Genomic DNA, 56,363 nt, shown 5'->3' with positions numbered 1-56,363 from the left:
AGAAGCCCACAGCGTTGTGACCATACCACCATTGGATCATCGCATCCTGAACACCGGCCCAGACGATAACCGATTTGGACCCCCAGATGCTGACAGGGATGGTCATGTTGTTGACCAGATGCAGCATCGCAACGGTGACGATAAACGCGAGGAAGAACCAGTTCGCAACATAGATGTGCGGTTCTTTCCGTTTGATCAACGTCCCCATGAAGACCGCCAGATAAGCCACCCAGACAATGGTCAGCCACAGGTCAACATGCCATTCGGGTTCAGCGTATTCTTTCGACTGAGTCGAGCCCAGCAAATAGCCGGTCGCCGCCAGAACGATGAACAACTGATAACCCCAGAACACGAACCACGCGAGGTTGCCGCCCCAAAGCCGTGCGGCGCTGGTACGCTGCACAACATAGAACGATGTCGCGATCAGCGCGTTGCCACCAAAGGCGAAAATCACCGCCGACGTGTGCAACGGACGCAGACGCCCAAAATTGCCGTAACCGTGTAAAAATTCAAAGTTCAGCGACGGAAACGCCAGCTGAAATGCGATGAAAGTCCCAACGAGAAAGCCAACAACACCCCAAAAGGCGGTGGCGACCACGCCGTAACGAATGACTCCATCCATGTATTCACCAGCAAGATCTAGCTTGCCGATTTCTGGCTCATCTGTGTGGCGCAGCGTCCAGAGGAACAAACCCACTGAAACTGCTGTCACAATCATGGCATGCACCATGTAAGCCACATCTCGTGCATAGTTGGCCGCAATCATCCCGAAGATGGCGACCAAACCAAGCACGATTAGCTTGATATAATTTGACATTTTGCGTCCCTTTGCCATGTCCCGCGCGATTCTCTGTGCCGCGCCAGACAGATTTTGACTGTGCGCTTATTGGAGAAGGAGGCGGAATTCTGCTTTGATCTGTATCAAGACGATAACCCGAAATCTATGGCAGGCATAATGCAATCAAATGGCGCACCCCCAAATGGGGACGGTGATCGCCGTGTTTGCAAGAGGTTCAAATGGCTTACAAATCCCTGCTTACCGTTCTGACTGATCCAAAATTGACGTCTTCGGCCCTTCCACACATGGTTGCACTGGCCGAAGCACAAGACGCACACGTCGAGGCGCTCTGTCTTGGTGTTGATCGCACACAAACCGGATATTACTACGCCGGCGCCAATGCGATGATCCTGCAAGAAACCCTGTCTCGGGCGAACGCCGAATCGGAACAGATTCTCGCAGCAGCCAAAGAACAGCTCGACAAATCCGGTGTGCGCTGGTCCGCCGAAGACGGTGTCGCGCAAATCGCTGATTTGGGCCGTCATGTCGCCCACCGCGCGCGGTTCAGCGATTTGGTTGTCCTGCCCCATCCCTATGGCAAAGGGCGCGGCGCCGAAGCAGAACCCATCGTTGAGGCCGCGATGTTCGAAGGGCACGCCCCGGTTCTGATCACCCCCGAAGATCGCGAACCTATCGGTCACCCCAAAACCATTATGGTTGCCTGGAATGAAAGCGTCGAAGCAATGCGCGCGATACGTCGAGCCATGCCATTCCTGAAAGCCGCCGAACTTGTCCGAATTGTCGTCATCGACCCACCACAACACGGCCCCGACCGCTCTGACCCGGGCGGGTTGTTGTCACAAATGCTGGCGCGCCACGGCGTACGCTGCGAAATCGATGTACTCAGCAAAACCATGACCCGCGTCTCGGACATACTGAACCGTCACGCGGCAGATACAGACGCTGATATGATCGTAATGGGCGCCTATGGTCATTCCCGCTTCCGCGAAGCGATTTTGGGCGGTGCCACGCGCAACATGCTGGAAAAAGCCCAAGTGCCGATCTTTATGGCGCACTGAAAAATGAAAAAAGGACGCATCATCTGATGCGTCCCTTTTCTAACCCTGCTTGATTTCGCAGAACCTGAGATCAGCCTCAAAGCTTCAGGTCAGGAAACCGCCGTCGCTGTCATCTCCGGCTTCTTCAAGCAATCGCTGCATATCGGGAATTGTCACGTGACGCTTCCCTTCTAGCAGGATCACACCGTCCTTTTTCAGGGCTGACATTTGTCGGCTCACTGTTTCAAGTGTCAAACCAAGATAGTCCGCCATCGCTTCACGCGTCAGTGGTAGATCAAACACCTTGCCCCCACCCGAAGTGGTCGCAGCAAGTGATGCATCCCGGCGTGCAATGATCGACAATAGGCTCGCGATCTTTTCGCGGGCCGTCTTGCGCCCAAGCACCAACATCCATTCCCGCGCGGCATCCAGCTCATCCAGCGTCATTTGCAACAACCGGTGTGCAATGTGCGGTGTCTTGCTCATCAGCTCTTCGAATGGGGCCTTGCGGAAGCAGCACATGACAATATCCGTCGTGGCCACCACATCATAGGCCGCGCCATCGCGGCCCGGACGGCCGACAAAATCCGACGGCAACAGCAACCCAACCATTTGGGTGCGTCCATCTTCCATCGTCTGCGTCAGAGTTGCGATTCCCGACACCACAGAGCCAACAAAATTCATCTTGTCACCAGACCAGATGATCGTTTGTCCCGCCTCAAAACTGCGATAGTATTTTATTTCTTCAAGTGCGACGAGCTCATCATGATCGCAATGCGCACATACGGCGCGATTACGAATGGGACAATCTCCGCAGTTGGAGGGCACAGGCTGTTTCAAGGCAATCATAAAGCGTGTCTCAATTGATCTGGGTCAAAGCATTCCAGTGAGCGCACATATTACAGCTTTCGAATGATAGTGAAATCTCAATTCGCCCAGCTTGGACTATTTGACGCGAAGGTGCCGCGTTATACCAGCTACCCAACGGCCCCGCATTTCAGCAATGATGTGGGCTCAAACCTGTATGGTGACTGGATTTCGGCGATCAAGCCCGGCAGCGCGATTTCGCTCTATATCCACGTTCCATTCTGTCGCCGTTTGTGCTGGTTCTGCGCCTGTCGCACCCAGGGAACGCAATCCGACTCACCGGTCATTGCCTACCTTGAGACGCTCAAATCCGAGCTGCGCATGCTGGCGGATCGCTTGCCGGCTGGGGTTACATTATCCCGCCTGCATTGGGGCGGCGGCACCCCTACCCTGTTGCAGCCCGCAATGATGGAAGATCTGGCAAAATCCATTCTGGACGTGGTCCCTCTGGGTAAAAATGCCGAGTTTTCGGTCGAAATTGACCCCAACGAAATCGACGCCGACAGATTAGATGCGCTGGCCGACGCGGGCATGAACCGCGCTTCGATCGGAGTGCAGGATTTCGATGACGAGATCCAAAAAACCATCGGTCGTATCCAAAGCTATGATATTACCCGCGATGCGGTGGACATGATCCGTGAACGCGGCATCGCCAGCTTGAATGCCGACATTCTGTATGGCTTGCCACACCAAACCAAGACCCGCATGACCGAAAGCGTGCAGAAACTGCTCTCGCTCAGTCCTGACCGGGTCGCATTGTATGGCTATGCCCATGTGCCATGGATGGCCAAGCGCCAACAACTAATCCCCTCGGACGCGCTGCCAACCCCTGAACAACGGCTCGAACTATACGAAACCGCACAGCGTCTTTTCCTCTGGGACAACTACGCTGAAATCGGCATCGACCATTTCGCCACTCAGGACGATGGCCTGACGCATGCCCTCAAAGCAGGGCGGTTGAAGCGAAATTTCCAAGGCTACACCGATGATCAGGCCGACGTGCTGATTGGGGTCGGTGCTTCATCAATCTCGCGGTTCCCGCAGGGCTTTGCCCAAAACGCACCAGCCACTTCGGTCCACACCGCCGCGATCCGGGACGGTCGGTTCTCAACATCGCGTGGACATTTGTTCAAAGACCAAGACGTGCTGCGCGGCCGCCTGATCGAGGCCCTAATGTGTGAGTTCCGCATTGATGCTGCAGAAATCCTGCGGGATCACCCCATCACCGAACCGCAATTGCAGGCGCTCTTTGCGCAGGCGGGCAAAGAGTTCCCCGACCTGCTCAAGATTTCAGCCGAGGGGTTGTACATCCCCCCTCAGGCACGCGCCCTGACCAGAATGATCGCTCGCTGCTTTGACGCGTACGATCTCAGCAAGGCCGGGCACAGCTCGGCCATCTGACCCAGAAGGGGAGAGCTGGGTCCTGACGGCGGATCAATATAGGGTCCGCCGTTTGTTCCCCGCCTTTCTTCGCCGCAAAACACTTGACGCAATACGTTAAGCTTCCCACACTTGAAACACCGCGCAGCAGCCCGTTGTCCGTGCAAGCGACAAACGCTCCGCGCGCCCGAGGCAGGTCACCAGACAGATCCCCCAAGCGAGCATCAAAATGTTCGCCTATCCAATCGGGTAGCGTCAAAGCAATGGGATGATCACATGCGCGTCTTCACAGTTTTGGGCCCTGCCCACTCCGGTAAATCCACATTGGTTCAGGCGCTCAGCCGTCTGGATGGGCAAGACATCTCGTTTACGGTTTCCAACGTCGTAAAACTGCACAGCTTCTCTTACCTTGATGACCCTTGGTGCGCGATTGATGTCGATGGCGGCAGCGACTCCCTTGCCTATGTTGGCCCTGCTCTCGCGCTCAGCGACGCGGCTGTGATCATTGTGCCGCCAGACCCTAACGCCGCTGAACTCTGCGCGCCCTATCTGCGCCTTGTAGAAGAGGCCGGGATCCCCTGCTTTCTCTTCCTCAACCGTATGGATGCCCCGAATGAACGCATCCGTGACATTGTCGCGGCCTTGCAAACCTACTGTCGCCATTCCATCGCCCTACGCCAAGTGCCCCTGCGCGAAAACGATCAGATCGTCGGGGCCGTCGATTTGATTTCCGAACGCGCGTGGAAATATCAGGAAAACCACCCCTCAGCCCTGATTGAACTTCCCAACGCGGCCCAAAACCGCGAACAGGAAGCCCGCGCAGACCTGCTCGAAACGCTCTCTGATTTTGATGATCATCTGCTCGAACAACTGATCGAAGACAAACGCCCCCCCACGAAAGAGGTTTATGAGATCGCCGCGCAGGTCTTGCAAAACCATCAATTGATCTCTGCCTATTTGGGGTCAGCCCTCCACGGCAACGGCCTGACACGCCTGATGAAAGCCCTTCGTCACGAAGCCCCAGAATACTCAGTCGCCGCTGACCGGGATGCTGCCGAACCGCAGGCGTTGGCCATTACGGGGTTTGCTGACATTAAGAAACACATTGGTAAAATCACTGTCCTGCGCGGGTTGGGCGACGGTGTGACCACTCAAACCCCCTTGGGCGGAGATAGCATCGGCAGCCTGACAGAATTGGACGCAAAGACCCCCGTCCAACGGGTTGAGGCCGGGCAAATCGCGTTGGCGGTTAAATCCGATCATCTGCGCCCCGGACAAGTCTATGACCCCCAATCCGGTCACCCTCTGCCCGACTGGGCCACCAGCCATCCCGCTGGCATTCGACAGCGCGTATCGCCCGCGCATGATCGCGACGACGTGCGTCTGTCCAATGCCCTGTCCCGCTTGGCCGAAATTGATCCCGGATTACACCTGTCCCAGGATGAAACAACCGGGCAGGCCGTGCTTGGTTGTCAGGGCCCCCAGCATCTGCGCCGGATCACTGAAAAACTGGCAAAGGATTTTGGGATCGAGATCACAGCCGAACCCGTCGCAACCGCCTATCGCGAGACAATTTCCAAAGCCGTTGAAACCCAATACCGCCATCGCAAACAGTCTGGCGGTGCAGGCCAATTTGCGGACGTCGTGATCGCCATTGAACCCACCCCCCGCGGCACCGGCTTTGCCTTTAGCGAAACCGTCAAAGGCGGCGCAGTCCCCAAGAACTATATCCCATCTGTCGCCACCGGCGCGGGTGAGGCCTTGGCACGCGGCCCCGAAGGGTACCCCGTCGTCGACGTCAAGGTCACCCTCAAAGACGGCAAGCACCACAATGTCGACAGTTCTGATTATGCCTTTCGCACTGCCGGAAAGGCCGCCGTACGCGAAGCCATGAGCCAAGCGCGCCCGGTCACGTTACAGCCCGTCATGCGCGCCGAAATGCATCTGCCCTCAAAATTCGTTGGGGATATGGTGCCCACAATCAGCGGGCTCCATGGCCAGATTCTGGGGTTTGAAAACAATCCAGACGCCGCCGGGTGGGATATCTTCAACTCCCTCCTCCCCGCAGGTGCACAAGATGAATTGCACCGGGCCTTGGCCAGCGCCTCTCGCGGGACCGGTTGGGTGGAATTCAGCTTTGATCACTATGAGGAACTGCGCTGAAGGGGGCTCACTTCAGCGCCCCCTTGAGATCGCGATGGCGCTTAGCCCGCCGCCGCGATCAATTCACGCGTATATTCGGTCTGCGCATTTTCAAACAGATCCTGGGCCGCCCCCATTTCGATCACATCGCCCTGCTTCATCACAAGAACCTGATGCGACATCGCCCGTACCACTTTCAAATCGTGTGAGATGAACAGATAGGCCAGCCCGTACTTGCGCTGTAGATTCCGCAACAGTTCAACGATTTGTACCTGCACAGTCATATCCAAGGCACTTGTCGGTTCATCCAACACCAACAACTTGGGGCGCAAGACCATGGCCCGGGCAATCGCAATCCGCTGGCGCTGACCACCCGAAAACTCGTGCGGATAACGATCCATCGCGGCAGGGTCTAGCCCGACTTCTTCCATCACCTCGGCCACCAATTCACGTGGGGCGCGGTGGGGGTCAATGTTGTGCACGGCCAAACCTTCGGCAATGATCTGCGCGCAGGTCAGGCGTGGGCTCAGGCTGCCAAACGGGTCTTGAAACACGATCTGCATGTCTTTGCGCAACTTGCGCAATTCGCGGGTGGACCAGCTGCGCACATCCTGCCCCCGATAGTTGATCCCCCCCTCAGAAGAGATCAGCCGCATCATTGCCAGCGCGAGCGTGGTTTTGCCCGACCCCGACTCGCCCACAATTCCCAATGTTTCACCGGCACGGACCCGAATATTGGCGTCGTTCACCGCCTTCACATGTCCAACCGTCCGCTTCAGAAACCCGCGCTGGATCGGGAACCAGACCTTCAGATGGTCCGTCGTTGCAATCTCTTCCGCGTCATCGGCAATTGGAGCTGGCTCGCCCGTCGGCTCGGCGGCCAGCAATTTGCGGGTATAGGGGTGTTGCGGGTCGTCAAAAATCGCAGCCGTCGGGCCGGTCTCGACGATTTCGCCGTCTTTCATCACACAGACCCGGTCAGCAATCCGCCGCACGATGCCCAAGTCATGAGTGATGAACAAAAGCCCCATGTTTTCTTTGCGTTTCAGATCCGCCAACAGTTCAAGAATCTGCGCCTGAATGGTCACATCCAAAGCCGTTGTCGGTTCATCAGCGATCAAGACATCTGGCTTGTTTGCAAGCGCCATCGCGATCATCACACGTTGGCGCTGCCCCCCGGATAACTGATGCGGATAACTGTCCAACCGCTCGGCAGAGTCGCGAATACCGACCTTATTCAACAGCTCAATAATCCGCGTTTTTGCCGCCGCACCCTTAATCCCCTGATGCAAAGCCAAGGATTCGGCCATCTGCTTTTCGATCGTGTGCAACGGATTCAATGACGTCATCGGTTCCTGAAAGATAAAACTGATGTCGTTGCCGCGCACCTGCATCAGCGTGTCTTTGCTAGCCCCGATCATCTCTTGCCCGGCATAGGTCACGGACCCTTCGACAACAGCGCTGTCCCCCAGCAAGGACACCGTGGACAGGGCAGTCACCGACTTGCCCGATCCGGATTCACCGACCAACGCTACCGTCTCGCCCCGATCCACCGTGAACGACACGCCTTTGACCGCAGCGCTCAACTGACCGTCCTGCCGAAACGAGACGCGCAGATCGTTCACTTCCAAAACAGCACTCATGAGAAAGTCTTCCTTGGATCAAACGCATCCCGCACGCCTTCAAAGATAAAGACGAGGAGCGACAACATAATGGCAAAGGTGAAAAACGCGGTGAATGCCAACCAAGGCGCCTGCAAATTCTGTTTGGCCTGCAAGGTCAGCTCACCCAAACTGGGCGCCGAAGACGGCAACCCAAAGCCAAGGAAATCAAGACTGGCAAGCCCACCAATGGTTCCGGTCACGATGAACGGCATGAACGTCAGCGTCGCCACCATCGCGTTGGGCAACATATGACGGAACATGATGGTCATGTTGCCAACCCCCAGCGCCTTGGCCGCCCGCACGTATTCAAGGTTCCGCGCCCGCAGAAATTCAGCCCGAACCACACCAACCAAACCCGTCCAACTGAACAGGATCATCAGCGCGACCAACAGCCAGAAACTGCGCCCCAGAATGGCAAACATGATGATGATGACATAAAGCGACGGCGTCGATGACCAGATTTCGATGATCCGCTGGAACACCAGATCAACCCAGCCGCCAAAGAACCCCTGAATGGCCCCTGCCAACACGCCGATCACACTCGCCACGCCAGTCACAACCAAGGTGAACAGGATCGACAACCGGAATCCATGAATGACCCGCGCCAGCACATCGCGCTTGGTGTCATCCGTACCCAACCAGTTCTGGCTGTTGGGCGGCAACGGCGCCGCCCCCGGGCGGTCCACGGTGGTGTTGAACGAATACGGAATCAACGGCCAGATCGCCCAGCCCTGCTCGAAACCGTCCGCTTCAAAAGTCCCTGCGCTGATCTGTTCCAACATCTCGTCAGGCTCATCAAAGCAGTCTTCCAACCCGCCCGATGCGATCAGGCACTTCACCTCAGGATCGCGATAGATCGCTTCAGTTTGGAAATCACCACCAAACGCCGTCTCGGGATAAAAGTTAAAGATCGGCGTGAAATATTCGCCCCGATAATTCACCAAAATCGGCTTGTCATTGGCCAAAAACTCAGCAAACAACGACAGCCCAAACAGGATCGAAAACAGGATCAACGACCAGAATGCCCGCCCGTTGCGGCGAAAATTGCGCCAGCGGCGCTGGTTCAAAGGGGACATAGCCATCAGCCTTCCCTCCCTTCGAAATCAATGCGCGGATCAACCAGCACATACATCAGATCGGACAAAATCCCGACCACAAGGCTCATCAAACCAAAGATGAACAAGGTGCCAAAGATCACCGGGTAGTCGCGCGCCACAGCAGCCTCAAACCCCAGACGCCCCAACCCATCCAGCGAGAATATGGTTTCGATAATGATGGACCCCGAAAAGAATACCCCGATGAACACCGCAGGGAACCCCGCAATCACGATCAGCATGGCGTTGCGGAACACATGCCCATACAACACCTTGCTTTCGCTCAACCCTTTGGCCCGCGCCGTCATCACATAGTGCTTCTTGATCTCGTCTAAAAACGAATTCTTGGTCAGCAAGGTCAGCGTCGCAAAGGCCGAAATCGTCGATGCAATCACAGGCAAGGCAATATGCCAGAAGTAATCCAACACCTTGCCCAACGGGCTCAGCTGATCAAAATTGTCTGACGTCAGCCCCCGCAGTGGAAAGATCTGCCAGTACGATCCACCCGCGAACAAGACCAGCAACAGGATCGCAAACAAAAAGCCCGGGATCGCATAGGCGACAATAATCGCGCCGCTGGTCCATGTATCAAAGCTGGACCCATCACTCACGGCTTTGCGAATGCCCAAGGGGATCGAAACCAGATAGGCGATCAAGGTTGACCACAGGCCCAGTGAAATCGACACGGGCATCTTTTCCAGCACCAAATCAATCACGCTGACGGATCGGAAATAGCTCTCGCCGAAATCAAGACGCATATAGTTGCCCAGCATCGACAGGAACCGCTCCAACGGTGGCTTGTCAAAGCCAAATTCTTTTTCCAGCTCGGCAATAAATTCCGGGGGCAGGCCCCGCGCACCGACGTATTCCTCGTTTGGCGCACCGGATTGCGTTTCGACATCACTGCCGCCACCGGCAAAGCTTTCAAAGGCGTCACCTCCGCCTTGCAGCTCGGCGATGATCTGTTCAACCGGGCCACCGGGGACAAATTGAACCAGCGTAAAGTTGACGATCATAATGCCCAACAAAGTGGGGATCACCAGCAACAGGCGTCTTAGAATATAGGCTCCCATAAGACTGGCTTACCTCAACGCGCCAGCGGATTTCAGTTTCTCCGCTTTGGCCGCATCAAACCACCAGAAATCAAGCTCCCCTAGGGCGTACTCTGGCAATGTCTCGGGGTGATCATACTGATCCCAATAGGCGACCCAACTGGCATCATTGTACCACACCGGAACCATCATCCGCTCATACCGCAGCGCCCGATCAAGCGCCATCAATGCGGCAGCCTCTTCTTCTTTGTTCGTGCTCTGCAAAGACCGTTCGATAATGGCATCAACAAGCGGACTGGCCAATCCTGCCGGATTGAACAGGCTAAACTCGGCCTCGCCCGATCCATACATCTGCATCAACCCCGTGCCCGCCGACAGAAAGGGGCGGTAGTTGTCGAACACGATGTCATAATCACGTTCCCGGTTGCGCAGGGTGTATTGCGCAGAATCGATTTTGTCCGGCTTTGCCTCGACCCCCATGGTGATCAAATTTTTGGCAAACCCATCAATCACAGCCGTCAGAGTCGGCGAACTGCTCGATGTATATGGGATTTCCAGCACCATCTTTTCGCCCTTGGCATTGCGCCGCATGCCATCATCGCCAACGGCCCAACCTGCCTCATCCAACAATTTCATCGCTGTACGAAGGTTGCGCCGATCATTCAGCCGCTTTGCCTTTGAACTATGTGCCAATACCGCCGCGGTGCTCAGCATATCCGCAGGCACCAAATCGCCCAGTGATTTCAACAGCTCCAACTCGGCCCCAACGGGCGCATCCCCCGCCATATGCGGTGCGTTCTCAACAAAGGAATGGCGCTGCTTGAACAGCCCATACTGCAAGGATTCGTTGGTCCATTCAAAGTTGAACGCCAGCGAAAGCGCCTCGCGAACGCGTTTGTCTTTCAAGGCCGGACGACCCAGATTGAATACAAACCCTGTGGGCGTCGGTGGGGTCAGATCGGGAATTTCTTCACGTTTGACCCAGCCTTTATCAACCGCTGGAAACGCATAACCAGTCGCCCAGCGTTTTGAATTACCTTCGGCCCGAAATGTATACTCGCCCGCTTTAAATGCCTCGAACCCGGCGGTGTCATCGGCAAAATACTCGACCCGGATGCTGTCAAAGTTATGCCGACCTACGTTGATTGGCAGATCTTTACCCCAATAATCCGGATTGCGCTTGTAGGTGATACGCCGATTCACATCATAGCTGTCCAGCTGATAAGGGCCGGACCCCGGTGCCGCATCCAAACGCGGTTCATCCAGACGGGCCTCGTTCTTTTCGTACCATGCCTTGGGAAACACCGGCACAGATCCGGCCTGATCGATCAGCGACCGACGCGAGATCCCGGTGGCAAAGGTAAATTTCACCGTGTGATCATCCAGCGCCTCAGCAGACAGAATCCGTTTTTTGACTGCCTGCGCATACGACGGCAGGCCCTGCTCTAGAAACAGATTGTGGCTGAACACCACATCATGCGCGGTTACGGGCGACCCGTCGGCAAATTTCGCCTCGGGGCGCATGTAGAAAGTGACCCAGGTTTTACCTTCGTCATATTCCAACCGTTCGGCCAACAGACCATAGCTTTCGCCGATCACATCCGCAGGCAGGCTACCGCCTGTGGCAGGCATTTCGCCCAGCAGGCTTTCGTAAACCATCCATGAATACCGCCCGGCCCGGCCTTTACGGCTGTAGGGGTTCATCGAATCAAACGTCCCCGGCGCTGAAACCGAAATTTCACCCCCTTTGGGCGCATCCGGGTTCACGTAGTCAAAATGTTTGAAGTCCGCTGGGTAGGTCAGATCGCCGAAAAAGGAGTATCCGTGGCTCTTGATCACATCCCCTTCAGCACGTGCCAATCCTGTGGCCGCCGTCAACAGCATCAGTGACGCTCCCAACACAGCCAACAGTTTTGGCCTAGGATCCAGTGCACGGGCGCGGGTCACGACGCGGGGGGATGTCATCAGGCTCTACCTCCGTTTTGGTTCGGCTATTCCGATTTCGGAACCTAAACCAATTTTTGTTGCTGCTAGCTAAAGGTCCAGAGCACCAAGTTTCAAGTTTAGAATATGTGAACGCTTCGTGAAGACGCCATTCCCGCAGCAAACACCCGCACATCTTGCAAAACCTAGGCACAAAAAAACCGCCACCCAAAAGGCAGCGGTTTTTGGATTTGCAGAGATCAGGCCCGACTTACTTGTCGAGGCTGTCCAGATAAGCAATCAGGTTGATCCGGTCGTTCTGCCTCTTCAGGCCAGAAAAGCCCATCGAAGTGCCAGATACCGATTTGCTTGGCTTGGCGATAAAGTGGTCCAGCTCTTCGACTGTCCAATCGCCGCCCTTGGCTTCCATCGCGCCCGAGTAACCGAAACCGGCAACCGAAGCGACCGGACGGCCAACAACGCCATACAAGAAGGGGCCAGTGCTGTTTGCACCATCTTCGACCTTGTGGCAGGCCGAACATTTTTTGAAGACCTTCGCGCCTTTTTCGACGTCTGCGGCCATCATCAACTCATCATAGTTGATTTCTTCGGCTTCGGTCACTTGATCCGAGCCAGTGTCTGTTTCGATCACGTAAGAGGCTTCTCCGTGCCCCCCTACGTGATACAGGCTCTCAGCGCCCCATTTGGCAAGAAGAAGTACCAGGAAGGCACCGAACAGGCCGGCTGCGGCCTTGGTAACTGTCATCGTGTCGAACATTGATCGCGAGTCCATTTCAGCTGTCTGGGCGGGTGTCTAAGGGTTCCCCTTGCAAGAGGCAAGGTATAGACACCGCGACTAATCGCCCAATTTACGAACCTGTTGCATGGATACCGACAAATGACCAATCGCATCGCCTTTCAGGGAGAGCCCGGCGCCTATAGTCACGAGGCCTGTCGCAACGCGCGACCCACCATGGAGGCGCTGCCCTGCCGCACCTTCGAGGACGTGATCGAGGCCGTCAAATCCGGGGCGGCTGATCTTGCCATGCTGCCGGTGGAAAATTCCACCTACGGGCGGGTTGCCGATATTCACCGACTATTGCCCCACAGCGGCCTGCACATCATTGATGAGGCCTTTGTACGTGTGCATATCAACCTTTTGGCGGTTCCCGGTGCCACGCTGGATGATGTCACCGAAGCCCACTCTCACCTTGTGTTGCTGCCGCAATGCGCCGGGTTCCTAAAGCAACATAACATTCGGGGACGGGTCAGCCCGGACAACGCCCGCGCCGCCCGCGAAGTTGCCGAAGCAAATGACATCCACTCTGCCGCACTTGCGAGTGAATTGGCCGGTGAAATCTATGGGCTTCACGTACTGGCCCGCCACATTGAGGACCAAGGCAATAACACCACCCGATTCTTGGTGATGTCCCCAACAGCCGACGAATCACGTCGTGGCAAGCAGGGCATGATCACCAGTTTCGTGTTTCAGGTCCGCAACATCCCCGCCGCGCTGTACAAAGCCATGGGTGGATTTGCCACCAATGGCGTCAACATGATCAAGCTGGAAAGCTATATGGTTGACGGCTCATTCACGGCAACGCGGTTTTATGCAGATATCGAAGGGCACCCAGACGACGCAAACGTTCAGCTGGCGATGGATGAGCTGGGGTATTTCACAACAAATGTGGAAATCTTGGGCGTGTACCCGGCCGCCCGTGAACGGGGCTAACCCTAAACATCGAGCACAACACTGACCCCGGCAATCGACGGGGTCAGATGCAAACAGAACGCCTCAGGCCCGACGGGTATGACGCTCTTCTATGTCACGGGCGAATTCAGCCAGCTTCAGGCGGAATCGCTGACTCAGATTGGCCCGCGCCAGTTTGAGCGATTGCAACAGCAACCGCGCCGCCAGCGTATTTGCCGACAGGCTGACGTCAAAGCTCAGCCGGGTCCGACGTGATGACAGCGCCAGCAATTCAATGACAACTTTCCCTTCAACGCCCTTGCTGTGGGATTCAAACCGCATCATCGTTGGGGGCGTGTATTCAACAAGCTCCAGATGCATTTCTCGCGGTTTGCCGCGCACCATAAAGACCGTGTCCCAGGCCAGCCCAGCGCCCTTGGGCATTGATGCGTCAACGCGCTGAACCTCAACCCCACGCCGAAGAGCTGATCGTTCGAAACTTTCAAACTCGGACAACAGCTCAAACACCTCTGCGATCGGCGCCTCAATATCTTCTTTGCTGGAAAACTGCATCAAAAACTCGCTGTGTTTTAGGTCGCGCAAGCATCCCCTTAATCGAGCGTATCCGCAAGCCAGTTCTCTAACAAGAAATGCGCAATTGCACCTTTTCTGGCGGGCAGAACAGTGGGGTGTTCCCCAGCAAAGGCTTGCAACATTTCTTCTTTGGTCATCCACATTGCGTGTTCGATCTCGACGGGATCAATAGTGATGTCGCGGCTCAAGGCTTCGCCAGCACACCCAAACATCAAAGAGGCCGGAAACGGCCAAGGCTGACTGGCCAAGTAACTGACTTGTCCAACCGGCACACCTGCTTCTTCCATCACCTCACGACGCACCGCCGCCTCAAGCGTTTCGCCCGGCTCCACAAATCCGGCCAGCAACGAATACATCCCCTCGGGCCATCCCGGCGACCGCCCCATCAGCACACTGTTCCCATGCGTGATCAACATGATCACCACCGGATCGGTACGCGGGAAATGCTGCCCGCCGCATTCGGGGCAACTGCGCTGCCACCCTGCTTGCACCATTTCACTTTTTGCACCGCAACAGGCACAGAACTTATGCGTCTTGTGCCAGGAAATCACCGCTTTGGCCGTGGCCAACAGCTCTGCATCCCGCGGGCTAAGGCGTGTCATAATGCGGCGCAATTCCACAAAAACATGGCCCCGCGCGATATCTGGGTGCTGTTGTTCGCTACGATCGACAAAGGCCCCAACACTGCTCAGATCCTGCCCCGCAGGCTCCCACTTGGAAATATCCAAGGCAAAACAGGGGGCGCCGTCATCTTCAAAGCCTAAGAAAATCGGAAACGCGACATCGCCACCTGGCCCAGCCTTGATCAAAGGATGTGCCATCATGATCCACGACAGACGTTCAAAGTGCTCGCCATGCATCAAAACTTTGCCACGCCACAGTAACAGACAAGCAGCATCAGGATGCGCCATCGCTGCAGCCAAAGCAGCTTCATCACCGCGAATCTCGGCAGCTCGGTTCAGGGCCGATCCACCAAATGTCACCTGTTCTGCACGCTTCATTTCTGCTCTCCATCTGGCGTTTGTTACAGGGCTGACACGGCGTGAGCAGTGATACAATGGTAAAAAACATTGTGACATTTTGGCCGAAACTCTGGAACTGACACAAATTGTATCAATCGTGCCCCTTGCATCCGTCGGTCTTTTTAATCTCACATGCACCCACAACCATAACGGGCATTTGAGATCGGATTATGTTGACTTCACTATCGGACGCCAAGGTATCGCTGGACGATCAAGATCTGGCTCAACCCTGTCCGAAAAATGCGATCGCCCGGCTTCGTGTGTTGGCCACCACCGATCTGCACATGAACATGGCCAGCTTTGATTACTACACCGATCGGGCAGATCCGACTGTGGGTCTAACCCGCACAGCCAGCCTTATCCGGCAGGCCCGCGCCGAAGCAGACCACGCAAACATCACCACTCTGCTGCTGGACAATGGCGATACATTGCAAGGCACCCCGCTTGGCGAATTTGCCCAACCTGACGATGGCCAACCCCATGTGATGGTCCAAGCCCTGGATTTGCTAAAATATGATGCGGTTGGTTTGGGGAACCACGATTTCAACTTTGGATTGCCAGCATTAGACACCGCCCTGGCGCATTTGAACTGTCCGGCCGTCAACTCCAATGTGCATCGCTTGGACAATCAGAAAAGCTGGGTGCCCTACACCATCCTCAAACGCAACGTTACGGCAGATGGGCAGGACTGGCCCCTCAGCATCGGTGTCTTTTCCGTCTTGCCGCCTCAGGCGATGGATTGGGATGCACACCTTCTGCGCGGCAAAGTTGAAATTGATGATATCCTCAGCGCCGCTCAACTGGCAATCTCGACGCTCAAGGCGCAGGGGTGTCATCTGGTCATTGCCTTGGCCCATACCGGGCTGCAAGAAACAACTGCCACGCCAAATCTTGAAAACGCCGCCATCCCTCTGGCCGCGCTCAAGGGGCTTGATGCGATTGTCGCCGGACACACCCACTTGCTGCTGCCCAGCCCGGCCCACGCAGGTCTGGAACACGTCGATGCCAGCACAGGCATGGTTCACGGCAAACCCACAGTCATGCCCGGGTCTGCCGGATCGCATCTGGGGCTAATTGATCTGGCCTTGATTGCCGATGGGCAGGGCGGCTGGGAGATTGACAGCGCAACAACCGAGCTGCGCCCGATATTCGAACGCACGGACACCGGTCAACCTTTCCCTCTTGTGCCAGAAGACGCCGAACTAACGCAGCTGATCACCCCATTTCATACAACCACACGGAAAAACATGCAGCGCCCGGTTGGTGCCAGCACACACCCTTTCCACAGCTACTTTACCTACTTTGCGCCGGACCGGGGCCTCACCCAGGTTGCCGTCGCCCAAGCCGCCGCGCTGCGGGCCTACATCAGCGGCACGTCCTACGCCGACCTGCCACTACTATCCGCTTCTGCACCGTCAAAATTCGGCGGACGCGCAGGTCCCGAGCATTACACCAACGTTCCCGCAGGCCCCATCCTGCTGCGCCATGTTGCGGATTTGCATGTTTTTCCCAATGAACTGCATGGGCTCATCGTGACAGGCGCACAACTGCGCGACTGGCTCGAGATGGCGGCGGGCCTCTTTCACCAGATCCAACCAAAGACCGAAGGGGCGCCTCTCATCAATCCCGACGTTCCCGGACACAATTTTGATGTGATATTTGGCATCGAATACCAAATCGATCCGTCCCATCCCGCCCGCTTTGACCTAAAGGGGGACTTGGTTGATCCATCCTATCATCGGATCCGCAACCTCAGTTACAAAGGCCAACCCGTCAACGACAGCCAAGAGTTTGTCGTTGCGGTGAACAATTACCGCGCCAATGGCGGTGGCCACTTCAAAGCCCTCACAACCGCGCGGCCCGTTCCAGTACCCTCGCGTCTGATTCAACATATTGTCCGCGATTACTTGATGGGGCGCCTGCCACACGACCCAATCGCAGACCTGCCGTTTCCATGGCACTTTACCCCACAGAATCAGACCCGCACGACGGTCCACACCAGCCCCTCAGCCGCACTGTTCCTGGATGAGGTGCAATACATGGCACCCATCGCCCTTGAGCAAGACGACGAAGGGTTTGTGCGCTACTCTCTGATGTTGTGACATCGCAGAAGACCAAGGATGCGGACCAAGGGTTGCCAACCCCAAAACTGACGACTATATCACCCTTGAGAGGTTGGCGCGGGCGAGCGCCTCGCCAACCTGGTCAGATCCGGAAGGAAGCAGCCACAACGAGCCCCGCTTGGGTCGATGTCCAGCCTCTCACCATACCTCCCCCACGCTTTAAATGCCTGTTTTTCAAACGAAAAACATAGCTCGCGGTAGAATGGTTGCACCTCCGCCCCGAATCTCATTGACCAACGCCCCTCCAAGCCGATAGCCGTTACGCGATGGTTTCCGAGTCACCTCAGACGTGGCCGGGATGAAAAGGGAACACGGTGCGGTCCACTCGGGACCAATGCCGCGACTGCCCCCGCAACTGTGAGCGGAGAGCGACGCCGAAAGCCACTGACCGAAAGGTCGGGAAGGTCGGCCAAGCTTTGACCCGCAAGTCAGGAGACCTGCCATCGAAACTGTAACTCGAACTCGGGCGGGGTGTCCGGGCGCGGTCTGGTCGCACATCGCAACCTGTCCCGTCCCCTCCCCCGTCCAGCGCGGAGGGCGCGACCATGACCAAGATATCCCACACTCAGTCCCTGATGGCGACGACCTGCAAACACACTGGCAAAACCTGCCCCGCCCTGTCCCGCATGGCCGAGAAACTGGCCCAAGCCATGGAAGCTGCACGGCCCATGACCGCCGAAGACTTCGAAATAGCGGGCAACAGCGTTCTGAAACATTGCCCGCAACACTGCCCGGCCTACTTTCATGCCAGTCACGATCGCATCCGTATATTTGCCGGCATAGCCGAGGGCGCAAACACTATTGCGTTGGATCAGATGGCCGATGCAATGTTTGACGCGGGTCACAAATCGGGCTTTGCCGCCACACAGCAAAAAGCCCCCTGTGCCATGGTGGAAATCAGGCCACAGATGTACCCAAGCGACCTGTTGAAACCTACACCTGAAAACCTGCTGCATTCGGGCTGACTTAACCCAAACTTCAAAAACCTCACTTGGCGGTGCGCTGTTTTCGCCCCGCCAAGGCCCAAGCCATCTGCGCGTCAGTCTCGACCGCACAAGGTCGTACCCCACGCAATCTTGCCAACGCATCCGGGCCCTTTTCGCCGCATTCTACCATCAACCGCAACGCCACCATGCCCGATCGGCCACATCCGCCACGGCAGTGGATCAATACCCGCCCACCGCCTGCCAACGCTTGCCGGGCCGAGCGACTGACCTCGTTCCATTGCTCATCAATTTCAGACGAGGGCGTCCCGAAGTCATCAACAGGCAAATGCGCCCACCGACTTGCACGCCCTTGAATGTCAGCCCCAAATGTCCGCGCCCCAAATTGAAACATCTCAATTTCGGTGGTCATGGAGATAACCAAGCCCGGACGCCACGACCCGATCAATTCAACATCCGCTGCATATTGACCACTGAGGCCGGGCAAAGGGCTGATCGCCAGCGTGCCGCCGCCAACCTGCAAGGCATAGATCACCAACCCGCTTTGTGCGTCGGTCTGTTCCGTTCCGTTGCCTTGCATTACATCCCCGGTCGTCTCGGCCTGATGGTCCGTCATCCGCACCTACCTTGCCGCAGAGGTGCCTGTAGACAAAGATAAATCGACCAAAACGCCGTCTGCGCGGACAGATAACCGCAACGACTGCAAGAAACAGCGCCCAACTGTGTCCAAGCCACCACATTTGGTGGACGCCGCAGGCCGCGCGCTTTACGCTGTCACTCGAACACGAATCCAGCAGGGCAAAGATGACTGACACCGCACCCGTCCCCTATCAGGTCCTAGCCCGCAAATACCGCCCCGAAACCTTTGCCGATCTGGTTGGTCAGGGCGCCATGGTGCGCACCCTCAAAAACGCGTTCGAAGCCGATCGTATCGCGCAGGCCTTTGTGATGACCGGCATTCGCGGAACCGGTAAAACCACGACGGCGCGGATCATTGCGAAAGGCATGAATTGCATCGGCCCCGATGGCGAAGGCCAACCCACCACAGAACCCTGTGGCCAGTGCGAACATTGCGTGGCCATCATGGAAGGCCGCCATGTCGATGTGATGGAAATGGACGCCGCATCCCGTACCGGTGTGGGCGACATTCGCGAAATCATTGATTCCGTCCGCTATCGCGCCGCCTCGGCACGCTACAAGATCTACATCATCGACGAAGTGCACATGCTGTCGACGTCAGCGTTCAACGCGCTGCTGAAAACGCTGGAAGAGCCGCCCGCTCATGTGAAATTCATCTTTGCGACGACCGAGATCCGCAAAGTGCCGGTGACCGTGCTGTCCCGATGCCAACGCTTTGACCTGCGCCGGATCGAACCCGAAGACATGATCGCGCTGATGCGCAAGATCGCTGCCGCTGAAAGCGCCGAAATCACCGACGATGCACTGGCACTGATCACCCGCGCGGCCGAAGGGTCGGCACGGGATGCGACCTCGCTGCTGGATCAGGCAATTTCCCACGGTGCCGGCGAAACCACTGCCGATCAGGTCCGCGCCATGCTGGGCCTTGCCGATCGCGGCCGCGTGCTGGATCTGATGGACATGATACTGCGCGGCGACGCCGCTGCGGCCCTGACCGAACTCAGCGCACAATATGCCGAAGGGGCCGACCCGCTGGCCGTGCTCAAGGATTTGGCCGAAATCACCCATTGGGTCTCGGTCGTGAAAATCACACCGGACGCCGCCGAAGATCCAACCATTTCACCCGATGAACGGGCGCGCGGCTCCCAAATGGCCGCGGCTCTGCCGATGCGCGTGCTCACCCGCATGTGGCAAATGCTGCTCAAAGCGCTGGAAGAGGTTGCAGCATCCCCCAACGCGATGATGGCCGCCGAAATGGCCGTGATCCGCCTGACGCATGTGTCTGATCTGCCCAGTCCCGAAGAACTGATCCGTAAACTGCAGGATATGCCCCCTCCACCACCAAACCCCGGTGGAGGGATGCCTGTGCACAGCCCAGGTGCGCCTGCGGCGAGCGGGGGAATGCCCGCGCAGAACGCGGGCACGCCTGCGGCGGGCGGCGGCGGGGCCTCGGCATACGCCTCGGCCCCGCGTGGCAGCGGTGGCGGACAAAATGTAGCCTTGGCGCAAGAGGCCAGCGCGGCCTTGGCCCGATATCCAACCTTTGAACACGTGGTCGAGCTGATCCGAACCCACCGGGACGTCAAACTGTTGGTAGAGGTCGAAACCGGCGTACGTCTTGTGGCTTATCAACCCGGTCGAATTGAATTCACCCCATCAGACTTGGCCCCAACCGATCTGGCCCAAAGGCTGGGCGCACGATTGCAAAACTGGACTGGCAATCGCTGGGCCGTCTCTGTGGTGTCAGACGGCGACGCAAAAACCATCGCTGAGATCCGCGACGCTGCCGAAGTGGCTCTGCGTACCGAAGCAGAGGCGCACCCTCTGGTCCAAGCGGTCCTGTCGCAATTCCCAAAAGCCAAGATCACCAAAATCCAGACCCCACAGGAATTGGCCGCCAAGATCGAGACCGAAGCCCTGCCAGAGGTCGAAGACGAATGGGATCCGTTCGAAGACAGCTAACCCAAGTCCCGAGATGGGCTGTCTTCTTTGACCTAACCCTGTTGGCCCGCTTTGCCTGGCCCCAACAGACCGTGATTGCCCACCGTTAGGGCACTCATCCCGCCCACAACTTCAAACACCAGCGCCCCTTAAGCGCACCGCATGTGTGGCCCCTTGTTTCAACCCGCTTTGGCCCGTATCTAAGCGACAACCCTCATTTCAGGAGACACGACATGCTTAAAGGACTCGGCGGCCTTGGCGACATGGCCAAGATGATGAAATCCGCACAAGAACTGCAAACCAAGATGGCTCAGATGCAAGAGGAGCTGAACAACGTCCTCGTCACCGGTGAATCCGGCGCGGGTCTGGTCAAAGCTACCGCCTCAGCCAAGGGCGACCTCAAGGGACTGGACATCGACCCGTCGATCTTCAATGGCGATGATAAGGAAGTGGTCGAAGACCTGATCCTTGCGGCCATCAAAGATGCGCAGGTCAAGGCCGCCCAAAAAGCGCAGGATGAAATGGCCAGCCTCACCGAAAGCATGGGCCTGCCCAAAGACATCAAACTGCCGTTCTAATCACACGCGCAGGCCCGGCCCCGCAAAATAAGCAGCCGGGCCTGCATGCTTTGATGCGCATTCCGCATTGAGGTAGATAAATACGCTCTGCCCCCGCCCGGTCCCATCCTCGCGGCACAGCGGCAAAACGTGGGGATGACACAACAGCCCCCCGGACACACCTCAAAACAAAACCGGAACACACACCCCAACATGGCTTGCGTTTCATGGCCGAACACAGCCAATATCCCACATCCAGCAAAAGGCCACCGCAGCGCATGACGGACCGAAACCTCACTGACATCGACGCTCTGATCGAGCTGATGGCAAAACTGCCCGGGCTTGGTCCCCGCTCAGCCCGGCGTGCGGTCCTGCACCTGATCCGCAAACGGGCGTTGCTCCTCACCCCGCTGGCAGATACCCTGCAAACGGTCGCCGAAACCGCGCGTGAATGCCTGAATTGCGGCAACATCAGCACCTCCGATGTCTGCGACATCTGCACCTCGAACAAACGCGCCACCGGTGAAATCTGTGTTGTCGAAGATGTATCAGACCTCTGGGCCATGGAACGCACCGGCGTGTTCAAAGGGCGCTACCACGTTCTGGGCGGCACCCTGTCGGCGCTTGACGCCATCGGACCGGATGAATTGCGCATTCCCCGCTTGGTGGATCGGGTTGCGGCCGAAAACATAACCGAGGTCATACTCGCCCTCAATGCAACGATCGACGGCCAAACAACGGCCCACTACATCGCTGATCAATTGCACGGCAACATCCGGCTGACATCCCTGGCCCAAGGCGTCCCAATCGGGGGCGAACTCGATTACCTCGACGAAGGGACCATCACCGCTGCGCTGCAGGCCCGCAAAGACATCTGACACCGCGCGCCCAACTCCATTTGCAAGAACACACCGCGATAACACAGCGGCGGGCACGCCAAACCCGCCAATTACGCTGACATCAGACCCGCCGCCCCACCAAACCCTCTGCTCCCAGACACAAAAAAACCCGGCACAAGGCCGGGTCTTAATACACGTTGAAACGATGTCAGATCAGAACCGTGGATCGTCGCTGTCATCTTCTTCGTCATCACCGCCACCTGCTGGCAGGTTAAAGAAGCTATCCGCATCGCGAACGTCTTCTTTGTCGGCTTTCTCATCGTCAGATGTATTGCCCAGGGTAAATGTCTCAAGCCCTTCGATCGCCGATGGGATCTTGGGTTCAGCGTCCATTTCCAGAGACTGCTCAGTGGATACCAGCTTGCGACGCTCGTCATCGCTCATCACGCCGCCTTCGGCTGCGCGCTTGGCGGCTGCCTTCTGAACCGCCTGATCCAACTCAGACTGCTTACACAGGCCCAGCGCAACCGGATCGATGGGCTGGATGTTGGAAATGTTCCAATGGGTCCGCTCACGGATCGCCTGAATGGTTGGCTTGGTGGTGCCCACCAGCTTGCTGACCTGACCGTCGCTCAATTCCGGGTGGAACTTGACCAGCCACAGGATCGAGGCCGGACGGTCCTGACGCTTGGACAGCGGCGTATAACGTGGACCGCGACGCTTTTCTTCGCCCGAAGCTGCCGGATTGAACTTCAACTTCAGCTTATGCATCAGGTTGCCCTGTGCCGCGTCGATCTCATCCTGAGTCAGCTGGTTGTTTGCAATCGGGTCGAACCCTTTCACGCCAGTCGCCACATCACCATCAGCGATGCCCTGAATTTCCAGCTCGTGCATTCCAACGAAATCCGCGATCTGCTTAAAGCTGATCGTGGTATTGTCCACCAGCCACACAGCGGTTGCTTTGGCCATCAACGGTTTTGCCATGCGCTCATCTCCTTAAAACACATCTTCCCCGTCGCCTGAAACCGGCTGCCCTGCGATCAGAGCGAGTTTCCATTGTAGGGGAACTTCAGTTCTATATAGTCGCGCCAAGACAATAAGGGAAGAGGCGAATGCGCTGGTTCATTTTCTGGGTGCTAAGCGCCCTTCCGGCACTGGCCGATGGCGAAAAATCTGGGGAATTTGACTATTACGTGCTGGCCCTCAGCTGGTCGCCCAACTGGTGTGCCACCACTGGGGATGCCCGTGCCTCAGAACAATGCGATGCGCGCGAAGATTACGGCTGGATCCTGCATGGGCTTTGGCCACAATTCCATCGTGGCTGGCCTGCGTACTGCCGCACAGCCGAGGCCCCGCCAACCCGCCGCATGAGCCGGGAAATGACGGACATTCAAGGCAATGCAGGCCTTGCTTGGCACCAATGGAAAAAGCACGGCACCTGCTCGGGCCTGTCTGCCCAGCGCTACTATGACCTTGCGCGCACCGCTTATGACAGCGTCACCCGCCCCGCGGTGTTTCGTAAGCTCGACAAACCTGTGAAACTGCCCGCCTCGTTGATCGAAGACGCCTTTCTCAAGGCCAATCCAACGCTCAGTAAGGATACCCTCACCGTCACCTGCCGCGACGGCTATATCGAAGAGGTCCGTATCTGCCTGTCAAAAACCCTCGATCCGGTCCCCTGTGGGCGCGATACCATTCAGGACTGCCGCCTGAAGAGCGCCATCTTTGATCCGATTCGCTAATCCCCCCAACGACACGCCAATTTCGGGACCGGGCCACGGTGCAGACGGTGGTGCAGACGGTCCCGCCAAAGAGAGCCCACTAAGTCCTCGCATGGTTCCGCTTACGGTGGATCACCCTGCACTTTTCCCCATGCAGACCAGTCCCAATTCAGATAGAGTCTCCAAGTCTTTTTTCCGAAGGAGCACCCCATGCGTGCGTTAAAAGTGTTTTCCGGTCTAGCCCTTGCGTGCAGTGTCGCAGCCTGCGCAAATTCAGGGGCAAATTATCAGCCTGTCATCGATGGCCCGGTTGGGGCCAACTACCAACAAGATCTTGCCGAATGTCAGGCGTTGGCCGCATCTGGTGCAACTGTTGATGGCAAAACCGCCAGCTCTGCTGCAATTGGTGCAGGCGTTGGCGCCGCATCTTCAGTTCTGTGGAATGGCAACAGCAGCGAACTGGGCGAAGCCGCTGCCGTTGGCGCACTGGCTGGGATCACCTCCAGCGCCATTGAAAAGAACGCGCAACGCGAATCCATCGTGAAGAACTGTGTTCGTGGACGTGGCCATAACGTCGTCGGCTAACCCTCGCAGTGAACACACGCTCCTTCGCCTGAAACCGGGCGAAGGAACCACTGGGTGCTAAAGCATCGCCCACATTCCTCTCGCCACGGCATTGGCCCAATCTGTTGTGACCACCCCCCCTGCACGATAGAATCGCAGCAGCTTTGACACATCACATGATAGGCCAGACATGACGCACACGGTGGCACATTTCGATTACATCCATTGCGACGTCTTCGCATCCGATCCCTACAGCGGCAACAGCCTTGCCGTGGTGCCAGACAGCTCTGGTCTGAACGGCGCGCAGATGCAGGTGATCACGCAGGAACTCCGTCATTTCGAATCGATTTTCCTGTGGGAAAAGGACGGATCCCATCACGCCCGTGTCTTTGACCAGAACACCGAACTGCCCTTTGCCGGTCATCCGCTGATCGGGGCCGCTTGCGCGCTGCACCGCCAATCCGGCGATCCTCAGCCGCAGATCTGGCCCTTGGTGTTGCAGGGGGACCGTCGTGTTCTGGTCGAAACAGAACTGCTGGGCGCTGGCTATCTCGGGACATTGGATCAGGGTCGCCCGGATTTCATCGCGCCCCTGCCCGATACAGACAAACCCGCCTTTGCCCGCGCCTTCAATCTACACCCCGATCAGATGTCACCCCTCCCACTCGAGGTAGTCTCAACCGGCCTGCGGTATCTGGTCATTCCCGTGACGGGGGGCCTTGCCGAGGCCTGGATCACGATCCCTGATCTCCAAGAACAGCTCGCAACACACGGCGCCGAATTTGCCTTTCTCTTTGATGTGACCACTTTTGAAGGACGGCATTGGGAAAACGATGGCAGCGCCGAAGACGTCGCCACCGGCAGTGCCGCCGGGGTGATCGGGGCCTATGCCCTGAAACACGGCTTGGTCGCCTCCGGACATCGCTTTGTCCTGAAACAGGGCCAGTTCATGAACCGCCCCAGCCAGCTCCACGTCACCGCCTATGGATCACCCACTGACGTCACCCGCATCACCGTCGCGGGCAAGGTCGCCTTTGTCGGAACCGGATCGTTAATCGCACCCTAGCCCTGTTCTTGCTGACAGGTCCGCGCATATTCCAACGCTTTGGCCGTGCCCTTCAGGTCAATCGCCATCACCTCTTGTCCGGTCTGGCCATAGATCTTCATCACCTTGCGCTGTGCAATCGCATGCACAAACTCCCGATCCTTGAAGAACACAATCGCCCCGGGCACCTTGCCCTGCTTGAACCCGGTCGCATTGGCATCAAAGCTTTCGCCATCCAGCTCAAACCGGATCGCATAGTTTTCGCCCTGCTTGATGTCACCCCAAGCCTTGTTGAACACCACGAAATAGCCCCGGTTCCCGGTCGCATCATAGCCTAAACGCACCAGCGACAGATCCTGATACACCGTCTGGATCAAACACCCGTTGCCCATCGCCGGATCCACCATCAGGTTCCAGCCATGCACGAACCCCTTGTCGATCAGCTCTTGTGCCTGTGCCAGCCCCGCACTCACGCTCAACGCGGCGGCCAAAGCCAATGTGGTCAGTTTCTTCATTCCGAAGCCCTCCAAAAGGCAAAACCCATGTCACCCAACTGTGTACCGCAATCCCCACCAGAACCAAGCCCCAACCCGCTTGCAGCTCATCCAATTGCACCGTAGGGACATGGCACAACCACGAGGTCCCAATGCTTACGATCCTGTCCAAACTCTTTGGCCCCCATCGCGCGGTCACGATCTATGCCTTTCTCCAGACACGCGGCATCGCCATTCTTGGCGCGCTCGTGCTGATCGCCATTGTCTCCGGGATCTACCTGTCCGCCTCGGTCGAGGATCACGAACACGAGGCGTTCCTGACCCTCCCGGTTCTGTCCGCCACCCCAATAAACGGCGATATCAAAACCGGAATCATCATCTCGGTCCGCCTCCCCGAAGGGGGCGCAACCTCGATCACCTCAACCGAAGGACACATCGCACGCACCGTCACCACCCAGGCCTGCGTCGAAAAACGGGTCTATGTGGCGTCTGGCGAAGCGCGCTATCGTCTGAAACTGCCCAACAAATGCACCGCAGGCGAATAACGCCCACACCTCCTACCCCAAATACAAAAACGCCCGACGCTGCCGCCGGGCGTTTTCTTGTTTCAGTTCTCAGCGATCAGACCATCTGGAACACAATGCCAGCGACAATCGCCCCGCTGATCCCCAGCCCCAGATACATCGCAAACACCTGTGGCTTGACCAAGGACCAGACCGCGGCCATCGCCGGGATCGAACTGACTGCACCGCCAACCATAAAGGCCATCGCGGCACCCGCACTCATGCCCTGCTCCATCAAGCCCGCCAACAACGGCGGCGCGACGTAAGAGTTCAGATAGGCAGGCATCCCGACCAAGGCTGCCGTGACAATCGGCAATACACCTTCGCCGCCAACCACTTGGGCAATCAGATCCGCCGGAACATAAGACACCAACAACGCTTCCAGAACATAAGCCAGCGCAAGCCACTTCAGCAGGAACAAACCGTTCTGCACAAACTCGGCCCGGAACCGCACCCGACGCTCGGGCGACTGCCAAAAGGCCCACAGGGGTTTCTCGTCCTGTTTCGGTCCGGCGCCACAGCACCCGGCAGGCTTGTAGACCTTCAACGGCTGGGCAAAGGCCCCGCGTGTCATCAGGGCTTTGATCGCAAAACCGCCAAACAGGCCCAAAGCAACCGCAACAACCGCTTTCCCAATGGCAAAGGGCCATCCCAACGCACCTGCTGTGATCAACAAGGTCGGCGGATCAATCAACGGCGAACTCAGCCAGAATGCCATCACCGCAGACAGCGGCGCACCCAAGGCCAACAAGCCCGCAATGAACGGAATGACTTCGCACGAACAGAACGGCGCCAAACCACCGAACAACGCCGCCAGAAAGATCATGCGTGTCTCGCGCCCAACAAAAGCGCGCGCCACCAACACCTCGGCCCCGGTTGCCTTGAGATAGGCAAGCAACAGCACCGCAAACAGAATGTACTGCCCCGTGTGCGCCAGTGCCTTGATGGCGAAGGTGACGATTGTCTGAAAGTTGTCAGAATCCAAAATCCCGACAGCCAGCAACAGCGCAACAATCACCGCCCATGGGGTTTTGAGTGCGCCAGAAATCGCAGGCCACACCCGCGACGGGTTTTGTGTCAGATCAGCCATCGTTCGCTGCCTTCTTTGGGGCGTCCGCACAGCATTCACTCAGAATGAATTCTGCCAGATCACGCAATTCATCAAAACAAGCCCGGTTGATCGTGCTGCGACCGACCTTTTCCTGCGTCACCACTCCGCCCCCAGCGAGGGATTTCAAATGATGCGCCAATGTGGACGGGGCGATTCCCGTACGAGTCTGGATCTCTCCAACGGTCAATCCTTCCTCGCCAGCGCGGATCAACGTCTTGAGAACCATCAATCTGGCCTCAGACCCCATCGCCGCGAATCCTGCTGCTGATTTTTCCCACATAATGGGCCTCCTAACTAAACTACAAAACTAGTTATATAGATTTGTTAGTCTTGGCAAGCCCAAATGCACTCGGGAAAATTTCCCCCTCGTTAACCGCGATTCGCCGCAACCGAGATCTGGATTTGGTTAATCGTACGAAATCGCGTAGGAATTCCCCAAACCTCTGAAATCAGAGGGAAAATCCTCCAATCTGCCCAGACCATTTCGTACAGAATCACGTAGTAACTCCCCAAAAGAGCCCGTTTTAGACCTCAGTTTCAGCACCCAAAACGCCCCATTTCTGGGGTTAACACAGCGGTCGCCACAATTTTCTAAGTCCAGATTGTGCCCCACTTAAGTCCACTCTATGGTGGCGCTCATGGGAATATCCGTAGATACATTTTTTCTTAAGCCAGACGCGCAGGGCACGCTTCAAGCTCAGATCCAGCAAATGATTGCCGAAGGCATCTTGTCTGGTCGTTTTCATGTTGGGGAAAAGCTGCCGTCCTCGCGCAAGCTGGCGACCCATCTGGGCATCAGCCGAATTACCGTGACGCTGGCCTACACCGAACTTCTGGCCAATGACTATCTCACCTCTCGCGGACGATCGGGATATTATGTATCCGACAACGCGCCGGTGCCCCCGACCTACACGCCGATGCAGCGAACCCCTGAAACGGTCGACTGGAACCGGGCCATCGCGCGCCGGTTTACCGGCGGCGATACTCTGCACAAACCGGCGGATTGGCGCGAATACCGCTATCCGTTTATCTATGGTCAGGCCGACCCGACCTTGTTTGATCACGCCAACTGGCGGCTCTGTGCGGTACGCGCCTTGGGTCAGAAAGACTTTGCCTCTCTGACCACCGACTATGTGGATCAGGATGACCCGCTGCTGATCGAATTCATTGCCCGTCACACCCTGCCCCGGCGCGGCATCACCGCCAAGCCAGAAGAGATCCTGATCACGCTTGGTGCGCAGAATGCACTTTGGCTTGCAGCGCGCGTGTTGTTGAACCGCCGTCGCAAAGCCGCCATCGAAGACCCCTGTTATTATGCCCTGCGGGAGCTTTTAGTGCAGGCCCGCTGTCAGTTAGCGCCTTTGCGGGTGGATGTTGATGGGCTTCAGCCGGATGCCATTCCCCCCGATACGGACGTGATTTTCACCACGCCCAGCCACCAAAGCCCGACCACGGCGACCATGCCGCTGAACCGGCGTCATGATCTGTTGCGTAAGGCACGTGAGATTGATGCGATGATCGTCGAGGACGATTACGAATTCGAAATGGCCTTTCTCGGGGCGCCGTCTCCGGCGCTGAAATCTCTGGATCGGGACGGGCGTGTTGTCTACGTGGGCAGCTTTTCCAAGTCGCTGTTTCCGGGCTTGCGGCTTGGCTACATGGTAGGATCTGAACCCTTCATCCGAGAAGCCCGCGCGCTGCGCTCACTGGTCTTACGCCACCCGCCGGGACACATCCAACGCACCGCTGCCTACTTCCTGTCTTTGGGGCATTACGATGCCCAGATCCGCCGCATGTCCTCCGCCCTGCTGGAACGGCGCAAAGAGATGGAAAGCGCGATCTCCAAACATGGGCTCTCCATCGCCGGGCGTGGGGCATATGGGGGGTCGTCCCTCTGGATGCAGGCCCCGGTTGGCACGGATACGACACAGCTGGCAGAAAAGCTGCGCCACAAAAGCGTGCACATCGAACCCGGCGAGCCGTTCTTTTCCGGCACCGAACGGGCCAAGCACTATTACCGCCTTGGCTACTCTTCGATCCAGACAAACCAGATCGAACCCGGCATCAAACATATCGCCCACGCCATATCTGACCAGTAAGTCCAGATTCTGGACATAAGCGGATACCCTTTTTGGCCCTAACGCCAAACCACCCCTTCCGCCTAAACCCAATCCAAACCTCCGGTACGTTGTGCCGGATAATTCTTAACCTTTTGGAGTGCGCCCTCATGAAAATGACCACTGAAGAAGCCTTCGTCAAAACACTGCAGATGCATGGCATCGACAACGCATTTGGAATCATCGGCTCCGCCATGATGCCCATTTCCGACATCTTCCCCGATGCCGGCATCAAATTCTGGGACTGTGCCCACGAAACATCCGGTGGCATGATGGCTGACGGGTACACTCGTGCAACCGGCAAAATGTCCATGATGATCGCACAAAACGGTCCGGGCATCACCAACTTCGTAACCGCCGTGAAAACTGCGTACTGGAACCACACACCAGTTCTGCTGGTTACACCGCAGGCTGCGAACAAAACAATCGGCCAGGGTGGCTTCCAGGAAATGGAACAGATGAACCTGTTCGCTGACTGTGTTGCATACCAGGAAGAAGTTCGTGACCCGTCACGTATCGCGGAAACACTGAACCGCGTTATCATGCAAGCCAAGCGCGCATCTGCTCCTGCACAGATCAACATCCCGCGTGACTTCTGGACCCAGGTTATCGACATCGACCTGCCCGTCATCGTTGATTTTGAACTGCCGCAGGGCGGCGACGTAGCCGTACAAGACGCAGCTGATCTGCTGTCTTCCGCCAAGTTCCCAGTCATCCTGAACGGTGCAGGCGCAATCCTGTCCAAAGGTGGCATCGAAGCGTCCCGCGTTCTGGCTGAAACACTCGACGCACCTGTCTGCGTAGGTTACCAGCACAACGACGCATTCCCTGGCAACCACCCTCTGTACGCTGGTCCTCTGGGCTATAACGGCTCCAAAGCCGGTATGGAACTGATCGCCAAAGCAGACGTTGTTCTGTGCTTGGGTACACGTTTGAACCCGTTCTCGACCCTGCCCGGCTACGGCATTGATTACTGGCCCACAGACGCCAAAATCATCCAGGTCGACATCAACCCTGACCGTATTGGCCTGACCAAGAAGGTTTCTGTTGGTATCGTTGGTGACGCCGCCAAAGTTGCATCCTCCATCACTGCAAAACTGGCAGACGGTGCAGGCGACGCAGGCCGCGCCGAGCGTAAGAACCTGATCTCCACCACCAAATCGGCATGGGCTCAGGAACTGACCTCCATGACCGAAGAGCAGGACGATCCCGGCACCGACTGGAACGTGCGTGCACGTGCAGCCAAGCCTGACTGGATGGCCCCTCGTATGGCGTGGCGCGCGATCCAGGCAGCTCTGCCTGTTGAAGCGATCATCTCATCCGACATCGGCAACAACTGCGCCATCGGTAACGCCTATCCTTCGTTCAACGACAGCCGTAAATACTTGGCACCCGGCCTGTTTGGTCCTTGTGGCTACGGTCTGCCTTCGATCGTTGGTGCGAAAATCGGTCAGCCTGATGTTCCAGTAGTCGGTTTCGCTGGTGACGGCGCATTCGGTATTTCTGTCAACGAACTGACAGCCATCGGCCGTGGCGACTGGCCTGCGATCACTCAGATCGTATTCCGCAACTACCAGTGGGGTGCTGAAAAGCGTAACTCGACACTTTGGTTCGACGACAACTTCGTTGGTACAGAGTTGGACGAAGGCGTTTCTTACGCTGGTATCGCGAACGCATGTGGCCTCAAAGGTGTTATCGCCCGCACTCAGGACGAACTAACTGCTGCTCTGGCACAAGCGATCGAAGACCAGAAGAACGGCATCACCACGTTGATCGAAGCAATGATCAACCAGGAACTCGGTGACCCCTTCCGTCGTGACGCAATGAAGAAGCCAGTTGAAGTTGCCGGCATCAGCGCCGACGACATGCAAGTACAAAAAGTCTAAGAACGGAACGGACGGGACACATGACACAGCTTCCTATTGAACTCCTGCGGTCCTGTGCCCCGGCCAACCGTCCGACGATTGCCCTAAGCGAAGGCAGTGATCCCCGCATTGTTGCGGGGGCACTTGCCGCCCATCAGGCCGAATTGGCCGACATTATTCTCATCGGCGCAGTTGCCGAGGTAGAGGCCACGTTACAGGCACAGGGTGCCTCTGCTGGTCCCGGCATTGCTGTGCACGATCCCGCGACTTCGGATCTGACCGAAGAATTTGCCAGCCGCTATCATGAGCTTCGCAAACACAAAGGGGTGGATGAAGCCAAAGCGCGCGCTGCCGCTGAAACTCCGCTAGTCTATGCCGCGATGCTGGTCCGTTCGGGCCGCGCACTTGGCACCGTTGGTGGCGCTGTTCACACCACAGGTGACGTTGTGCGCACCGCGATTCAGGTCATCGGCATGGCCCCCGACGCCGCTATGGTTTCGAGCTTTTTCCTGATGTACCCGCCTGCAAGTGCCGATAACGGCCGCGCAATGCTGTATTCTGATTGTGGGTTGGTCATTGACCCGTCTGCCAAGGAATTGGCTGGCATTGCCACTGCATCCGCCGTTTCTGCGCGCGCACTTCTGCAAGTTAAACCCAAAATTGCCATGCTGTCCTTTTCCACAAAAGGCAGCGCCCGCCATCCCGCAGTCGACAAAGTTATCGAAGCTACCAACGCCCTGCGCGCAGATCAACCAGATCTGAACGTCGACGGTGAACTGCAGTTCGATGCCGCCTTTGTTCCCTCTGTTGGTGAACGAAAATCGCCCGAATCTGCAGTTGCAGGTCGGGCCAATGTCATGATTTTCCCCAACCTTGATGCGGGAAATATCGGCTACAAAATCACCCAGCGCATTGGCGGATACGCCGCCATCGGTCCCGTGATGCAAGGTCTGGCCCAACCCGCCAATGACCTGTCACGTGGCTGTATTGCTGAAGACGTGACCCAGATGATCGCCGTCACAATTCTGCAAGCGCTTAATAAATAATACCGGCAGCGCGCGGCCTCATAGATTCGCCGCGTCGCAACCTATTCTAGTTTCGAAGGACCAAGTGACCGCTATGGCGTCCACAACCCAGCCGCATACTCCATTTCTTGAGAATGCCAAAAACAAAATCAATACATTGTTCCCGGGCATTATCGTGTCCGTTCTTGTGGCAATGACCGCAAAGTTTTTGTCTGAACATTACGCAACCCCAGCCATGCTGCTGGCTCTTTTGTTGGGCATTGCCGTTGGCTTTTTGGGCCAGGAAGGCAAAGCCGTTCCCGGTATCGCATTTACTGCGCGCACATTGTTGCGCTTGGGCGTCGCCTTTTTGGGTGTGCGCGTTTCAATGACCCTGATGATGGGTCTAGGCTGGGAATTGATCGCTTTGGTGATCTTTGGCGTTGTGGCGACCATTGGGTTTGGTATGTCGATTGCCCGCTTCTTGGGCCACAAATGGCGTTTTGCCTTCCTGACCGCTGGCTCAGTTGCCATTTGCGGAGCTTCAGCCGCCATGGCCATCAGTGCGATCCTGCCAAAGGATGAACGGTCAGAAGAGCGCCTGATCTTTACTGTATTGGGTGTGACGGTTCTGTCGACTATCGCCATGATCGCATATCCTATTTTGGTGCAATACCTGGACATGAACGATGTTGCAGGCGGCGTGTTCCTTGGAGGGACCATCCACGATGTGGCGCAGGTTGTTGGGGCGGGTTTCTCGATCTCGGAACAAACCGGTGACACCGCAACTTTGGTAAAACTGATCCGGGTTGCCATGTTGGCCCCCATCGTTCTGGTTGCCTCGATCATGATCCGAACCTTTGCCGAGGCAGACCCTGATGGCGGTCGCCCTCCACTTCTCCCCAGCTTTGTAGTCGGTTTCCTCGTGCTTGCTACATTCAGCTCATTTGGTCTGATTCCAGCTGCCGTGACCGAACTCATGAGCCAAGCGTCACGTTGGCTCTTGCTAACGGCCATCGCTGCGGTTGGTATGAAAACCAACCTGAAACAAGTTCTTTCAGTCGGTGGTGCCGCCATCGCCCTGATCGTTGTCGAAACCCTATTTATTGCCGGAGTGATCCTAACGGGAATTACCTTCCTGACCTGAGACACCGCCCCAACAGAAGGACGCCAGATGACCATCCAGCAACCCAAGATTGACACCAGTCCCAAGATCTCGGACGAGATCAGACGGACGACATGTTATATGTGTGCCTGTCGGTGCGGCATCAACGTCCACATGAAAAGCGGTAAGGTTGCCTATATCGAAGGCAACCGCGACCACCCGGTGAACAAGGGCGTGTTGTGCGCCAAAGGATCCGCCGGTATCATGCAGGTAAACGCTCCCTCGCGTTTGCGTGCGCCTCTGAAACGCGTCGGCCCCCGCGGGTCTGGCGCGTTCGAGGAAATCAGCTGGGAAGAGGCGCTGACCATAGCGACCGACCTACTGGAACCGATCCGCAAGGATAATCCTGAAAAACTGGCATTCTTTACGGGCCGCGATCAGTCGCAGTCCTTTACCAGTTTCTGGGCCCAACATTTCGGCACCCCAAACTATGCGGCCCACGGCGGGTTCTGCTCGGTCAATATGGCGGCGGGTGGCATCTACACCATGGGCGGCGCGTTTTGGGAGTTCGGTCAACCTGACTGGGACCACACCAAACTGTTCATGATGTTTGGCGTCGCCGAAGATCACGATTCCAACCCGATCAAAATGGGTCTGGGAAAAATCAAAGCCCGGGGCGCACGTGTCATCGGTGTGAACCCGATCCGCTCCGGCTATAATGCAATTGCGGACGAATGGGTCGGCATCACCCCAGGCACGGATGGTCTGTTCATCCTGTCGATGATCCACGTGCTGCTCAAGGCTGGTAAAATCGATCTGGACTACCTCAGCCGCTATACCAACGCGCCGGTTCTGGTAAATGCGTCTGAGGGTGCTGAAAACGGTCTATTCCTGCGCGATGCGGATGGCAAACCGCTGGTCATCGACCGCAACACCGGAGAATTGACCGCGTTCGACAAACCCGGCGTACGTCCTGATCTGTCCGCCACTCATACTGTTGACGGTGTCACCCATCGCCCTGTGTTCCACCAGATGGTGGAACGCTACATGGCCGACGAATACGCACCCGAGGCGGTTGCAGATCGCTGTGGCATCCCGGCCAAGCGTATCCGCGCCATCGCCGGGGAACTGGCCCGTGTTGCCTTTGACGAGGCGTTTGAGCTCGATAAAGAGTGGACCGATTTCCGCGGCGAAAAGCACACCAAGATGATTGGCCGCCCGGTCGCCATGCACTCGATGCGCGGTGTTTCGGCCCACGCCAACGGGTTCCAGACCTGCCGCGCCCTGCACGTGTTGCAGATCATCCTTGGCACTGTCGAAGTCCCCGGTGGGTTCCGGTTCAAACCGCCCTACCCCAAGCCGGTCGAGGCCCACCCGAAACCCCACTATGGCGTCACCCCCGGCAAACCACTTGATGGTCCGCATCTGGGCTATGTCACTGGTCCCGATGATCTGTGCCTGAAAGAAGACGGCAGCGCCGCACGCATCGACAAGGCCTATACGTGGGAAAACCCCATGTCGGCCCACGGGTTGATGCATATGGTAATCTCGAACGCTCATGCGGGTGATCCCTACAAGATCGACACGCTGTTCATGTATATGGCCAACATGTCGTGGAACTCCTCCATGAACACCAAGGGTGTGATGGAGATGTTGACCGACAAGGATGAGAATGGCGATTACGTGATCCCGAACATCATCTATTCCGACGCCTACAGCTCGGAAATGGTCGCCTATGCGGATCTGGTTCTGCCCGACACAACCTATCTGGAACGTCACGACTGTATCTCGCTGCTGGATCGCCCGATCTGCGAAGCGGACGCAGCCGCCGATGCCATTCGTTGGCCCGTGATCGAGCCTGACCGCGATGTGCGTGGGTTCCAGTCCGTGCTGTGCGAACTTGGCGCGCGCCTGAACCTGCCCGGTTTTGTTAACGAAGACGGCAGCCAGAAATACGCGGATTATGGCGACTACATCGTCAACCACCAGCGTAAGCCGGGCATTGGTCCGCTTCATGGTTTCCGGGGCGATGGCACCCAAGCCGGTCGGGGCGACGTGAACCCCGAGCAGTTGGACAAGTACATCGAAAACGGCGGTTTCTGCGTCACGCATATCCCCGATGGTGCGGATTACTATAAACCTTGGAACGCGGCCTATCAGGATTGGGCGGTCGAAATCGGCCTCTATGACAGCCCGCAACCCTATCTGTTCCAGCTCTATTCGGAACCGATGCGGAATTTCCAACTCGCTGCCGAAGGTCACGGTGACCGCCAGCCGCCCGAACATCTGCGCGAGCGGATCAAGGAAACGCTGGACCCACTGCCGATCTGGTACGAAACCGACCAAGAGGGCAACCAAGGCTTTACCGTCAACGCGCTCACACAGCGTCCGATGGCAATGTATCACTCGTGGGGCACGCAAAACGCGTGGCTGCGTCAGTTGCACGGCCGTAATCCGCTGTATGTTCCGACCAAACTGATGCGTCTGCATGGGCTCTCGGACGGCGATTGGGCCAAAGTCACCTCTCCTCACGGGTCGATTACCGTGCCCGTCATGGAAATGGCGGCTCTCAACGACAACACCGTCTGGACATGGAACGCCATTGGTAAACGTAAGGGTGCCTGGGCCTTGGAAGAGGACGCACCAGAAGCGACCAAAGGCTTCCTGCTGAATCACCTGATCCACGAATTGCTACCGCCCAAAGCGGACGGCATGCGGTGGGCCAACTCAGACCCAGTCACAGGTCAGGCAGCGTGGTTTGACTTGAAGGTTAAAATCGAAAAGGCCGGCGCGCCTGATGATCTGCCCGAAAGTCAGCCTGTGTTTGAATCCATCAAGTCACCGGTCGGAACCGGCCCCAAAAACCTCGCGTGGAAGGTAGGTAAATAATGACCCAACTCCCCCAATCCACCGACCGTAAAATGGGTCTGGTCATCGACCTTGATACCTGTGTTGGCTGCCATGCTTGCGTGATCTCATGCAAAGGGTGGAACACTGAAAACTACGGTGCTCCGCTCTCGGATCAGGATGCGTATGGCGGTGAACCGTCGGGCACCTTTCTGAACCGCGTGCACAGCTTTGAGGTGCAACCAACGCCGTGTCAAAGCAACCCAGCACCCGAAGCACAGCTGATTCATTTCCCAAAATCATGCCTGCATTGCGAAGATGCGCCTTGCGTCACAGTATGCCCAACCGGGGCCAGCTATAAGCGGGTCGAAGACGGCATCGTACTGGTTAACGAATCTGACTGCATCGGCTGTGGCCTGTGCGCGTGGTCCTGCCCCTATGGCGCACGCGAACTGGACCAAGCAGAAGGTGTGATGAAGAAATGCACTCTCTGTGTAGACCGGATCTATAACGAGAACCTTGAAGAGGTGGATCGTGTCCCGACTTGCGTTAGAACTTGCCCCGCAGGTGCGCGGCACTTTGGCGATCTCGGTGACCCCAACAGCGACGTTAGCCAGTTGGTTGCCGAGCGCGGCGGTATGGATTTGATGCCTGAAATGGGCACCAAGCCGGTCAACAAATACCTGCCCCCTCGCCCCAAGGACACGATTGAAGAGCAGATCGATATCCTCGCCCCTCTGCTCGCCCCCATCGCAGAAGAGCCTCAGGGCTTCATGGGGTGGCTCGACAAAGCGCTCGACAAATTGCCCGGAGGTAATGCCTGATGCATCCCGCACCTTCAGTTATCGTATTTACCACCCTGTCTGGACTGGGTTTCGGCCTGTTGCTGTTCCTCGGCTTGGGTATGCCTGACGTGACAGGTTGGGTCGCCTTTGTCTTTTTCGCCATTGCCTATGCTTTGGCGGTAGGTGGTTTGTTGGCGTCGACCTTCCATCTTGGCCACCCAGAGCGCGCGCTGAAAGCGTTCACGCAGTGGCGCTCCAGCTGGTTAAGTCGCGAAGGCTGGTGTGCTGTCATCGCCTTGCTTGTGATGGCACCTTATGGGGCAGGATTGGTATTCATGGGCGAAAGCTATTCCATTCTAGGCCTGATTGGCGCACTTTTCAGCCTGCTGACCGTGTTCACCACCTCAATGATCTACACACAGCTCAAAACTATCCCACGTTGGAACATGAAACTAACGCCTGCGATGTTCCTGTCGTTCAGCCTTGCTGGTGGCGCGCTGTTGTCGGGTCAGATCAAGGCAGCAATGGTTTTGCTGGCCGTGGCTGCCGTCGTACAAGTGGTCTACTGGAAACAAGGGGATCAGGCACTCGCCGCGTCCGGTACCGATATGGGCACCGCAACGGGACTGGGGTCCATTGGAGAGGTGCGTGCGTTTGAACCGCCACACACCGGCACCAACTATCTGCTGCGAGAATTCGTGCACGTGGTGGGCCGGAAACATGCGGCCAAACTGCGCATCATCGCGTTCACGCTAGCCTTTGTTGTACCACTGCTACTGCTTTATGCCTCGCCCCACCATTTGGGCGCGCTGATTGCCGTACTGTCGCATTTGGTTGGCATCGCCGTGTCGCGCTGGTTGTTCTTTGCTCAGGCAGAGCACGTGGTCGGCCTCTACTACGGCAAACGCTAATAGAGAGGGCCCACGTCTCTCTGAACACACGAAAAAGGGCGGCGCTCCAAATTGGAGCGCCGCCCTTTTTTTATGACTATCGTTAGGTAATCAGATCAACCCGGCGTGCGACATAGCCGCGTCAATCGCCGCCTTGGTGCTTTCTTCCAGACCCGTCAGGGGCGAGCGGACTTCTTCGGTGCACAGGCCCAGCTTGGACAGGCCATATTTCGCACCGACCAGACCCGGCTCGATAAAGATTGCTTCGTGCAGTGGCATCAGCTTGTCCTGATACTCCAACGCTTTGGCGTAATCGCCCGCCAACGTTGCCTGCTGGAAATCAGCACACAGCTTTGGCGCGACATTAGCAGTCACGGAAATACAGCCAACACCACCATGGGCGTTAAAACCCAACGCCGTCGCGTCTTCGCCAGACAGCTGGCAGAAATCAGAACCACAACTGGCGCGCTGCTGGCTGACACGTGCGATATCACCCGTCGCATCCTTAACACCGATGATGCGTGGCAGCTTGGCCAGCTCGCCCATCGTTTCGGGGGTCATATCAACAATAGACCGTCCAGGGATGTTGTAGATGATCAACGGGATATCAGCGCAATCATGGGCTGCAGTGAAATGAGCCACCATGCCGCGCTGAGTCGGCTTGTTGTAATATGGTGTCACAACCAGCGCCGCATCGGCACCGATCTTAGCCGCGAATTCAACAAAGCGAATCATTTCCACTGTGTTATTGGATCCGGCACCTGCAATCACCGGCACGCGACCAGCCGCCGCTTTGACCACCTCGGCCACAACGGTTTCGTGTTCATCATGGGTCAGCGTCGGGCTTTCGCCTGTGGTTCCAACCGGAACAAGGCCGGTAGAGCCTTCGCTGATTTGCCATTCAACCAAGTGTTTGAGCGTATCCAGATCCAACGCGCCGTTGCGAAACGGGGTGACGAGGGCTGGCATTGAGCCTTTGAACATGGGTACGCTCCCTAGGTTGGATCATGGTGGGCAAAACCCCACCGGATTTGCGCGCTGCCGGGATTGTGTTTTGATCCGGACGGCACACGGTTTATCGTGAAAGGCACTAGCCTTGGTTCGTTGGGAAATGCAAGTGATGACACGAGTTCTAGCCCTTGGTGTGGCCCTCTTTTTCTACACATTCACTCTTGTTGGCCCTGCTTTTGCGGATCAAGCGGCTCAACTCGCCTTGGCGCTCAAGGAAATGCGCGCCGAAAACTGGAACGAAGCCCTGCGCGTTGCGGGCAAACGCGGCTCGGTTTCACGTGATATCATTGTCTGGCACTGGCTGCGCAAAGGGTATGGCGAATCGGGGGATGCCTTGGTTTTTCTCGACCGGCGGCCCGATTGGCCCGGACAGGCATTCTTGCGTCGTAAAAGCGAGCCATCTTTCACCAATGCAGATCCACAACGCGCGCTCAAATTCTACTCTGAACAACCTGCCCAAACCGCCGAGGGGGCGTTAAATTATGCCACAGCGTTAATCACCACCGGCAAACGTGGTGAGGGCGAGGCAGAGTTGGTCGTTGCCTGGCGCACAATGCCAATGGGCAGCGGGTTGCAAAAAATCTATCTGCAGAACTATTCCAAATTGCTCAAACCACACCATGCCGCCCGGTTGGATCGGATGCTGTGGGAGGGGCACAAGATTAGCTCGAAGCAGATGTTGTCTTTGGTCAGCGCCGACCAGCGTAAACTGGCTGAGGCGCGGCTCAGCCTACAGAATATGTCCCCCGGTGTCGACCGCCTGATCGAAGCAGTTCCAGACAGTCTTACCTCAGCGCCCGGACTCGCGTTTGATCGGTTCGTCTGGCGCGATCGAAAAGAGTTTGACGAAAGCGCTGTGGATCTGATGTTAGAACGATCCACCGGTCCCAAAGCCCTAGGCGAGCCCGACAAATGGGGACCCCGACGCCGCAGGCTGGCCCGGTTGGAAATGCGCCAAGGAAAGGACAAGCGCGCCTACAGCGTCGCCGCGCACCACCATATGACCCCGGAAATGGGCTATGCCTACGCTGATCTGGAATGGCTTGCGGGATTTATCGCATTGCGCAAATTAGAGGACCCAGCAACCGCAGCAAAGCACTTTGAACGGTTTGAGGCCGCTGTCGCTTCGCCGATATCCAAAGGACGCGCGGGCTATTGGTTAGGCCGGGCCTATGCCGCACAGGGAAATACAGACAAAGCACAGGCAGGATATGCTTTGGGCGCAGAATATCAGACATCCTTTTATGGGCTTTTGGCTGCTGAACAGATTGGGCGACCTTTTGATGAAACATTGGCCAATCCCCCACAAAACCCACCCTGGGCGCAAGCGGATTTTACCAAATTATCGGTATACAAAGCCGGGCGTCTTTTGCTGCAGGCCAACGAGCTGAACTTAGCAGAGCGGTTTTTCACCCACCTGACCGAGAGCTTGGATCCGGTACAAGCGGCACAATTGGGAGATATGGCAATTGAACTGGGACAGTCGCATTTAGCGGTCATGATCGCCAAACGGGCAGCCCGCACAGGGATTGTTCTGCCTGCTGCATATTACCCATTGCATTCGGTTGCCGAGCTACAACTGCCCATGGCCAAGGAAATGACGCTAGCCATTGCCCGCCGTGAAAGTGAATTCGACCACATCGTGATAAGCGGGGCCGGGGCGCGGGGCTTGATGCAGGTTATGCCTGCAACCGCCCAACTGGTCGCCAAGGATCTGGGTATTCTTGGGGCGCACCAAACCGGTCGCCTAACTTCAGATTGGAAATATAATGCCAAATTGGGTGCGAATTACCTTGCGGGGCTGTCGGCCGAATTTGTCGGCAATGTTGTCATGATGGCCGCCGGATATAACGCGGGGCCCAAACGCCCAATCCGCTGGATGGGCTTGTTTGGTGATCCACGCACCGGCTCTCCCGACATGATCGATTGGATCGAACATATCCCGTTCAACGAAACCCGAAACTATGTCATGCGAGTGACCGAAAGCCTGCCGGTTTATCGGGCGCGGTTGGGTAAAGACCCTCTGCCCATTCCGTTTTCGAAAGAGTTGAACGGATCAACGCTTGAGGCTTTCGCGCCATAACGTGAACAGCCCCGCCGAGATGATCAACCCGGTGCCGATGATGACTGCAGTACGCAGATCTTCGCCAAAAACTGTGATCCCAAGGATCGCGGTCCAAAACAGATGGAAATAGGCGAAAGGTTGCACCGCGCTGGCCTCGGCCATTTCATAGCATTTCATCAACAGCCAATGACCGGCCACACCCGATACACAGAGCAAAGCCATCCAGCCCCAATCCTTTTGCGCCATCGGCTCCCAGAACCAGATGCCGATTGCCGTCATCATGATTGAGCCCACGATACCGGTCCAGAAAAAGCTGGTGGCGGTGCTGTCTTGGCGCGCCGCATATCGCGTCAATAGTCCGTATAGGGCGAACATAAAGGCCGAAATCAGCGGAATGATGGCCCAGGGATTAAACACCCCCATACCCGGCTGAAGGATAATAAGAACACCAATGCAACCCACACCAATCGCCGCCCAGCGACGCCAGCCGACCTGCTCCCCTAAAATGGGACCGCTAAGCGCCGCAACAATGAGCGGATAGCCGATAAACACAGCTTGGCTTTCGATGAGACCCAAAATGGTAAAGCCATAGACTGCAACGCAGATTTCCCCGGCCAACAAAACCCCACGCAGGATTTGTAGGCCCCGTTGGTTGGTTTGCGCAACGGCCCGAATCCCACCTGCATTGCGCAGTGCCAGAAAAATCACAAAGGCGGCAAAGAACCAGTAGCGGATCATCACCACCATATAGGTGTTATAAGCCCCGGCCAGATGGCGCGAGATCCCATCCTGCAACGCGAAAACCACAGTCGCTCCCAGCATGAGTGCGATACCCGCCGGAACATTGTTCTTCTGTTGGTTCACTACTTTACCGCCTGCGTCATATGCCGTTTGTGCCCAAAACCCGGAGCTCTAGAGACGGTAAACCCAGCCTCTTGTAATCCGCGCCGGACAAACCCTGCTGCCGTGTATGTCGCAACTGTTCCGCCTTGTCTGGTGTGGTTTGCGACATCAGCCATCAAACCCGACCCCCAAAGTTCCGGATTCTTTGCAGGCGAAAATCCATCCAAGAACCACGCATCAGCATGACCCTGCCACAGGGGCAGAGTTTCTCGCGCATCGCCCTCAACCACTTCTAGCCGGAGCGTCCCAAGATCACAGGTGCCCCCTTGCCAAACTGCCAAAAACCGCTCGGCCCATAGGGCGACTTCGGGGAAAGCCTCTAACGCGCGCACCATATCATCACGCGCCATGGGAAAGGCCTCAAAACTGGTAAATTTCAGCGGATCGGAGCGACCGTTTTTTTCCCATTCAGACCAAACGGTCAGCAAGTTCAAACCGGTCCCAAAACCCAGTTCGGCAATATGAAAACCGGGCGCGAACCGCGCGGGCAAATCGTTGCCATCCAGAAACACATGCCGCGTTTCAGCCAATCCATTCTGGAGCGAGAAATACGGATCATCGAACTGATCCGACACCGGCACCTGGCCCTCGGCCCATGACAGTTTTGCGCGCTGGTCAGTCATGCGATGATCCCTTAGAGCCTGATGTGAAACGGCGCGACACTGGCGAAGGACGAGAGAATTGGCAATGGTTGATGTGACGATACGTGGCGCGGGCATTTTCGGTCTCTCCATCGCTTGGACCTGTGTCCGTCATGGCGCAAAAGTCCGCGTTGTTGATCCGCATGGCCCCGGCGCGGGCTCTTCTGGTGGCTTGGTCGGCGCATTGGCTCCCCATGTGCCGGAAAACTGGAACTCCAAAAAGGCGTTCCAATTCGAGAGCCTGATCATGGCCGAACCCTTTTGGGCCGAGGTCGAAGCCGCCGGAGGTGTATCCCCCGGATATGGCCGCTTGGGGCGTCTGCAACCCATCGCTGACGAGCGAACGCTGGCCCTTGCGCATCAGCGCAGCGAAACTGCACGCGATTTATGGCAGGGCAAAGCGACTTGGTCCGTGCGTTCGTCAACCGATCTGGGGGATTGGTGCCCGCCCAGCCCAACCGGTTTCGTCATTCACGACACCCTAAGCGGGCGTATGCACCCGCGTCGCGCCTGCGCCGCTTTGGTCGCAGCGTTGCAAGCCATGGACGTCGAGATCACCCATGACGCCCCAAATGAAGGGCGGGTGCTATACGCCACCGGTGCCACCGGGCTCAAAGATCTTTCAACTGCTTTGGAACGCCCGGTTGGCAATGGAGTAAAAGGGCAAGCCGCGTTGCTGCGGTTTGACGCTGGGCCGGTTCCACAACTCTATGCCGATGCATTGCACCTTATCCCCCATGCGGACGGAACACTGGCCATCGGCTCAACCTCTGAACGCGAATATGACGACCCAGCCAGTACAGACGACGCGCTAGAGGACGTCATTGAACGCGCTATGCTGGCCCTACCGCTGTTGCGCGGTGCCGAGGTAATCGAACGCTGGGCTGGCGTGCGACCACGCTCCAAAAGCCGCGCGCCCATGTTGGGCGAACATCCCCTTTATCCCGGACAATTCATTGCCAACGGCGGTTTTAAGATCGGCTTTGGAATGGCCCCAAAGGTTGCACAGGTGATGACCGAATTGATGTTACACGGGACCGACACCATCCCCGAGGCCTTTAAACCCCAAGCCTCGCTTTAGATCGCCACCGCCGTCGCTTGCATACACTGGCGACCATCCGGCCCGCGCACCCATAGATCAGCCCCGTTCCGACACAGTTCTGCTGTTTCGAAATGCATCAACGGCGAAGAGGCGCGAAACGAAAACTCGGCAAGTGGTCCGATTACCCGTTCGGCAAGCAACATCAACTTTTGTGCCAGCAATGGGCCGTGAACAACCAACCCTTCGTAGCCCTCCACATCGCGCGCGTATTCTTGGTCGTAATGAATGCGGTGCCCATTGAATGTCAGCGCCGAATACCGAAACAAGAATGTAGAATCGAACGCCACAGACTGGCGATCCGTCTCATCCGTGCGCGCCATGGGTGCCACGGAGCGCGGGGCAGTGGGATTCGGATCCTCGCGATATACAAGGTCCTGCCATTCTGTCAGACACAATGTGCCGTCTTGCCAAATTTCATGACGCAGGGTGGCAAAAGCCAGCGGTCCAGTGCGACCAATTTTCTTGCTAGATGTTTCTAGAACAGACCGCTTTTCTGCCCGAAATCCCGCCAGCAAGGGCCGATTGAAGCGCAGTCGCCCACCAGCCCACATTCGACGTGGCAATCCAAAATCTGGGATCAACCCGCCGCCCCCAACACGAGGATGGCCATCGCGCCCCAGCTGACCGGGTGGATGCGGAGACCAAAAATAGAGCTGATGAAAGAACGGCGGCAAGACCGACCCTTCTGTCATCTCAGCTATCTGACCCATTGCAATCTGAAACGCCCCTGCGCGCGCAGGGTCCATCACATCGCTTTGACTTTCGGTTGTAAGATCGGTTTTCATGTCGCAACCTTACGCCGCTTTGCAGAAAGAACAACCGATGCCAGTCCTCTCTTCGCTTGATCATCTGGTGCTGACAGTTGCGGATATTGCGGCCACCACGCGGTTTTACACGACCGTCTTGCAGATGGAGATCGAAGAATTCCACCCCGCAGATGGATCAACCCGCACAGCACTGAAATTCGGGCAGCAAAAGATCAACCTGCATCCAGCATCTGCCCCCTTTGAACCCAAAGCTCAAAATGCAAATCCCGGTTCGGCTGATCTGTGCTTCTTAACGCAAACCCCACTGGCCGATTGGCAAAGCCACCTCCACGCACACGACATCCAGATCGAAGAAGGGCCGGTGCCCCGCACAGGAGCAACCGGCCCAATTCTGTCTCTTTATCTACGTGATCCCGACGGCAATCTTATCGAAATCAGTACCTTGTCTTAACGCCCAATCTCGGCGCGCAGCTTTTCCATCAACGCCTGCAGAGATTTGGTGTATTGCGCGCTAATAAGCTGACCCGCCTCATCAAAGGCAGATCCGCTGCCCGCCAAATGAACTTCAGGGCCCTGCAAGATACGCGGTTGAAACGGCACCATGAATCCACGCAAAACCATCTGTGCGCGTTCCCCACCAGCCCGGCCGGCGGCCGCGGACATGACGGCCACGGGTTTATTCGCCCATGGCGATCCATTGGTACGGCTCACCCAGTCCAACGCGTTCTTCAACACGCCAGAGGGCCCCTTGTTGTATTCAGGGGTCGAAATCAGCACTGCATCGGAAGCAGCGATTTGATCTGCCAACGTTTGAACCAAAGCCGGGACCCCATCTGCATCTTCGGCATCGCCATCATACAAGGGTAGGTTCAGGTCCGCCTCTGCGTAGATACATGGGCCGAACAAACGGGCCGCTTCACGCAGCAGTTTCCGATTAGTCGCCTCTTGTCGCAATGACCCAGATAGGCCCAGCAATACAGGTTCTGACATGAATTTCCCTCATTTGGTAACAACAATTCGGCGAGACGCATTTGAAACACCAAATATTTAAGTGCTTTTCGGTATCACAACGATTTCCACCCGCCGGTTCGCGGCTTTACCCGCCTCGTTCAGGTTCGAAGCGATTGGATCGTTTTCACCCTGACCCAAAGTAGAAATCCGGTTGTACGTAACTCCGCCCGCCTGAATTACATCAGCCACAGCGCCCGCACGACGTTCAGACAAACCCTGATTGTAGGGCGCGTCGCCATCGCTATCAGTGTGACCGATGATTTGAACATTTGATTCAGGATAGCGCAGCAAGTTCTGCGCCACTTTTTCAAGATCGGAACGCAAAGCAGGACGGACGGTATAGCTGTCGGTGTCAAAAGTGATGTCATTCGGGACAGAAACGATCAACCTATCACCGGTGTTTGTGACAGTGATCCCGTCATTCGCCAACTGTTGCCGCAACTCTGCTGCTTGCTGATCTAGATTGTTCCCAATAAGCGCACCAGCACCGGCGCCAACAGCACCGCCAACGACAGCGCCAAGCGCTGGGTTAGAGCTATTCGCCAAAGCTCCAACACCCGCACCAAGAAGCCCACCAAAAATCGCACCCTGTTTGGTATTCTGTTTGGGATCTGTCTGCGCACCCAAAGTGGCCGGATCAGTACAAGCGCTCAGCGCAACGGTGGCGCTTAGCACAGCCACCAGCGAAATTTTTGAGATCGTCATAGGATCACCTTCTGCTCATTAGGCCCGGTTTGTTCCGAGACCCTTTGGCCTAGTATATCCTTTGATCTCGGCTGACGCTCAAGCCTGTGCCCCAAAAATTCGGCGGAACCTTGCGCAAATTACCAAAGAACGCGCACCTATACCTACATTTTCTGCGCTCAGTCGTTCTTACGCTTCGGCGCGGGCCGCCTCATACGCAAGCATTGCCCGCTTAACTGGCAAACCCCAGTGATAGCCGCCTAGCCCTCCGGATTTCCTGAGCGCCCTATGACAGGGGATCATCCAACTGATTGGATTGCGCCCGACAGCTGTTCCAACAGCGCGCACCGCACGTGGGCTTCCGATGGCGTCGGCGATTTCTGAATAGGTCGTCACTTGTCCATCCGGGATCCGCAGCAGCGCCTCCCACACTTTGATTTGCATGGGTGCCCCAATCAGGAACAACGGGGTGGGTTCCAGTTTATCACTTGCCGCCCCAAAGGCGCTTAGCACCCAAGGGCGCAAACGCATCGGATCCTCGACAAAATCGGCTTTGGGCCAGCGTGCGACCAAATCTTCCATGGCCGCCTCCTCGCCGGTTTCGGCGGCAAACCCCATCCCGCAAATACCTTTGTCTGTGCCCATCACCAAAGCCGGACCAAAAGGACTTTCGAACCACCCCCAATAGATCGTCAGCCCGTCCCCCTTGCGAGCAAAATCGCCGGGACTCATCGCCTCCCATCGCACAAAAAGATCATGCAGACGCCCCGTTCCAGACAAGCCAACATTGTGCGCCGTTTCCAAAGTTGTGAACCGGTCGTGCATAAGAGCCTTGGCATGGCCAAGCGTGAGATATTGCTGAAACCGTTTGGGAGAGACCCCAACCCAACGGGAAAACAGCCGCTGGAAATGGGCCGGGCTCATGTTCATCTGCGCGGACAATTGTTCCAACGACAGAGTCTCGCCGCCTTGGTCGATCAATTCGATGGCCCGACGCATTACCTCGTAGTGATACCCATTTTCGCGTGCTTCAATATTCATGGCGTACCTCCTGTGTTGCGCCATCGTAGCTTTGCCTAGGGTCTCAAGCGACCCGAAACATGCGAAATGCAGCAGGTCCGCTCGCATAGCCTTGCGTTGCATAACTGGGACGTTTGGGATGCCTTCAAGCGACACCCCTTGCCTCGCCTCTTTACCCGACAGACATCCCACGGCATTACACTCTGCATGGCCAAGCAACTAGATTATCACACAATCCGCGAGATATTTTCGCGTTTTCAGGCAGCCGAGCCCGAACCCAAAGGGGAATTGGAGCACGTCAATGTCTATACTCTTGTCGTCGCTGTCGCTCTGTCAGCGCAGGCAACAGACGCAGGTGTAAACAAAGCAACCCGCGCATTATTCAAGATCGCAGATTCCCCGCAAAAGATGCTGGATCTGGGCGAAGAAGGCGTGACCGAACACATAAAAACCATCGGTCTGTTCCGTCAAAAAGCCAAGAATGTCATCAAACTCAGCCGCATCTTGGTCGAAGATTATGACGGCAAGGTTCCGAACTCTCGCGCGGCGCTGCAATCTTTGCCCGGAGTTGGCCGAAAGACAGCAAATGTGGTTTTAAACATGTGGTGGCACCAACCTGCCCAAGCGGTCGACACGCACATCTTTCGCGTCGGCAACAGATCCGGTATTGCGCCGGGTAAAGATGTCGATGCGGTCGAGCGGGCCGTCGAAGACAACATTCCTGCTGACTTTCAGCTCCATGCCCATCACTGGCTGATTTTACACGGCCGATATCATTGCAAAGCACGCAAGCCGCTGTGTGGCACCTGCCTCATTCGCGACTTGTGCATGTTCGAGGACAAGAACCTATGAAAACTTATCAACTCGTCGGAATCGGCAACGCCGTTGTGGACGTCATCAGCCAATCTGACGATAGCTTTCTCGATCTGATGGGAATTGAAAAAGGCATCATGCAGCTGATCGAACGGGATCGCGGCGAAGTGTTGTACGCCGCAATGGAAGGTCGCGTTCAGACCCCCGGCGGGTCTGTTGCAAATACCATCGCAGGTGCCGGTGCTTTGGGCTTGGAGGCTGCGTTTATCGGGCGTGTGCATGATGATGCCCTTGGACATTTCTATGCGGATGCGATGAACGAAGACGGGGTCGATTTTGTAAACCCACCCGTGGCGGGGGGCGAATTGCCCACATCGCGCTCAATGATCTTTGTCTCTCCCGACGGTGAGCGGTCAATGAACACCTATCTGGGGATTTCGTCCGAGCTAAGTTCGGCTGATGTTCCCAAAGAGGTTGCTGGCAAGTCGCAAATCATGTTCCTCGAAGGCTACCTGTTTGACAAAGACAAAGGGAAATCCGCCTTCCTAGAGGCAGCTCGTGATTGCCGCGAGGGCGGCGGGAAAACCGGCATCGCAATTTCCGATCCATTTTGCGTCGAGCGCCACCGTGCGGACTTCCTGTCTTTGATCGAAAATGAGTTGGATTATGTGATCGGTAACGAAGCCGAAATTAAGTCCCTGTTTGAGACAGACGACCTAGAAGACGCGTTGGCCAAAACGGCAGCCATCTGCCCACTGGTGGTCTGCACCCGATCCGGTGACGGGGTTTCGGTGTTCCACGAAGGAAAACGCATCGACGTCGCCGTTGAAAAGGTTGTTCCAGTGGATGCAACTGGCGCTGGTGATCAATTTGCCGCTGGTTTCCTATTTGGCCTCGCAACAGGTCGCGATCTCGAAACCTGCGCCCGCATTGGCTGCGTTTGCGCCCGTGAAGTTATCAGTCACATTGGTCCACGCCCGGAAGCGAATCTACAAGACCTCCTGCGTTCCGAAAACCTACTCTGATTGTACGGGCGGGTGTCCTCCCATCCGTCGTCAACATGCCTAACGGCATATTTCCTCCCGCTGGGCGAAGCGGCGCGTGGCAAAGCCACGCGCCGCTTCGCGGCCCCGCCGTCCGCAGGACGCGAGACCGAAGGTCGCGCAACCCGTTAACAAACCAGTGCGAAAAAACGTTAGCCTAGGTGTTCAGAAAACTCGGCCAGAACCGCGGCGTAGACGTCGCGTTTAAAAGGCACGATTTCCGCGATCAGCTGATCAGGTTCCTGCCATTTCCATCGGGTGAATTCAGGATATTCCGTCGCGATATTGACTTGGTCATCAGCTCCGTTGAACCGCAGCAAGAACCATTTTTGTTCTTGTCCGCGATAACGCCCTTTCCAGATAACTGGCACGATATCATGTGGTAAATCATAGGGCAGCCAGCCAGCAGTTTCAGTCACGACCTCGACCAGATCAGACGTCACCCCGGTTTCTTCCCACAACTCCCGCAATGCAGCGTCCTGAGGCGCCTCACCTTCATCAACCCCACCTTGCGGCATCTGCCACGCATCAGCATGGCGATCATTGCGCTGGCCGACAAAAATCTTGCCTTGCGCATTCATCAACATCAGCCCCACACAGGGGCGATAGGGCAACTTAGCAATCTCTTCGGGGGTCATAGTCCGGGCCTCATCTTCGGGTTTTGCACTGTCTAACAAGCCAACCCCAGCACCGAAAGAGGGTGACGTTGGGTTTCGCGTGACTTCGCGCTGCCACGCAGCAATCTTACGCTCCAACATTAGGGAGAGTGCAATGACTGTGTACCCAAACATGCTGGCCCCGCTGGATCTGGGCTTTACGACTCTGAAAAACCGCGTGCTGATGGGGTCCATGCACACCGGTCTTGAAGAAACAAAAGACTGGAACCGAGTTGCCGAGTTCTATGCGGACCGTGCACGGGGTGGTGTTGCCCTGATGGTAACAGGGGGCATCGGTCCCAACCTAGAAGGGTCTGTTCTGCCGGGTGCATCGATGATGACCAACGACGAAGATGTCGCAAATCACTCCATCATCACCGACCGAGTCCACGAAGCGGGCGGAAAAATCGCAATGCAGATTCTGCATGCAGGTCGCTATGCTTATGGGCCAAAATGTGTTGCCCCCAGCCCGGTCAAGTCTCCTATCTCGCCTTTCCCTCCGAATGAGTTGGACGAAGACGGCATCGAAAAGCAGATCGCCGACATCGCGAATGCAGCTGTCCTAGCCCAAAAGGCTGGTTACGATGGTGTCGAAATTATGGGCTCCGAAGGCTACTTCCTTAACCAGTTCCTCGTCACCCACACCAACAAGCGCGACGACCAATGGGGCGGCTCATACGAAAACCGGATGCGACTGCCAATCGAAGTGGTACGTCGCACCCGCGCAGCCGTCGGCACCGACTTTATCATAATCTATCGCCTGTCGATGATCGATCTCGTGCCGAATGGCTCCACCCATGATGAAGTGGTCCAGCTGGCCCGTGAAATCGAAAAAGCGGGTGCGACGATCCTGAATACGGGTATTGGGTGGCACGAAGCGCGCATCCCGACCATTGCAACCAGCGTGCCGCGCGCTGCGTTTGCTTGGGTCACCAAACAACTAATGGGCAAGGTTTCGATCCCGATCATCACCTCTAACCGGATCAACACTCCGGATGTTGCAGAGCAAGTGCTGGCCGATGGCTGTGCCGATATGATTTCAATGGCCCGCCCGATGCTGGCAGACGCAGACTTTGTGAACAAAGCCGCGGCAGATCAGGCCGCCAAAATCGCACCCTGCATCGCCTGCAACCAAGCCTGCCTGGATCATACGTTTAGCGGAAAACTCACCTCGTGCCTGGTGAACCCGCGCGCCTGTTTCGAAACCGAGCTGATCATCACCAAAACAGACACGCCCAAAACCGTGGCTATTGTTGGCGCAGGACCTGCGGGCCTGTCCACCGCCATGGCCGCTGCGCAACGCGGGCATGATGTCACTCTGTTTGACCGTGCTGACGAAATTGGCGGACAGCTCAACATCGCCAAACAGGTTCCCGGCAAAGAGGAGTTCTGGGGCCTCGTCGATTGGTATCGCACCATGATTGCGGATCTGGACATCAAGGTTGAATTGGGCCGGAATGTCTCGGCGGCAGATTTGACCGGCTATGACGAAGTGATCATCGCCACGGGTGTTACGCCACGCGATCCCGGCATCCCCGGTCAGGATCGGGACAACGTGCTCGACTATATCGACGTGCTGCGCCACAAGGCCCCCGTCGGGAAACGCGTTGCGGTGATCGGCGCCGGTGGTATCGGCTTTGATGTGTCTGAATTCCTGCTGCACCAAGGGGACAGCCCAACAGAAAACCTGCCGCTGTGGATGAAAGAATGGGGCGTCGCTGATCCATCTGAACATCGCGCGGGTCTGGCCCCAGAGGGGCCGCAACCCCACACCCCAGCGCGTCAGGTCACCCTGCTGCAGCGTAAGAAACAGGCGCACGGCAAGGGTCTTGGAAAAACTACTGGCTGGATTCACCGCGCCACGCTCAAGATGAAGAACGTGGAATTTGTCGGCGGCGTGAATTACGAGCGGATCGACGATGAGGGTCTGCATGTTTCCTTTGGTGAAGCACGCGAAAACCCAACAGTGATCGCATGCGATACGGTCGTGATGTGCGCCGGACAACTCTCAGATCGTTCTTTGGCGGATGCTCTGATCGAACAAGGGATCACCCCACATGTCATCGGGGGTGCAGACGTGGCGGCCGAATTGGATGCCAAGCGCGCCATTAACCAAGGCACCCGCCTAGCGGCAGCGCTGTAAACAAAGGGGCACGTTTTGCCCCTGTTACCTCGCGCGGTCATCGAAGACGACCACCGCGCGGGGTGAAACCTATTTCACTTCAATCGTTATCACATCAGACACAATCGGTTTGGCATGTGGAACATGACCATAATCTCCCAACACCAACTGCAAGGTATGTGATCCGGGGCTCAATTCGACGCTGACCTCGGTTTGACCGCCTCCAAAGTGCCGATGATTCTCATCCGATGGGATCCCATTGGACAGTTCATCCGCACCATCTTCGCCTTGGCCAAGCGCAGGACGATCAATCAAAAGGTGATGGTGACCTGTATTCTCCTGCTCTGTTCCCGCAGGGGCGACGCCCATTCCGCGCAGTCCGAATACCACAGTCAAAGGGGATTGAACCGTATCCCCATCGGCAAGATTAACAAAATACACCTGAGCATCAGGGTTCGAAGGTGTTTCCCCGCCCGCCCAGACGGGCCCGGCAAGAACGAGGGAAGCAACGGCGGCAATAAGGGTTTTCATCAGTTTTCCTCTGAAAAATTACGCAACACCTTTATTGTAGAGGTTGTTCTTCGTTTGTCGCGCTTTCCAACCCACACTTGGCGCAAACGTGAGACCGTGTCAGATTTACCAAACCCTAGAATCGCACATTTACCCTTTGGAAACGATTGTTTCCCCGTTTCCAAGTTACGGACGATCCGGGATAAAACCCTGATATTATCCCACCACCGCCCCCTTTCCGCCCAGATTGGACGCGATACCTGATCCTCGACGCAGAGGATAACCCGAGGACACGCGAATGGATCGACTCACTGAAATGGAAGCTTTTGCCAACGTGGTTGACCAAGGTGGATTCACGGATGCCGCAAAAAAGATGGGCATTTCGAAATCAGCCGTGTCCAAACACGTCTCAAGCCTTGAGGCGCGATTGGGTGCCAGGTTGCTAAACCGGACGACACGCCGGGTATCGCCGACCGAAATAGGTCTGGCCTATTATGATCGCGCCCGTCGCGTTCTGAATGACGCAGGCGAGGCTGATGCACTTGTCACATCCATGCAATCCGCCCCCTCAGGATTGCTGCGGATCAGCGTGGCAACTGATTTTGGTGTCAATCACCTGTCCCCTGTTTTGTCTGAATTTCTGTCCGACTTCCCCGATATCACCGTCAACATGGTTCTGAACAACCGCTATGTTGAATTGATTTCAGAAGGGTTCGACATGGCCGTCCGCATTGGTGAGCTAGAAGACAGTACGCTACGCGCCCGTAAGTTGACCGAAACAACAAAACGCATGATTGCGTCGCCGGCTTACTTTGAGAAATACGGACACCCACAAAAAATTGACGATCTGAACGAGCACAAACTGCTGCATTATTCTAGCCAATCCAGCGGGAATGTCTGGCGCCTGACCGCCCCTTCGGGTGAAAAGCGGCAGGTGCGAACCGCTGGCTGGCTCAGCGTCAATGACGGGCAGTCCCTGTTGAACGCCGCCATCTCTGGCCTTGGGATCGCCTATCTACCCAGCTATCTGTATGCAGATGCGATGGAGCAGGGTTTGGTCATGGACGCGATGCCGTCTTTGCCGGACGAAACGCAAGGTATCTATGCCGTTTATCCGCCGGGCCGGTTCACACAGCCCAAGGTTCGCGCCTTTATCGACTTTCTGGTTCACTCCTTTGCCGACAAAGGCCCAATGGAGTGGTAACCGCCAATTTTCATCTTGTTGCTTCCCTTAGCAACGCTACTTGCCCTGCACATCACGTGCGGGGCTTTTTTCTGCGTGCTTAACGAGACAGGGTTACGACCTCGACACGTCGGTTGATATCGCGACCTTCTGCGGTTTCATTCGTTCTGATCGGGGCCAAATACCCCATACCTTCGGCCTGAACCCGATCCGAGGCTATGCCATAACGTCCAACCAGCAATTCCCGCACGGCCTGCGCGCGCGCTTTGCCAAGCTTAATATTCGCCTCTAAGGCACCGATGTTATCGGTATGACCGACCAAAACGACCCTTAGATCGGGATCGCTTTCAAGAGCATCCACCAGCGCTTGCAGAGCTGGGACTTCCTCTTCCTGCAACGTGTTCGCGCCTTCTTTAAATGCGAGGCTATCAAGAACCGCATGTCCATCGCTTTTCAGCAAGTCCAAAAACGATTGCTCACTTGGCGCAGGACGCTCTGCTTCGGTCACAATCGGGACAGTCTTTTGCGTTCCCGGAGAAACCCGGATGAATTGAATATAAGCATCTGGCGATTGACGACTCACCAACAGGCTCAGCGCCTGGTCCCCTTTGGTCGCAGATAAGAACCGATAATCCCGTACCGCGACGAACATATCAGGGGCAGGAATCACGTCGGTCCCAAACCGAAAATCAAATCCTCCACAGGCGCGCGCGGCGCAATCCAGCAGAATATCATATCCGGCCTCCTGCAATTGGGTGCGCAGTGGGGCAAGAACCTGCAATGTTGTTCCCGCCCCGACACCAACACGCCAAGACCGTTTTTCAACACGTCCTTCCAGAGTGCGAACCGGAAGGGCATCATTGGCAAAGGGACCCGTTGGCAAATCATAAGAGGTCAACGGATTGACCCGATCTGTCAGTTGCTTAGCCCCAACCGGTAGCTGCAACTCCTGTGCCGCGACAGGCATCGCCATCACCAAGGCGCAGGAGAGCAGAAACCGCATCATCTGTACTGAGAATGATATTCGGCGTTGGGCACCATTGCAGTTGCGCTCGCGACCCGGTTGGACATGTTATAAAAACCCGCTACGTTGGCGATATCCCAGATATCCCGATCCGAGAACCCAACATCACGCAGCGCCTGACGGTGTTCTTCCTCGATCGTTGCGCTTTCGGTGGTCATTTTGGCAGCAAAATCCAACATTGCACGCTGGCGAGCATCCAATGGTGCTACACGGTAATTCATCACCAGCATCTCACCCAATACCGGGTCACCCGAAAGCCCGCGCACGGCAGCCCCGTGTGCAACCAGACAATAGAAACACTTGTTGATGGCGGAAACGACCACAGCGATCATCTCACGCTCGAGCTTGCTCAACCCACTGGGGGCCAGCATCAGGTCATTATACATCGCTGTAAAAGCATTCAGCTTGTCGATATCAAAGGCGTTGGCCTGCAACACGTTTGGCACCATGCCCAGCTTTTCAACGCAGATATCAAAGTACTTCTGCGTCTCCGCAGGCAGCGGATCCACCATTGGCAGGTCTAATGCGGTGGGCTCTTTGTTCTCAGTCACGTTTGTCTCTCTCCCCTAGACAAGATGGCGATAATGATACTCGGAAACCGGGTCCATCCCCAGCGACCGATACAGCGCATTTGCACCCTCATTCGCCTTTGTACACATCACGCTAAGGGTCTCTGCCCCGTTGTCCAGCGCCCAAAAAGCCGCGCCTCGCATCATCCACTTAGCCAATCCCTGCTTACGCTGAAAGGGCACGATCTCAAGCGCATGAAGCATCGCAATACCGTCATGGATGCCCACAAATCCCGCGCCACCCCGTTTATCGTTAAACCGGGCCAACAATCCCGTTTTTGGACCTTTGACCCGTTCCATAACGTCAAGCCGCGCAGGCCCAATGCCACCCTCTGCCCAGATCTCGCGCATGATCGAGAGTGGTTCCCAGATAGTGAAAATTGTAACGCGCGGGATGACCATATCCGTCAGCTTCTCGGCTGGGCAGGCATAGATAGTGACCGCATCCACGACGTCATAGCCACGTGCTTCAAGTTGAGCATCTAACTCCTCGTCGCCGGGCCGGATCATGAACAAGCGCTCCTGTCCCATTTCCAACATTGCCTGTTCGGCCGCATCGATATCAATCGCATTGCCATCGGCCGAAGTGGTGGCTGCCGAAACCCGACTGCCGCCACCTTGCCCCTCGCGCAGGGTAAAACCGCCAACCGTTTTCTGATCTGCGGCGGGCCATGTCTGATCAATCACATCAAACCAACGCACACTCATAGATCCAAATCCTTTGCCAATTGGGTTACGGCTGCATCAACCCGTGCGCCATCTGTTCCACGCACAACCACATTCGCCCCAAAGGCTCCGTTTACCTGAAACGGATAGCAGCC

The 56,363-nt window shown here is 56.6% G+C and carries 54 protein-coding genes, 1 other RNA gene and 1 riboswitch (2 of these 56 running past the window's edge); of the genes, 28 read left to right on the top strand and 27 right to left on the bottom strand.

Annotated elements, in window-relative coordinates:
- Positions 1–817, bottom strand: partial view of a cytochrome-c oxidase, cbb3-type subunit I gene (ccoN, locus tag ABWV33_RS16675; protein WP_353332332.1) — the 5' portion only. The gene continues 794 nt to the left of window position 1, outside the view; 817 of the gene's 1,611 nt are visible here — the first part of the coding sequence; the start codon lies at positions 815–817; its stop codon lies off the left edge, out of view.
- A 200-nt stretch (positions 818–1,017) separates the two neighbouring features.
- Between ccoN and ABWV33_RS16670 the strand changes: the two genes are divergently transcribed.
- Positions 1,018–1,857 carry a universal stress protein gene (locus tag ABWV33_RS16670; RefSeq protein WP_113823737.1) on the top strand — a complete coding sequence of 280 codons (840 nt, stop codon included), beginning with the start codon at positions 1,018–1,020 and terminating at the stop codon, positions 1,855–1,857.
- Positions 1,858–1,941: 84 nt separating this feature from the next.
- Here ABWV33_RS16670 and fnrL read toward each other — a convergent pair whose 3' ends face one another.
- Positions 1,942–2,685, bottom strand: a complete 744-nt coding sequence (gene fnrL, locus ABWV33_RS16665; RefSeq protein WP_113823736.1) for a transcriptional regulator FnrL — start codon at positions 2,683–2,685, stop codon at positions 1,942–1,944.
- A gap of 63 nt (positions 2,686–2,748) precedes the next feature.
- Here fnrL and hemN point away from each other — a divergent pair, with 63 nt between their 5' ends.
- Entirely contained in the window at positions 2,749–4,104 is a 1,356-nt protein-coding gene (hemN, locus tag ABWV33_RS16660) for an oxygen-independent coproporphyrinogen III oxidase (protein ID WP_353332330.1), read from the top strand.
- A gap of 255 nt (positions 4,105–4,359) precedes the next feature.
- A complete protein-coding gene (locus ABWV33_RS16655) occupies positions 4,360–6,246 on the top strand; it encodes an elongation factor G (RefSeq protein ID WP_353332328.1) in 1,887 nt (628 codons plus the stop codon).
- 41 nt (positions 6,247–6,287) lie between these two features.
- On the opposite strand, the gene ABWV33_RS16650 is transcribed toward ABWV33_RS16655, so the two are convergent.
- The 5 genes from ABWV33_RS16650 to ABWV33_RS16630 all read right to left on the bottom strand — a co-directional run bounded on the left by ABWV33_RS16650 (position 6,288) and on the right by ABWV33_RS16630 (position 12,736).
- Entirely contained in the window at positions 6,288–7,868 is a 1,581-nt protein-coding gene (locus ABWV33_RS16650) for an ABC transporter ATP-binding protein (protein ID WP_353332326.1), read from the bottom strand.
- Positions 7,865–8,971, bottom strand: coding sequence for an ABC transporter permease (locus tag ABWV33_RS16645; protein WP_353332324.1), 1,107 nt, complete (start codon positions 8,969–8,971; stop codon positions 7,865–7,867). Before ABWV33_RS16645 ends, ABWV33_RS16650 begins: the two co-directional genes overlap by 4 nt.
- Positions 8,971–10,056 (bottom strand): microcin C ABC transporter permease YejB, encoded by a 1,086-nt coding sequence (locus ABWV33_RS16640; protein WP_353332322.1) that lies wholly within the window; start codon positions 10,054–10,056, stop codon positions 8,971–8,973. Before ABWV33_RS16640 ends, ABWV33_RS16645 begins: the two co-directional genes overlap by 1 nt.
- A gap of 9 nt (positions 10,057–10,065) precedes the next feature.
- The gene (locus ABWV33_RS16635; protein ID WP_353332320.1) at positions 10,066–12,000 is read right to left on the bottom strand and encodes an extracellular solute-binding protein; all 1,935 of its coding nucleotides are present in this window, start codon (positions 11,998–12,000) and stop codon (positions 10,066–10,068) included.
- 229 nt (positions 12,001–12,229) lie between these two features.
- Entirely contained in the window at positions 12,230–12,736 is a 507-nt protein-coding gene (locus tag ABWV33_RS16630) for a c-type cytochrome (protein WP_353332362.1), read from the bottom strand.
- A 120-nt stretch (positions 12,737–12,856) separates the two neighbouring features.
- Between ABWV33_RS16630 and ABWV33_RS16625 the strand changes: the two genes are divergently transcribed.
- Positions 12,857–13,690, top strand: a complete 834-nt coding sequence (locus ABWV33_RS16625) for a prephenate dehydratase (protein WP_113823728.1) — start codon at positions 12,857–12,859, stop codon at positions 13,688–13,690.
- Positions 13,691–13,753: 63 nt separating this feature from the next.
- Here the strand turns inward: ABWV33_RS16625 and ABWV33_RS16620 are convergent, their stop codons facing one another.
- Positions 13,754–14,221 carry an SRPBCC family protein gene (locus tag ABWV33_RS16620; RefSeq protein WP_113823782.1) on the bottom strand — a complete coding sequence of 156 codons (468 nt, stop codon included), beginning with the start codon at positions 14,219–14,221 and terminating at the stop codon, positions 13,754–13,756.
- Between the two features lie 38 nt (positions 14,222–14,259).
- Positions 14,260–15,243, bottom strand: coding sequence for an NAD(+) diphosphatase (gene nudC / locus ABWV33_RS16615; protein WP_353332317.1), 984 nt, complete (start codon positions 15,241–15,243; stop codon positions 14,260–14,262).
- Between the two features lie 191 nt (positions 15,244–15,434).
- On the opposite strand from nudC, the gene ABWV33_RS16610 reads away from it, so the two are divergent.
- The 3 genes from ABWV33_RS16610 to ABWV33_RS16600 all read left to right on the top strand — a co-directional run bounded on the left by ABWV33_RS16610 (position 15,435) and on the right by ABWV33_RS16600 (position 18,352).
- Positions 15,435–17,366 (top strand): bifunctional 2',3'-cyclic-nucleotide 2'-phosphodiesterase/3'-nucleotidase, encoded by a 1,932-nt coding sequence (locus ABWV33_RS16610; RefSeq protein ID WP_353332315.1) that lies wholly within the window; start codon positions 15,435–15,437, stop codon positions 17,364–17,366.
- Between the two features lie 66 nt (positions 17,367–17,432).
- Positions 17,433–17,531: signal recognition particle sRNA small type (ffs, locus tag ABWV33_RS16605), an RNA gene on the top strand.
- A gap of 106 nt (positions 17,532–17,637) precedes the next feature.
- Positions 17,638–17,846, top strand: a riboswitch (cobalamin riboswitch).
- 86 nt (positions 17,847–17,932) lie between these two features.
- The gene (locus tag ABWV33_RS16600) at positions 17,933–18,352 is read left to right on the top strand and encodes a hypothetical protein (protein ID WP_353332313.1); all 420 of its coding nucleotides are present in this window, start codon (positions 17,933–17,935) and stop codon (positions 18,350–18,352) included.
- A 22-nt stretch (positions 18,353–18,374) separates the two neighbouring features.
- On the opposite strand, the gene ABWV33_RS16595 is transcribed toward ABWV33_RS16600, so the two are convergent.
- Positions 18,375–18,911 (bottom strand): protein-tyrosine phosphatase family protein, encoded by a 537-nt coding sequence (locus ABWV33_RS16595; RefSeq protein WP_353332360.1) that lies wholly within the window; start codon positions 18,909–18,911, stop codon positions 18,375–18,377.
- Between the two features lie 224 nt (positions 18,912–19,135).
- Here ABWV33_RS16595 and ABWV33_RS16590 point away from each other — a divergent pair, with 224 nt between their 5' ends.
- The 3 genes from ABWV33_RS16590 (at position 19,136) to recR (ending at position 22,346) form a co-directional block, all read left to right on the top strand.
- Complete coding sequence (locus ABWV33_RS16590) at positions 19,136–20,932, top strand: DNA polymerase III subunit gamma/tau (protein ID WP_502930918.1); 1,797 nt, start codon at positions 19,136–19,138, stop codon at positions 20,930–20,932.
- A gap of 212 nt (positions 20,933–21,144) precedes the next feature.
- Positions 21,145–21,489, top strand: a complete 345-nt coding sequence (locus tag ABWV33_RS16585; RefSeq protein ID WP_113823723.1) for a YbaB/EbfC family nucleoid-associated protein — start codon at positions 21,145–21,147, stop codon at positions 21,487–21,489.
- A gap of 257 nt (positions 21,490–21,746) precedes the next feature.
- The gene (gene recR / locus ABWV33_RS16580; RefSeq protein ID WP_113823722.1) at positions 21,747–22,346 is read left to right on the top strand and encodes a recombination mediator RecR; all 600 of its coding nucleotides are present in this window, start codon (positions 21,747–21,749) and stop codon (positions 22,344–22,346) included.
- A 174-nt stretch (positions 22,347–22,520) separates the two neighbouring features.
- Here the strand turns inward: recR and ABWV33_RS16575 are convergent, their stop codons facing one another.
- Positions 22,521–23,291 (bottom strand): DUF1013 domain-containing protein, encoded by a 771-nt coding sequence (locus tag ABWV33_RS16575; protein ID WP_113823721.1) that lies wholly within the window; start codon positions 23,289–23,291, stop codon positions 22,521–22,523.
- A gap of 128 nt (positions 23,292–23,419) precedes the next feature.
- Here ABWV33_RS16575 and ABWV33_RS16570 point away from each other — a divergent pair, with 128 nt between their 5' ends.
- The 3 genes from ABWV33_RS16570 (at position 23,420) to ABWV33_RS16560 (ending at position 25,658) form a co-directional block, all read left to right on the top strand.
- Positions 23,420–24,049: a ribonuclease T2 family protein gene (locus ABWV33_RS16570; protein WP_113823720.1), complete on the top strand. Its 630-nt coding sequence runs from the start codon at positions 23,420–23,422 to the stop codon at positions 24,047–24,049.
- A 189-nt stretch (positions 24,050–24,238) separates the two neighbouring features.
- Positions 24,239–24,613, top strand: a complete 375-nt coding sequence (locus ABWV33_RS16565; protein WP_113823719.1) for a glycine zipper family protein — start codon at positions 24,239–24,241, stop codon at positions 24,611–24,613.
- A 169-nt stretch (positions 24,614–24,782) separates the two neighbouring features.
- Complete coding sequence (locus ABWV33_RS16560) at positions 24,783–25,658, top strand: PhzF family phenazine biosynthesis protein (protein ID WP_353332310.1); 876 nt, start codon at positions 24,783–24,785, stop codon at positions 25,656–25,658.
- On the opposite strand, the gene ABWV33_RS16555 is transcribed toward ABWV33_RS16560, so the two are convergent.
- Positions 25,655–26,152, bottom strand: a complete 498-nt coding sequence (locus tag ABWV33_RS16555) for a hypothetical protein (protein ID WP_121996406.1) — start codon at positions 26,150–26,152, stop codon at positions 25,655–25,657. The two genes, ABWV33_RS16560 and ABWV33_RS16555, sit on opposite strands and share 4 nt — an antisense overlap.
- A 131-nt stretch (positions 26,153–26,283) precedes the next feature.
- Here ABWV33_RS16555 and ABWV33_RS16550 point away from each other — a divergent pair, with 131 nt between their 5' ends.
- Positions 26,284–26,676, top strand: a complete 393-nt coding sequence (locus tag ABWV33_RS16550; RefSeq protein ID WP_113823716.1) for a hypothetical protein — start codon at positions 26,284–26,286, stop codon at positions 26,674–26,676.
- Between the two features lie 76 nt (positions 26,677–26,752).
- On the opposite strand, the gene ABWV33_RS16545 is transcribed toward ABWV33_RS16550, so the two are convergent.
- Positions 26,753–27,784, bottom strand: coding sequence for a permease (locus ABWV33_RS16545; protein WP_121996404.1), 1,032 nt, complete (start codon positions 27,782–27,784; stop codon positions 26,753–26,755).
- Positions 27,777–28,085 carry an ArsR/SmtB family transcription factor gene (locus tag ABWV33_RS16540; RefSeq protein ID WP_113823714.1) on the bottom strand — a complete coding sequence of 103 codons (309 nt, stop codon included), beginning with the start codon at positions 28,083–28,085 and terminating at the stop codon, positions 27,777–27,779. The genes ABWV33_RS16545 and ABWV33_RS16540 overlap by 8 nt, the downstream gene beginning before the upstream one ends.
- Positions 28,086–28,443: 358 nt before the next feature.
- Between ABWV33_RS16540 and pdxR the strand changes: the two genes are divergently transcribed.
- The 7 genes from pdxR (at position 28,444) to ABWV33_RS16505 (ending at position 38,439) form a co-directional block, all read left to right on the top strand.
- Positions 28,444–29,904, top strand: coding sequence for a MocR-like pyridoxine biosynthesis transcription factor PdxR (gene pdxR, locus ABWV33_RS16535; protein WP_353332307.1), 1,461 nt, complete (start codon positions 28,444–28,446; stop codon positions 29,902–29,904).
- Between the two features lie 128 nt (positions 29,905–30,032).
- The gene (gene xsc / locus ABWV33_RS16530) at positions 30,033–31,808 is read left to right on the top strand and encodes a sulfoacetaldehyde acetyltransferase (RefSeq protein WP_113823712.1); all 1,776 of its coding nucleotides are present in this window, start codon (positions 30,033–30,035) and stop codon (positions 31,806–31,808) included.
- Positions 31,809–31,828: 20 nt separating this feature from the next.
- Positions 31,829–32,833 carry a phosphate acetyltransferase gene (gene pta, locus ABWV33_RS16525; RefSeq protein ID WP_353332305.1) on the top strand — a complete coding sequence of 335 codons (1,005 nt, stop codon included), beginning with the start codon at positions 31,829–31,831 and terminating at the stop codon, positions 32,831–32,833.
- 73 nt (positions 32,834–32,906) lie between these two features.
- Positions 32,907–33,938, top strand: a complete 1,032-nt coding sequence (locus ABWV33_RS16520; protein ID WP_353332303.1) for a YeiH family protein — start codon at positions 32,907–32,909, stop codon at positions 33,936–33,938.
- A gap of 27 nt (positions 33,939–33,965) precedes the next feature.
- Complete coding sequence (locus tag ABWV33_RS16515) at positions 33,966–36,785, top strand: molybdopterin oxidoreductase family protein (RefSeq protein ID WP_353332301.1); 2,820 nt, start codon at positions 33,966–33,968, stop codon at positions 36,783–36,785.
- Positions 36,785–37,567 (top strand): 4Fe-4S dicluster domain-containing protein, encoded by a 783-nt coding sequence (locus ABWV33_RS16510; protein ID WP_353332299.1) that lies wholly within the window; start codon positions 36,785–36,787, stop codon positions 37,565–37,567. The genes ABWV33_RS16515 and ABWV33_RS16510 overlap by 1 nt, the downstream gene beginning before the upstream one ends.
- Positions 37,567–38,439 carry a dimethyl sulfoxide reductase anchor subunit family protein gene (locus ABWV33_RS16505; protein ID WP_353332297.1) on the top strand — a complete coding sequence of 291 codons (873 nt, stop codon included), beginning with the start codon at positions 37,567–37,569 and terminating at the stop codon, positions 38,437–38,439. The genes ABWV33_RS16510 and ABWV33_RS16505 overlap by 1 nt, the downstream gene beginning before the upstream one ends.
- Before the next feature lie 90 nt (positions 38,440–38,529).
- On the opposite strand, the gene dapA is transcribed toward ABWV33_RS16505, so the two are convergent.
- On the bottom strand, positions 38,530–39,402 hold the full coding sequence (dapA, locus tag ABWV33_RS16500) for a 4-hydroxy-tetrahydrodipicolinate synthase (RefSeq protein WP_353332295.1): 873 nt from the start codon (positions 39,400–39,402) through the stop codon (positions 38,530–38,532).
- A gap of 136 nt (positions 39,403–39,538) precedes the next feature.
- Here dapA and ABWV33_RS16495 point away from each other — a divergent pair, with 136 nt between their 5' ends.
- Entirely contained in the window at positions 39,539–41,512 is a 1,974-nt protein-coding gene (locus tag ABWV33_RS16495; RefSeq protein ID WP_353332293.1) for a lytic transglycosylase domain-containing protein, read from the top strand.
- Here the strand turns inward: ABWV33_RS16495 and ABWV33_RS16490 are convergent.
- Positions 41,486–42,316, bottom strand: coding sequence for a DMT family transporter (locus tag ABWV33_RS16490; RefSeq protein WP_353332356.1), 831 nt, complete (start codon positions 42,314–42,316; stop codon positions 41,486–41,488). The genes ABWV33_RS16495 and ABWV33_RS16490 overlap by 27 nt on opposite strands.
- A 41-nt stretch (positions 42,317–42,357) precedes the next feature.
- A complete protein-coding gene (gene mnmC2, locus ABWV33_RS16485; protein WP_113823705.1) occupies positions 42,358–43,020 on the bottom strand; it encodes a tRNA (5-methylaminomethyl-2-thiouridine)(34)-methyltransferase MnmC2 in 663 nt (220 codons plus the stop codon).
- 64 nt (positions 43,021–43,084) lie between these two features.
- Between mnmC2 and ABWV33_RS16480 the strand changes: the two genes are divergently transcribed.
- Entirely contained in the window at positions 43,085–44,119 is a 1,035-nt protein-coding gene (locus ABWV33_RS16480) for an NAD(P)/FAD-dependent oxidoreductase (RefSeq protein ID WP_353332354.1), read from the top strand.
- Here ABWV33_RS16480 and ABWV33_RS16475 read toward each other — a convergent pair.
- Positions 44,116–44,925 (bottom strand): HTD2 family dehydratase, encoded by an 810-nt coding sequence (locus ABWV33_RS16475; RefSeq protein WP_353332291.1) that lies wholly within the window; start codon positions 44,923–44,925, stop codon positions 44,116–44,118. The two genes, ABWV33_RS16480 and ABWV33_RS16475, sit on opposite strands and share 4 nt — an antisense overlap.
- Here ABWV33_RS16475 and ABWV33_RS16470 point away from each other — a divergent pair.
- Positions 44,924–45,358 (top strand): VOC family protein, encoded by a 435-nt coding sequence (locus ABWV33_RS16470; protein ID WP_251134348.1) that lies wholly within the window; start codon positions 44,924–44,926, stop codon positions 45,356–45,358. The two genes, ABWV33_RS16475 and ABWV33_RS16470, sit on opposite strands and share 2 nt — an antisense overlap.
- Here ABWV33_RS16470 and ABWV33_RS16465 read toward each other — a convergent pair.
- The 3 genes from ABWV33_RS16465 to ABWV33_RS16455 form a co-directional block, all read right to left on the bottom strand.
- Entirely contained in the window at positions 45,355–45,897 is a 543-nt protein-coding gene (locus ABWV33_RS16465) for an NADPH-dependent FMN reductase (RefSeq protein ID WP_353332289.1), read from the bottom strand. The two genes, ABWV33_RS16470 and ABWV33_RS16465, sit on opposite strands and share 4 nt — an antisense overlap.
- Positions 45,898–45,954: 57 nt before the next feature.
- Positions 45,955–46,623 (bottom strand): YiaD family glycine zipper/OmpA-like lipoprotein, encoded by a 669-nt coding sequence (locus ABWV33_RS16460; RefSeq protein ID WP_353332287.1) that lies wholly within the window; start codon positions 46,621–46,623, stop codon positions 45,955–45,957.
- 168 nt (positions 46,624–46,791) lie between these two features.
- Positions 46,792–47,643: a bifunctional helix-turn-helix domain-containing protein/methylated-DNA--[protein]-cysteine S-methyltransferase gene (locus ABWV33_RS16455; RefSeq protein ID WP_353332285.1), complete on the bottom strand. Its 852-nt coding sequence runs from the start codon at positions 47,641–47,643 to the stop codon at positions 46,792–46,794.
- Between the two features lie 186 nt (positions 47,644–47,829).
- Between ABWV33_RS16455 and nth the strand changes: the two genes are divergently transcribed.
- A complete protein-coding gene (nth, locus tag ABWV33_RS16450; protein WP_353332283.1) occupies positions 47,830–48,474 on the top strand; it encodes an endonuclease III in 645 nt (214 codons plus the stop codon).
- The gene (locus tag ABWV33_RS16445) at positions 48,471–49,460 is read left to right on the top strand and encodes an adenosine kinase (RefSeq protein WP_353332281.1); all 990 of its coding nucleotides are present in this window, start codon (positions 48,471–48,473) and stop codon (positions 49,458–49,460) included. Before nth ends, ABWV33_RS16445 begins: the two co-directional genes overlap by 4 nt.
- A gap of 170 nt (positions 49,461–49,630) precedes the next feature.
- Here ABWV33_RS16445 and ABWV33_RS16440 read toward each other — a convergent pair whose 3' ends face one another.
- On the bottom strand, positions 49,631–50,116 hold the full coding sequence (locus ABWV33_RS16440; RefSeq protein ID WP_353332353.1) for an RNA pyrophosphohydrolase: 486 nt from the start codon (positions 50,114–50,116) through the stop codon (positions 49,631–49,633).
- A gap of 133 nt (positions 50,117–50,249) precedes the next feature.
- On the opposite strand from ABWV33_RS16440, the gene ABWV33_RS16435 reads away from it, so the two are divergent.
- Entirely contained in the window at positions 50,250–52,277 is a 2,028-nt protein-coding gene (locus ABWV33_RS16435; protein ID WP_353332279.1) for an FAD-dependent oxidoreductase, read from the top strand.
- Between the two features lie 69 nt (positions 52,278–52,346).
- Here ABWV33_RS16435 and ABWV33_RS16430 read toward each other — a convergent pair whose 3' ends face one another.
- A complete protein-coding gene (locus tag ABWV33_RS16430; RefSeq protein WP_113823697.1) occupies positions 52,347–52,787 on the bottom strand; it encodes a DUF4399 domain-containing protein in 441 nt (146 codons plus the stop codon).
- A 277-nt stretch (positions 52,788–53,064) separates the two neighbouring features.
- Between ABWV33_RS16430 and ABWV33_RS16425 the strand changes: the two genes are divergently transcribed.
- Entirely contained in the window at positions 53,065–53,970 is a 906-nt protein-coding gene (locus tag ABWV33_RS16425; protein ID WP_113823696.1) for a LysR family transcriptional regulator, read from the top strand.
- A gap of 79 nt (positions 53,971–54,049) precedes the next feature.
- On the opposite strand, the gene ABWV33_RS16420 is transcribed toward ABWV33_RS16425, so the two are convergent.
- The 4 genes in view from ABWV33_RS16420 to ABWV33_RS16405 are tightly spaced (at most 15 nt apart) and all read right to left on the bottom strand, a layout consistent with a single transcriptional unit that may run on beyond the window.
- Positions 54,050–54,952 (bottom strand): OmpA family protein, encoded by a 903-nt coding sequence (locus ABWV33_RS16420; RefSeq protein ID WP_353332276.1) that lies wholly within the window; start codon positions 54,950–54,952, stop codon positions 54,050–54,052.
- Positions 54,952–55,524, bottom strand: coding sequence for a peroxidase-related enzyme (locus ABWV33_RS16415; RefSeq protein ID WP_113823694.1), 573 nt, complete (start codon positions 55,522–55,524; stop codon positions 54,952–54,954). Before ABWV33_RS16415 ends, ABWV33_RS16420 begins: the two co-directional genes overlap by 1 nt.
- Before the next feature lie 15 nt (positions 55,525–55,539).
- Positions 55,540–56,250: a GNAT family N-acetyltransferase gene (locus ABWV33_RS16410; RefSeq protein ID WP_353332274.1), complete on the bottom strand. Its 711-nt coding sequence runs from the start codon at positions 56,248–56,250 to the stop codon at positions 55,540–55,542.
- Positions 56,247–56,363, bottom strand: partial view of a competence/damage-inducible protein A gene (locus tag ABWV33_RS16405; protein WP_353332272.1) — the end only. It continues 606 nt past the right edge of the window; the window shows 117 of its 723 coding nt (coding positions 607–723); the start codon falls outside the window, past its right edge — the gene reads right to left on this strand; its stop codon occupies positions 56,247–56,249. Before ABWV33_RS16405 ends, ABWV33_RS16410 begins: the two co-directional genes overlap by 4 nt.

Source organism: Phaeobacter sp. NW0010-22 (genome assembly GCF_040365955.1).
In the GTDB taxonomy this organism is placed as follows: Bacteria; Pseudomonadota; Alphaproteobacteria; order Rhodobacterales; family Rhodobacteraceae; genus OMPR01.
The sequence above is the reverse complement of the archived record's forward strand: the minus strand, read 5'-3'. Positions and strand labels throughout refer to the sequence as shown.

Coding starts and splice junctions, on each gene's coding strand:
- mnmC2 (WP_113823705.1), bottom strand. CDS start 43,020: ATGACTGACCAGCGCGCAAAACTGTCATGGGCCGAGGGCCAGGTGCCG.
- ABWV33_RS16540 (WP_113823714.1), bottom strand. CDS start 28,085: ATGTGGGAAAAATCAGCAGCAGGATTCGCGGCGATGGGGTCTGAGGCC.
- ABWV33_RS16465 (WP_353332289.1), bottom strand. CDS start 45,897: ATGTCAGAACCTGTATTGCTGGGCCTATCTGGGTCATTGCGACAAGAG.
- ABWV33_RS16590 (WP_502930918.1), top strand. CDS start 19,136: ATGACTGACACCGCACCCGTCCCCTATCAGGTCCTAGCCCGCAAATAC.
- ABWV33_RS16630 (WP_353332362.1), bottom strand. CDS start 12,736: ATGTTCGACACGATGACAGTTACCAAGGCCGCAGCCGGCCTGTTCGGT.
- ABWV33_RS16515 (WP_353332301.1), top strand. CDS start 33,966: ATGACCATCCAGCAACCCAAGATTGACACCAGTCCCAAGATCTCGGAC.
- ABWV33_RS16505 (WP_353332297.1), top strand. CDS start 37,567: ATGCATCCCGCACCTTCAGTTATCGTATTTACCACCCTGTCTGGACTG.
- hemN (WP_353332330.1), top strand. CDS start 2,749: ATGATAGTGAAATCTCAATTCGCCCAGCTTGGACTATTTGACGCGAAG.
- ABWV33_RS16410 (WP_353332274.1), bottom strand. CDS start 56,250: ATGAGTGTGCGTTGGTTTGATGTGATTGATCAGACATGGCCCGCCGCA.
- ABWV33_RS16510 (WP_353332299.1), top strand. CDS start 36,785: ATGACCCAACTCCCCCAATCCACCGACCGTAAAATGGGTCTGGTCATC.
- ABWV33_RS16490 (WP_353332356.1), bottom strand. CDS start 42,316: ATGCTGGGAGCGACTGTGGTTTTCGCGTTGCAGGATGGGATCTCGCGC.
- ABWV33_RS16640 (WP_353332322.1), bottom strand. CDS start 10,056: ATGGGAGCCTATATTCTAAGACGCCTGTTGCTGGTGATCCCCACTTTG.
- ABWV33_RS16670 (WP_113823737.1), top strand. CDS start 1,018: ATGGCTTACAAATCCCTGCTTACCGTTCTGACTGATCCAAAATTGACG.
- ABWV33_RS16620 (WP_113823782.1), bottom strand. CDS start 14,221: ATGCAGTTTTCCAGCAAAGAAGATATTGAGGCGCCGATCGCAGAGGTG.
- ABWV33_RS16550 (WP_113823716.1), top strand. CDS start 26,284: ATGCTTACGATCCTGTCCAAACTCTTTGGCCCCCATCGCGCGGTCACG.
- ABWV33_RS16455 (WP_353332285.1), bottom strand. CDS start 47,643: ATGAATATTGAAGCACGCGAAAATGGGTATCACTACGAGGTAATGCGT.
- ABWV33_RS16625 (WP_113823728.1), top strand. CDS start 12,857: ATGACCAATCGCATCGCCTTTCAGGGAGAGCCCGGCGCCTATAGTCAC.
- ABWV33_RS16655 (WP_353332328.1), top strand. CDS start 4,360: ATGCGCGTCTTCACAGTTTTGGGCCCTGCCCACTCCGGTAAATCCACA.
- nth (WP_353332283.1), top strand. CDS start 47,830: ATGGCCAAGCAACTAGATTATCACACAATCCGCGAGATATTTTCGCGT.
- ABWV33_RS16600 (WP_353332313.1), top strand. CDS start 17,933: ATGACCAAGATATCCCACACTCAGTCCCTGATGGCGACGACCTGCAAA.
- ABWV33_RS16430 (WP_113823697.1), bottom strand. CDS start 52,787: ATGAAAACCCTTATTGCCGCCGTTGCTTCCCTCGTTCTTGCCGGGCCC.
- ABWV33_RS16475 (WP_353332291.1), bottom strand. CDS start 44,925: ATGAAAACCGATCTTACAACCGAAAGTCAAAGCGATGTGATGGACCCT.
- ABWV33_RS16470 (WP_251134348.1), top strand. CDS start 44,924: ATGTCGCAACCTTACGCCGCTTTGCAGAAAGAACAACCGATGCCAGTC.
- ABWV33_RS16520 (WP_353332303.1), top strand. CDS start 32,907: ATGGCGTCCACAACCCAGCCGCATACTCCATTTCTTGAGAATGCCAAA.
- ABWV33_RS16645 (WP_353332324.1), bottom strand. CDS start 8,971: ATGGCTATGTCCCCTTTGAACCAGCGCCGCTGGCGCAATTTTCGCCGC.
- ABWV33_RS16575 (WP_113823721.1), bottom strand. CDS start 23,291: ATGGCAAAACCGTTGATGGCCAAAGCAACCGCTGTGTGGCTGGTGGAC.
- ABWV33_RS16610 (WP_353332315.1), top strand. CDS start 15,435: ATGTTGACTTCACTATCGGACGCCAAGGTATCGCTGGACGATCAAGAT.
- ABWV33_RS16480 (WP_353332354.1), top strand. CDS start 43,085: ATGGTTGATGTGACGATACGTGGCGCGGGCATTTTCGGTCTCTCCATC.
- ABWV33_RS16445 (WP_353332281.1), top strand. CDS start 48,471: ATGAAAACTTATCAACTCGTCGGAATCGGCAACGCCGTTGTGGACGTC.
- ABWV33_RS16565 (WP_113823719.1), top strand. CDS start 24,239: ATGCGTGCGTTAAAAGTGTTTTCCGGTCTAGCCCTTGCGTGCAGTGTC.
- ABWV33_RS16495 (WP_353332293.1), top strand. CDS start 39,539: ATGACACGAGTTCTAGCCCTTGGTGTGGCCCTCTTTTTCTACACATTC.
- recR (WP_113823722.1), top strand. CDS start 21,747: ATGACGGACCGAAACCTCACTGACATCGACGCTCTGATCGAGCTGATG.
- ABWV33_RS16435 (WP_353332279.1), top strand. CDS start 50,250: ATGACTGTGTACCCAAACATGCTGGCCCCGCTGGATCTGGGCTTTACG.
- pta (WP_353332305.1), top strand. CDS start 31,829: ATGACACAGCTTCCTATTGAACTCCTGCGGTCCTGTGCCCCGGCCAAC.
- fnrL (WP_113823736.1), bottom strand. CDS start 2,685: ATGATTGCCTTGAAACAGCCTGTGCCCTCCAACTGCGGAGATTGTCCC.
- ABWV33_RS16440 (WP_353332353.1), bottom strand. CDS start 50,116: ATGACCCCCGAAGAGATTGCTAAGTTGCCCTATCGCCCCTGTGTGGGG.
- nudC (WP_353332317.1), bottom strand. CDS start 15,243: ATGAAGCGTGCAGAACAGGTGACATTTGGTGGATCGGCCCTGAACCGA.
- ABWV33_RS16595 (WP_353332360.1), bottom strand. CDS start 18,911: ATGCAAGGCAACGGAACGGAACAGACCGACGCACAAAGCGGGTTGGTG.
- ABWV33_RS16425 (WP_113823696.1), top strand. CDS start 53,065: ATGGATCGACTCACTGAAATGGAAGCTTTTGCCAACGTGGTTGACCAA.
- ABWV33_RS16650 (WP_353332326.1), bottom strand. CDS start 7,868: ATGAGTGCTGTTTTGGAAGTGAACGATCTGCGCGTCTCGTTTCGGCAG.
- pdxR (WP_353332307.1), top strand. CDS start 28,444: ATGGGAATATCCGTAGATACATTTTTTCTTAAGCCAGACGCGCAGGGC.
- ABWV33_RS16555 (WP_121996406.1), bottom strand. CDS start 26,152: ATGAAGAAACTGACCACATTGGCTTTGGCCGCCGCGTTGAGCGTGAGT.
- ABWV33_RS16460 (WP_353332287.1), bottom strand. CDS start 46,623: ATGACGATCTCAAAAATTTCGCTGGTGGCTGTGCTAAGCGCCACCGTT.
- ABWV33_RS16570 (WP_113823720.1), top strand. CDS start 23,420: ATGCGCTGGTTCATTTTCTGGGTGCTAAGCGCCCTTCCGGCACTGGCC.
- ABWV33_RS16560 (WP_353332310.1), top strand. CDS start 24,783: ATGACGCACACGGTGGCACATTTCGATTACATCCATTGCGACGTCTTC.
- ABWV33_RS16545 (WP_121996404.1), bottom strand. CDS start 27,784: ATGGCTGATCTGACACAAAACCCGTCGCGGGTGTGGCCTGCGATTTCT.
- dapA (WP_353332295.1), bottom strand. CDS start 39,402: ATGTTCAAAGGCTCAATGCCAGCCCTCGTCACCCCGTTTCGCAACGGC.
- ABWV33_RS16635 (WP_353332320.1), bottom strand. CDS start 12,000: ATGACATCCCCCCGCGTCGTGACCCGCGCCCGTGCACTGGATCCTAGG.
- xsc (WP_113823712.1), top strand. CDS start 30,033: ATGAAAATGACCACTGAAGAAGCCTTCGTCAAAACACTGCAGATGCAT.
- ABWV33_RS16585 (WP_113823723.1), top strand. CDS start 21,145: ATGCTTAAAGGACTCGGCGGCCTTGGCGACATGGCCAAGATGATGAAA.
- ABWV33_RS16420 (WP_353332276.1), bottom strand. CDS start 54,952: ATGCGGTTTCTGCTCTCCTGCGCCTTGGTGATGGCGATGCCTGTCGCG.